Below are 55,081 nucleotides of genomic sequence, written 5' to 3'. Positions count from 1 at the left end.
GTCGAGGGCGCCATCGCGCTCGGCGCGACCAAGTGGGAGGTCGTCCGGACCACCGTGCTGCCGTTCGGCAAGGCCGGCTACGTCAGCGCCTCCATGCTCGGCCTCGGCCGCGCGCTCGGCGAGACCATCGCGCTCACGATCATCCTCAGCGGCACCGCCGCGACGTTCGGGTGGAGCCTGTTCGACGGCGGCGCGACGTTCGCGTCCAAGATCGCGCTGGCCGCGCCCGAGTTCAACGACCCGCGCATCGCCGGCGCCTACATCGCCGCCGGCCTCGTGCTGTTCGTGCTCACGTTCGGCGTCAACGCCATCGCCCGGTCCATCGTCGCCGGTCACAAGGAGTACGAATGACGACCGACACGGCGGACCTCGACCGCCTCGCGACGCCGCCGACGTTCCAGAGCGTCAGCGGCTCGCGGAAGTTCAAGAACGCCGTCGCCACCACCCTGGTCTACGGCGCGTTCCTGATCGCCATCGTGCCGCTGGTCTGGGTGCTGTTCGTGGTGGTCCAGCGCGGCTTCCCGGTCATCCTCGACGCCGACTGGTGGCAGAAGTCGCTGTCCGGGCTGCTCTCGCGGCAGCAGGGCGGCGGTGTCTACCACGCGATCTACGGCACCCTCGTGCAGGGCCTCGTCTGCGGCCTGATCTCGGTGCCGATCGGCCTGTTCGTCGCCGTCTACCTCGTCGAGTACGGCGGCCGGTCGAAGCTGTCGAAGGCCACCACGTTCATGGTGGACATCCTCACCGGCGTGCCGTCCATCGTGGCCGCCCTGTTCGTCTACACGCTGTGGATCACCTACTTCGGCTTCGGCCGCAGCGGGTTCGCGGTGTCCCTCGCGCTGGTGCTGCTCATGGTGCCGGTGATCGTGCGGACCACCGAGGAGATGCTCAAGATCGTCCCCGACGAGCTGCGCGAGGCGTCCTACGCGCTGGGCATCCCGAAGTGGAAGACGATCGTCAAGGTCGTCGTGCCCACCGCGCTGTCCGGCATCGTCACCGGCATCATGCTGGCCCTCGCCCGCGTCATGGGCGAGACCGCGCCGGTGCTCGTGCTGGCCGCGTACGCGCCGTACATCAACTACAACCTGTTCGACGGCCCGATGGCGTCGCTGCCGCTGCTGATGACGTCCGAGCGGAACAACCCGACGCAGGCGGGCTTCGATCGCATCTGGGGCGCGGCGATCACCCTGGTGCTCATCATCACGCTGTTCAACCTGCTGGCTACCGTGATCTCGCGGTGGCTGGCTCCGAAGACGAAGTGAGCGGGCGGTCATGGCCAAGCGCATCGACGTGAAGGACCTCAACCTCTTCTACGGCAAGTTCCACGCCGTCCAGGAGGTCTCCCTGGCCGTGCCGCCGAAGAACGTCACCGCGTTCATCGGACCCTCCGGTTGCGGCAAGTCCACCGTGCTGCGGTCGCTGAACCGCATGCACGAGGTGGCGCCGGGAGCCCGCGTGGAGGGCAAGGTGCTGCTGGACGGCGAGGACATCTACGCCTCGTCCATCGACCCGGTGCAGGTGCGCCGGACCATCGGCATGGTGTTCCAGCGGCCCAACCCGTTCCCCACGATGTCGATCCGCGACAACGTGGTGGCGGGCCTCAAGCTCGCGGGCGAGCGGAACAAGAAGAAGCTCGACGAGGTGGCCGAGAGGTCGCTGCGGGGCGCGAACCTCTGGAACGAGGTCAAGGACCGCCTCGACCGCCCGGGCGGCGGCCTGTCCGGTGGTCAGCAGCAGCGCCTCTGCATCGCGCGCGCCATCGCCGTGCAGCCCGACGTGCTGCTGATGGACGAGCCGTGCTCGGCCCTGGACCCGATCTCCACGCTGGCGATCGAGGACCTGATCACCGAGCTGAAGAAGGAGTACACGATCGTCATCGTGACCCACAACATGCAGCAGGCGGCGCGGGTCTCCGACCAGACCGCGTTCTTCAACCTGCTGGGTGTCGGCCAGCCGGGTCAGCTGATCGAGGTGGACGACACGGAGAAGATCTTCAGCAACCCGAGCCAGAAGGCCACGGAGGACTACATCTCGGGCCGCTTCGGCTGAGCAGTCCCCCGGTCGAGAGCCCTCCCACCTGCGGTGGGAGGGCTCTCGCGCGTTCGGGTGATGCGGGAACCGGCGGTTGGCGGCGACCGTCAAAATCGAGACACGGTCCTCCGTCCGGGGGTACCGTGACGGCTGGGATCGGCAGACTCGCAGGGGGTAATCGTGGCGCCGGAAGGTGCGTGGAGCGTCCAGTCCATGCAGGCCATGACGGCCAACATGCAGGGCCTGAAGGCCGCGGCGGACTCGGGCTCGTTCGCGATCAGCCAGTCGGGGGCGGAGGCGTACCTGAAGGCGATCGACAGTGCGCTGATGGACCTCCAGAAGCTCGACAACAACCTGTCGCACCTCCAGCAGCGCGCCAAGCTCGGGACCAGCCCGGACGCCGAGGCGATCACCCGCTACAACCAGGAGAGCGTCGAGGGCGGGGCGGGGACGACCGGCATAGTCCCGGCCATCAACCAACTGCGGTCCGCGTTGACGGAAGCACGGCAGGCGATCCAGAAGGCGATCGAGAACTACCGCGAGGTGGACACGTCTGCCGCCGGAACCTACAACCGCTACTGAGGGTGGAAGTCAGTTGAGCGAGGGATTGTCGTCACGCGTCCTCCTGGCCTTCGCGGTCGTGGCCGCGGTGGCCACCGGCTGCACCACGGAGGAACCGGGTGACCCGACGCCGGGCGGTACCGCGTCGAGCACGACCGGCAACGCGGTGGAGACGACCACCAGCACTCCGGCGACCGGCGGTGACGTGTTCGCGGGCTTCGACGCGTGCGACGTGCTGGAATCGGTCGCCGGCCAGGTGAGCCTGACCGAGATCGAGCCCGACGGGGATGCGTGCGACGCCATCCTGGGAACCACCAACGCGGTGTCGCTGAAGCCCGAACCGGACCTCAAGATCGACGAGGCGGTCGGCAAGGACGTGTCCAGCATCTCCGTGGGCTCTCGGGACGCCAAGCTCGTCAAGGCACCGGCCTCCGACACCTCGTGCCTCGTCGCGATCGAGGTGACTCCGACCGACAGGGTCGACATCGCCTCGTCCGACAACACGTCGCTGGACAAGGCGTGCGACGCCGCGACGCGGGTCGCCAACGCCATCGAACCGACGCTGCCCAAGTAGTCCAAGGAGAACGTCGTGGCACCGCCGAACTCGAACTCGCAGCAGAACAGCCAGGCCACCCAGGTCACCTACGCCGGGCAGACCGAGGCCGAACTGCGCGCGGAATACGAACGTGCGCGGACCGAGAACCCGGGCTTCTTCGGGGCCATCACGACCCTCGACGACTACATCCGCTACAAGCAGCAGTCCGCGCAGTACCAGCAGGAGCAGGAGCGCAACCTCGAGCAGGCGGTCGAGAACTACCGGCCCCCGCTCACGCCCGCCGGGTCGTTCTACATGGGGTACGACCACAAGGCCCTCAAGGACATGGTCACCACGAACATGGCCCCCGGCACCGCGAACGACCAGGGCGAGGCGTGGACCAAGGTCGGCAACACGCTGGCCCAGCTCCAGGCCGACCTCACCAGTGCCACGAACGCCAGCAAGGGCGCGTGGCAGGGCAAGGCGGCCGAGGCGGCCCAGGGGTACTTCACCAACGTCGCCACCTGGTCCGGCAACGCGGCCCAGGGCGCGCAGCTCACCGGCAACAAGCTCTACACGCAGAGCCAGGCGGCCGAGGCGGCCAAGAACTCGATGCCCGAACCGGTCGACTTCAGCACCGCCGACGCCTACAAGATGTTCTTCTCCGAGCCCAACCCGTTCAAGTGGGCCGACACGATCGACCAGATCGAGCAGAAGTTCGAGGAGAAGCAGCAGGCCCACGAGCGGGCGGCCGAGGTCATGACGACCATGTCCACCAGCTTCCAGGAGTCCGGCTCCACGATGCCCGCCTTCTCGCCGCCCCCGCCGATGAGCGGCGCCGGGGGGAGCGGTGAGTCCACCGGCACGGGTGAAAGCGGGATCGGCAGCCGCCCGACCGTGCCCAGCGGTGTCGGCACCGGGACGGGTACGGGCACCGGGACCGGCACGGGCACGGGCAGCGGCTCGTTCGGCGACGTGACCATCCCCGGCGGCGGTGGCGGCGGCGGCAACACCAACCAGTCCGGCCTGAACGGCGGCGGCATCACGCCCCCCGGCGGCGGCGGTGGCGGTGGTGGAGGCGGCGGCGGTGGCGGCGGCGGCGGCCAGAACGGCGGCGGTGGCGGCGGCATCTACCCGCCCGGTGTCTTCCCGCCCGGTGGCACGCCCCCCGGCGGACGTCCCGGCGTGCCCGTCCCCGGCGGACGCCCCGGCCAGAACGGTCCCGGCGGCCTCGGCGGTCGGGGCATGCCCGGCGGCGGCCCCGGTGGCCTCGGCGGTCGCGGCATGCCCGGCGGCGGTGGCGGTGGTGGCGGCGGGCTCGGTGGGCCCGGCGGCATGGCGGCGGCCGGTCGCGGCGCCGGTGGCGTGGGCGGCATGGGCGGTTTCGGGCCCGGCGGCACGACGGGCGCGCTCGGCGAGGCCGGGCGCACGGGCGCGGGCGGCTTCGGCCCCGGCGGCAGCGGCGGTTTCGGGCCCGGCGGCGCGGCGGGCGCGGCCGGTCGCGGTGGCGCGCCGGGCGTGGGCGGCATGGGCGCGGGCGCCGGTCAGGGCCAGGGGGAAGAGGACAAGGAGCACAAGGCGGCGTCGTACCTCGTGGAGACCGAGGACGTCTTCGGCGACGGCACCATGGTCGCCCCGCCGGTCATCGGCGGGTGAGCGTGTTCTCGTTCGCCCTGTCGCACGCGGCGGCCGACATGGTCTGGGAGGACCTGAAGCTCGGCAGCCGGCCCTACCCGTTCGACTTCCCCTACCTCGGGCAGACGTTCGACGAGCGGCGCGGCATCCGTAACGCGGTGTACCGCGACCTGGAGTCGCGCGGCCTGGCCCGCCGCGGCCGGGTCGTGCCCGAGGTGGAGGAAGCGCTCACCCTGCTCGTCCGGTTCGACTACTCGCTCAGCGCCATCGCCTCGCTCGACCCGCGCAACGTCGAGCGCCAGCTGCTCGCGCGCGCCGGCGCGGCGAAGGAGAACGCGGCGTTGGCCGTCATGGACGACCGGCAGATCAAGGTCGACCTGCTGCGCTCGGCCACGCTGGTGCGCTCGGTCGTGGAGCTTGTCCCGGGCAACCGCCCGGGACCGGGCCAGTCGATCACGGTGCCGATGCCGTCCTCGGCGCCGCCCCCGCCGCCGCGCCGCGACGACGACTTCGGCAACGCGACGTTCACCCGGGCCATGGCGCCCCGCAGCACGGCCGCCACGCAGGTGCGCGCCCTGGAGGCGGTGTTCGAGCGGCAGCGGCTGCGCGCCGGCCAGTTCGGCGTCACGGTCCGCGGCAGGCACGGCCGCGAGCAGCGCGCCCCGCAGGTCGCGTGGTTCGACAACGACCAGGGCCGCTACATGTCGCAGACCCGGCAGGGGCCGGACGGCCAGAAGTGGCTCACCCACGCCCCCGCCGACAACCCCCGCATCGCCGCCCAGCTCACCCAGGAGCTGAACGGCCTGCTGGGCTGAGCCCTTCCCCGACCCGGGAAGGGCTCAGCTCTCGTCGGAGCCGCCGTAGCCGGGCATCCGCCCGGTCACGACGAACACGGTCCGCTTCGCCACCGACACGGCGTGGTCGGCGAACCGCTCGTAGAACCGGCCGAGCAGCGTGGTGTCCACCGCGGACGGGACGCCGTGCGCCCACTCCTTGTCCATGATCACCGTGAACAGGTGGCGGTGCAGGTCGTCCATCGCGTCGTCGGCGTCCTCCAGCGACCGCGCCCGCGCCGCGTCCTGCGTGCGGATGATGTCGGTCGCCTCGCGCGCCAGCTCGACGGCGATGCGGCCCATCTCCGAGAAGTACGGCTGCACGGTGTCGGGCAGCACGTGGTTCGGGTGCCGGCGACGCGCGGCCTTGGCCACGTGCAGCGCCAGGTCGCCCATGCGCTCGACGCTCTCCGCGGCGTGGATCACCGCGAGCACGATGCGCAGGTCCGTCGCGACCGGCGCCTGGAGCGCGAGCAGCGCGTACGACTGCTCCTCGATGGCCGCGCGGACGTCGTCGATCTTGACGTCGTCGCCGATCACCTGCTCGGCGAGGGCGAGGTCCGCGTCGAGCAGCGCCGAGGTGGCGCGCTCCATGGCCTCACCCGCCATCGCGCACATGTCGGCGAGCTGCCCGGCGAGTTGTCCGAGCTGGTCGTGGTAAGCCTCACGCATGGCGGTCAGCCTACGTGCGGGTCGTCGCGGTAACGACCCACCCCGGTGAACCGGCGGTGAACCCGAAACGTCCAGTCGGCTCACGCACAGGGGTCCGCCGCGGCGTTGACGACCTCCAGGTCCTTGGGCGGCTGCGGCGTGCCGGCGTCCGGCGGTGCCGCGCCACCACCCGCCTGCGGGGCCCGCACGACCTCGTCCCAGTTCGGCCCGATGAGCAGCTGCACCGCGCCGCCCATGGACGGGTCGGCCACCAGCACCGCGCCCGGGATGGACGCCGCCAGCGTCGCCGCGGCGTCCTCGCCGCCCGTGTGGTACTTGATGACGGTCTTGTCGGTCGTCTCGCCGTTGCCGGTGATGACCACGTCGTACCCGAGGTCCTCCAGCTCGGTCGTCGCGTACAGCGCGAGGCCGGTGGAGTCGGGGTCGCCGTTGAGGACCTGGACCTTGACGCCCTTGGGGTCGACGACCTTGCCCGGCTTGGGCCCGACGGGCGCGGGGGTCGGCGCGCCCGTCGCGGGCGCCGAGGTGTCCGGCTTCTCGTCGGGCAGCGGCGTGCCGTCGATGATCGACTGGAACAGCGCCCTGGTCTCCGCCTCGCGCAGCATCTCGACGTTGTCGTCGTTCGACAGCGTCGGGCCCTCGTCCGTGTAGTGCGGGACGGTCACGAAGCTGACCCGGCCGGCTTCGAGGCTGCGCAGCGACTGCGCGAGCGTGAGCATGTCGTTCACGCCGATGTTGTCGCCCACGGTGGCCGCGGCGAACGCGTTGAGGAAACCGTTGAGCTTGCCCGGGTTCAGCAGGATCTCCGACGACAGCGCCTTGCGGAGCAGCGCGGACAGGAACTTCTGCTGCCGCGTCACGCGGTCGTAGTCGCCGAACTGCTCACCGGACACCTTGCGCGCGCGGACGTAGTCGAGCGCCTTGCCGCCGTTGACCTGGAACCGGCCGGCCTTGTCGAAGATCGTGCCCAGCTCGTCGTCGACCATCGGCTTCGGCACGCACACCTCGACCTCGCCGACCGCGTCGACCATGCCGCGGAAGCCGTTGAAGTCCACGCTGATGAAGTGGTTGATCTCCAGGCCGGTCAGCTCGGTCATGAACTTCGCCACGCACCGCGGACCGCCGTCGAAGTAGGCCGTGTTGGCCTTCGCGCCCTCCTGCGCTTCGAGCTGCGTGCCGGTGTACTGGCCGGTGCTGGAGTCCCACTGCTCGCACGCGGGCCGCGTCACCGTCAGGTCGCGCGGCACCGAGACGACGACCATCCGCTTCCGGTCGGCCGGGATGTGGGCGAGCATCAGCACGTCGGACCGCGCGCCCTGCACGGCGTCGGTGTCGCCGACGCCGTCCTGCGCCTTGGCGCCCGCGCGGGTGTCCGAGCCGATGATCAGGAAGTTCTCGTCGCCGAGCTGCTTCTCGGCCTCGTGGACGGCCGCGGAGTTCGAGCCGAGCGCGTCGACCTCGACGATCTTGCTGTCGATGTAGAGCATCGCGCCCCAGCCGAGGCCCGTGGACACGAACACCAGCACGGCCGCCGCCAGCGACACGACCTTGACGCTGCGCACGATCCTGCTGTGCTTGGCCGTGCGACCGCGGCGGCGCGGGCCGTCGCCGTCGTCGTCGAGGACGTCGACGGGCGCGGCGTACTCGGTGGCGTCCTCGTCGTGGTCGGCCTTCCACGGCATCAGCTTCTGCCGGCGCTCCTTGCGGATGCGCTCCTGCTCGGCCAGTTCGTCGTGGACGGCGGAGAAGCGGGCCAGCGTGTGGTCGACCTCGCGACGCTTCTTGACGTCGTCGCTGATGGCCTCCATCTCGGTGGTGAGGCTGGCCGGGTCGATCTGCTCGCGCGGTTCGGGGCCGCTCGGCGGGGCGACCGGCGCCGGGGGCGCCTGGCTGCCGAGGCGGTCCGCGATGGGAGGTGCCTGCTCGGCCGGGTCCTCGGCGAAGCGGCGGCCGGGCGCGTCGGGCGCGACCTGCGGCCCGTCGGCGAGCCGGCGCGGGCCGCTGCCCCGGTCCTGGTCGTCCACCGGCGGACCGGCGGGACGACGCGGTCCGAACCCGGGTTCACGGCCCGGGTCACGGCCGGGTTCGTCGGCGGGGCCACCCGCGAGCCGGCGCGGCGCGCCGCCCTGGTCGATGCCGTCGACGGGCGCGCCGGCCAGGCCGCGCGGACCCGGTCCACCGGCGAGGCGACGGGGCGCGCTGCCGCGGTCCTGGTCGTCCACCGGGTGACCGAGGGGCCGGCGCGGGTCGGCGGGGCCACCGGCGAGGCGGCGCGGTGCGCTGCCCCGGTCCTGGTCGTCCACGGGGCGACCGGGCACGCCCTGGTCGTCCACGGGCGGGCCGGCGGGGCGGCGGGGATCGCCGGGACGACGGGCGTCCGGGCGGGGAGGTCCGGCGGGGCGGCGGCCGGGAGCGGCGTCCTCGGCGAGCCGCCGGGGGCCGTCACCGTGCGGGCCGTCCACGTCGGCGGGGCCGACCGGGCGGCCCATCGGGCGCCTGCCGGTGCCCTCGCCGGGGCGCACGGGCGGTTCGGGCCCGTCCTCGGCGAACCGGCGGCCGGGGGGCTCACCCGGCACGCCTTCGGGCCGGCGGCGCGGGCCGCCGTCCGGGGCGCGGCGGGGGTCGAGGTCCTCGGGGCGCTGCGCCGGTCGGCGAGGACCGTCCGGCGGTTCGGGCCGGGCCCGGCGACCGGTGCTCTCGCCAACCCGGTGCGGCACGTCGGCCACCCCGTCCACGGGGCGGCGGGGGTCCGGGCGGGGCACGTCCGACCTGGACACCTCGGCCCTGGGCGTGTCCGGTCTGGGCACGTCGGGCCGGAAGGCGTCCGAGCGGGGGGCGTCGGGCCGGGGCACGTCGGGCCTCGGTACGTCCGACCTGGACGCGTCGGGCCTCTGCACGTCCGGCCGCGGCATGTCCGGCCTCGGCACGTCGGGTCGGAAGGCGTCCGGCCGGGGCACGTCCGGCCTCGGCACGTCCGACCTGGACGCGTCGGGCCTGGGCACATCGGGCCTGTGCAAGTCCGGCCTGGGCACGTCCGGCCTGTACGCATCCGGCCTCGGCACGTCCGGACGCGGCCCGTCGTGCCGGAAGGCGTCGGGGCGAGGTGCCTCCGGCGGCGCGGCGGGACGTGCGCGTCGACCGGTGTGCTCACCGGGTCGCGGCCCCTCCGGGTGCACGGGCGGCGGGACCGGGCGCTGGGCGTTCGGGTCGCCCTCGGGGTAGCGGCGCGGCGGTTCGGCGGCGCGGCGGCCGGGGGCGTCCGGCGGCTCCGGCCGCGCCCGCCGCCCGGTGCCCTCACCGGGGCGCCTCGCGTCGGCGGGGGCGGGGTGGCCGTTCGGCGCCGCGCGTCGCGGGCCGTCCTCCGGTGCCGGGCGCGGCGCGCGCGTGCCGGTGCCCTCCTGCGCGGGGGCGAAGAAGTCGTTCGGGGGGGCCTGGCGCCTCGGCGGCTCCGGGCCGTCCGCGGACGGCGTGAAGTGGTCGGGCGCGGCGCGGCGGCCGGTGGCCTCCGGCGGGCGCGTGCCGTTCGGCGCGGGCCCGCGGGGCGGTTCGGGTTCGGGCGCGGCCCGGCGGCCGGTGTCCGCGGGGCCCGGCGGAACCGGCCTCGGGATGTTCGTGCGGCTGTGCTGTTCGAGCAGGTCGGACACGCTCAGCCCGCCATCGTCCAGTGACCTGCGGCGACGTCCGGTCGGCTGGTCGTCCTGGGGGGCGTGGTCTCCACCGGGTCCGGGGCCGCCACGGCGGGGCTCGTCGGGCACCCGGTCTCCCTTCAGCTTCGGTCACTAGTGGGTCGTCATCACGAGTTGACGACAGCAAGGACACAGTGGTTGCACCAACGGCGTGTCACTTGCCCTGGCGATACTACGGATGACCGCCAGTCCTGACGACCACTCCCGGTGATACAGGGGTCGGCAGTACTCGGAAGTGCGCAGCAGACTACGCCCGAAAGGGTGAGCAACCAGTAGGGATCAGTAACCGGCAACCCGCGATTCGGCTATACCGCGTCGCCCGGAAGCGGGACCGGCGAGGCGCACGCGACCGTTCTCCCGGTACGCCACCGCGTTCCGTCCTGACTGCTTGGCCGTGTAGAGGAGGCTGTCCGCGCGCAGCAACTGCTGCTCCGGGGACACCGGCGGGCGCGTCGACGGGTCGGTGGCCGGCGGCTCGTAGGCCAGCCCGACGCTCACCGTCACCCGCAGCCCCGGCGCGAGCGAGGACCAGGAGTGACGCTCGACACGCAGTCTCGCGGCTTCGGCCACGCCGATGGCCGTCACGGCCTCGACGTCCGGCAGCACGAGCACGAACTCCTCGCCGCCGTACCGGGCGCAGAACGCGCCCTCCGGCAGCTCCTCCTGGAGCAGCTCGACCACCCGTTGCAGCACCCGGTCGCCCAGGACGTGCCCGAACGTGTCGTTGACCTGCTTGAACCAGTCGAGGTCGATCAGCGCGATGGCCAGGCCGGAGGCCGCCGTGCCGCGTTCGGCGACCATGTCGACGAGGCGCTCGTCCAGGTAGCGCCGGTTGTAGCTGTCGGTGAGGCTGTCCCGGAGGCTCTGCTCCCGCGCCTCGGCGTGCTCGCGGCGCAGCCGGTCGACCTCGCGGCGCAGCTGCTCGGGCACCTGGGGCTGGTCGTCCTGGTCCGCGTAGACCAGGTCGAACGCCGAGCGCAGGTGCTGGTACGCCTGCCGCCACTGGCCCCGGGAGGCGAGCAGCGTGGCGATGGACTCGTGCAGCTGCACCAGGCCGCCGCCCTCGCCCCGGGACGACGCGGGCTCACCCGCTGCGGGCCGGCCGTCGCTGTCGAACTCGGCGACTTCGGGTCGCAGTGCGGTCATCGCGCTCACCTCCTTACTTGCCAGGTGTCGTCTGTTACGACGCGGCGCTTGAGCCGGCAAGACGCGTCTACTAGTGATTTCCCTCTACTGGTTGACCGTGCACTGCTCCGAACTGGTGACGTTCGACGATCTATAGGGATCGCCGTGTGCTGAGCGTGGTCGAACGGCCCTCGGGCCGGTCACGGCCCTCGGGCCGGTCAGTTCGCGCAGGGGGCGAAGCCGTACGCCTTGCCGTTGAGCAGCACGACGTGCTGCGAGCCGATCTGGCTGCCGACCTCGGTGCCGTCCTGCACGACGGTCAGCGTCACCGCCACCACCAGCACCACGCCGCGCGGGTGCTCGTCCGAGCCGGGCGGCGCCCACTCCGGGTCCAGGCGCAGCGTCGACATCGTCGGGTGCACCTCGATCGTGCCGGACGGCAGCCGGCAGTCGTCGTCGCGGAAGTCCGGGTGCTGGGTGGTGGTGAGCAGGTCGCGCTGCTCGGTCGCGCCCTGCGCGCCCGCCTCGTTCAGGTCGTTGAAGTAGCCCGTGACCATGTCGCGCTCCACGTCGCCCACCTGGAGCGGGCGCGGCGTGCCGGCCACCGAGGGACCGCACGCGGTCAACGAGAGCAGCAGGGCGCACATCGCGGCGGCCGTGGCGCCGCGCAACCGCACGTCACCCACCCGAGTGCATGTCTTCGGCGTCCGGGACCATGCCGTCCTCGGGGTCGTCCAGCCAGCCCTCGGGCAGCACGACCTTGGCGGGCGAGCCCTGCCGGCCGCGCGGCTCGTCGGCGCTGTCCGGGAACGCCAGGTCCGGGTCGAGCCGGCCGACCAGGTCGTCCAGCTCGGCGAGCGTGGACACCATGGCCAGGCTGCGCCGCAGGTCCGCGCCCACCGGGAAGCCCTTCAGGTACCAGGCCATGTGCTTGCGCAGGTCGCGCACGCCCTTGTCCTCGCCGAGGAAGTCCGCGAGCAGCGCGCCGTGCCGGCGCAGGATCTCCGCCACCTGCCCCAGCCGGGGGCCGGGCGGGATCGGCTCGCCCCGGAACGCCGCCTGGAGCTCGCCGAACAGCCACGGCCTGCCCAGGCAGCCGCGCCCGACGACGACGCCGTCGCAGCCGGTCTCGGCGACCATGCGCAGGGCGTCGCGGGCGCTGAAGATGTCGCCGTTGCCGAGCACCGGGACGTCGGTGACGGCCTCCTTCAGCCGGGCGATCGCCGACCAGTCGGCCTGCCCGGAGTACCGCTGCACCGCGGTCCGCGCGTGCAGCGCGACCGCCTGGGCGCCCTCATCGGCGGCGATGCGCCCCGCGTCCAGGTAGGTGAGGTGGTCGTCGTCGATGCCGATGCGGAACTTCACCGTCACCGGCACCCCCGCCGGTTCGGCGGCCCGCACGGCGGCGCGCACGATCCGCCGGAACAGCTGCCTCTTGTACGGCAGCGCCGCCCCGCCGCCCTTGCGCGTCACCTTGGGCACCGGGCAGCCGAAGTTCATGTCGACGTGGTCGGCCCGGTCCTCGCCGACGATGATCCGCACCGCCTCCGCCATGGACGTCGGGTCCACGCCGTAGAGCTGCATCGAACGGGGGCGCTCGCCCTCGCCGAAGGTGATCATCTGCATCGTCTTGGAGTCGCGCTCCACGACGGCGCGGGCAGTGATCATCTCGCACACGTAGAGCGAGCTGGAACTGCCGAACTCGCGGCAGAGCTGCCGGAACGCGACGTTCGTGATGCCCGCCATCGGTGCGAGCACGACGGCGGGATCGACCAGGTACTGGCCGATCTTCAGGGGCTTGGTGGCGTGCAGCGCGGTCGACATCGCTCCCATTGTCACCCAGCGACGCCAGTGGCGGTCGCCACAGACCGCGGACCGACCCCCTGCCCGCCGCCCCCCGCAACCAAGATGTGTCCCGCGACACCCCGCAGCCACCGTCGAACCCCACCCCCGACGTCCACTACCCTCGACCGCGGGCCGCTAGCTCAACTGGCAGAGCAGCGGACTTTTAATCCGCGGGTTCAGGGTTCGAGCCCCTGGCGGCCCACCAAACCCCCAGGTCAACGGCCTGGGGGTTTTGCTGTTCACGATCGCTGTCGGGGCTTCGGCGCACGTGAGGTCGTGGTCGACTTGGCGCGCGGTGGGGTGGGGTGGCGGTTAGCTTGGTCTCGTGCGGCTGGCTACCTGGAACGTGAACTCGGTCAAGCAGCGGATGCCCCGGTTGTTGGGGTGGCTCGACGAGCGGGCCCCTGATGTGGTGTGCCTCCAGGAGACCAAGCTCGCCGACGAGGCGTTCCTCGCGCTGCTGGGCGATGAGCTCCGGACGCGTGGGTACGGGGTGGCCGTGCACGGGCAGGCGCAGTGGAACGGGGTGGCGATCCTCTCGCGGGTCGGGCTGGACGACGTCGTCGTCGGGTTGCCCGGCGGGCCCGGGTTCCCGGAGCAGGAGGCACGGGCGGTGTCGGCCACTTGTGGGGGTGTGCGGGTGCACTCCGTCTACGTGCCGAACGGGCGGGAGGTCGACTCGGAGCACTTCCGCTACAAGCTGGAGTGGTTGGCGGCGCTCCGGCGGGTGGTGGCGGGTGGGCCCGAGGACGTCGTGGTGTGCGGCGACGTGAACATCGCCCCGGCGGACGCCGACGTGTTCGACCCGGCCGCGTTCGCGGGGCACACGCACGTCACGGACGTGGAGCGGGCCGCGTTGGGGGAGCTGCAGGCGTTGGGGCTGCACGACGTCGTGCGCGACCGGTGGCCGGACTCGCGGATCTACACGTACTGGGACTACCGGGCCGGGATGTTCCACCAGGACCTCGGGATGCGGATCGACCTGGTGCTCGCCTCGGCCGGTGTGGCGGCGCGCGCCGAGGCGGCCTGGGTGGACCGGAAGGCCCGGAAGGGGACCTCGCCCAGCGACCACGCGCCGGTGGTGGTGGACCTGGACGAGGCGCCGGACGGCGACATCGGGCCGGTCGTGCCGCCGCCCTCCGCGCCGCGTGCGCGCAAGACGGCCAAGGTTCCGCGTTGAGCACGTGAACCGCACGGCGCCGCCATCATGACGATGAGGACCTGCGCGGGGTTATGGAGCGGCGGTGCCGGTGAATGGACGACGCCGAGCCGGACGCCGTCGTGGACGACCGCTGCGCGGGTGAGGTGCAGACGCCGACCTCGGGCGCCGGTGGCCCGGCTAGTCGAACCGCTCGCAGGCCACGCCGTCGCGGTCCAGGTCGAGGTGGTGGCGGTCCCGGCCGTGCACCTCGATCCGGGTGACGCCCTGGTCGTGCAGCCAGCGGCAGCGGTCCCACACGCCGCGCGGGAAGCGCAGCGGTACGCAGACCCCGTCCGTGGTGTACGAGGGGTGGCAGTCCCAGCCCTGCGGTGACTCGGGCACGGGCGGCGGTCCGGGCGGTGGGGGGTGCGGCGGCGGGTGGTGCGGTGGTGGCGGGTGGTGCGGCGGGGGCGTCTCGTCCGGGACGTCCCCCACCGGCTGCCGCTCGCCCGCCGGCGACGGTGACGGGGGTGGTGGCGGCGGGGGTTCGGGGCGCTGCGGCGGCGGTGCGAGCACCACGACGGGGGTCGTGGACCGCACCACCTCGACGGTGGTGGTGAAGGTCGCGCTGAGCACGCCCGGCCCCACCGGCGCGACGGCTACCCGGTGCGCGTCCACGGGGCGCGGCCGGTCGACCGACAGGGCGAGCGCCACCAGCCCGGCGGACGCCAGCACGAGCGCCGCGCCGGCCAGGCCGATCCGTCTGCCACTGCTCATCCCAGCACCCGCTCCAGCGTTCCACGGTGTCACGTGGAATCGGTCGCGCGTGCCGGTGCGTTACGCCCGGCCCCCCACTGCGGGTGATCAGCCGCTCACGTCGGGTCCCGCGCGCTCGATCTCCACCCTGATCACGACGCGCCGCTCGCGCTCCATCGCCGCCCGGTACTCGTCCCAGTCGGGGTGCTCGCCGGAGATGCGCCGGTACAGGTCGACCAGCGGTTCCATCGCCTCCGGCAGGGGCACCACGGTGGCCGGCCCCTCGACCTGGAGCCAGTCGCCGAAGAAGCCCTCGGTGAGGAAGCACAGCGCGGCGCGCGGGTCGTTGCGCAGTTGGCGCGTCTTGTAGGCCGTCTCCCGGGTGCTGACCACGACGCGGCCCTCGTCGTCGACGGCCGCCAGCACCGGCGACATCTGCGGCGTGCCGTCCGACCGGTGCGCCAGCAGCACGGCGCGCGGGTTGCGGCGGATGAAGTCCCTTGCGCGGTCCAGGTCCATGGACCCATCCTGCCGCCGCCCGCGCCGTGCCACGATCGGTCGGGTGGACGTCGGACTGATGGGCCCGGACTCCGTGACGTGGCAGTTGCACGCCGACCCGGCGATGTGGGTGGCGGGCATCGCCGGCCTCCACCTCCAGGCGCTGCACCCGAGGGCCGTCGCCGGGGTGGTGCAGAACTCGGGTTTCCGGCGGGACCCGCTGGGTCGCCTGCTGCGCACCGCCGGCTTCGTCGGCGCGGTCAGCTACGGCTCGACCGACGAGGCGCGCCGGGCCGCGGCACGGGTGCGCGGGGTGCACCGCTCCCTGCGCGCCCGGGACGCCGCCGGCCGCGCGTTCCGCGTCGACGACCCGGAGCTGCTGCTGTGGGTGCACTGCGCCGAGGTGCACTCGTTCGCCACCGTGCTGCGCCGCGCCGGCTACCGGCTCACCGACGCCCAGGTCGACCGCTACTACGACGAGCAGCGCCGCACGGCCGCCCTGGTGGGCCTGCGCGCCGACGAGGTGCCGGGCAGCGCGGCGGGGATGGCCGCGTACTTCGCGGGCGTGCTGCCGGAGCTGCGGCGCACCGCCGACTCGGAGGTCGTCCGCCGGTTCCTGCTCCGACCGCCGCTGCCCGGCGCGCTGCGCCTGGGCCTGGGCGCCTACGAGCCGCTGCTGGGGCGCCTCGCGTACTCCGTGCTGCCGCCGTGGGCCGTCGCCCTGCACGGCCACCGCCCGTACCCGGCACCGGTCGCCACGGGACTGCTGCGGTCGGTGCGGGCCGCGGCGCTGCTGGTGCCCGCGCCGCTCCGGTGGCGCGTGCCCGAGGGGCACGTGAACAGGGCCGTGCGGCGGCTCGGGGTCCGCGCGGTGCCGAGGCGCGGCCTGCTGCCCCGGTGACGGGGTCGCGCGCCTCACAGGCCGCACTGCTCCGAACGGCGCAGCGGAAAGGTCCGGTGCGACGTTCGTCGCACCGGAGTTACCGACCGGTTTGCTTAGCATGGGAAAAGTCCGGTGCGCCGATCCGCACCGCGTTTCCCGAGCACCCGAGAGGTACGCAACCCATGTTGTCGCGACGACTGCTGCCCGCGACCGCCGTGGTGGCGGCCCTGTTCTCCAGCGCCGCGTGCGGCGGTGCGAGCGACGACACGTTGGAGGGCAGGGCCGAGGACGGCAGCCTCACCATCGGCATCCGCTTCGACCAACCCGGCCTGGCCCAGCGCAGGCTCGACGGCAAGTTCGTCGGCTTCGACGTGGACGTCGCCAAGTACGTGGCGGCCCAGCTCGGCGTCGAGGAGAAGGGCATCACCTGGAAGGAGGCCCGCTCCGCCGACCGCGAGAGGCTGATCGCCGAGGGCGAGGTCGACTTCGTCGTCGCCACCTACTCGATCACCGACAAGCGCAAGGAGCAGGTGTCCTTCGCCGGTCCCTACTTCCAGACCGGGCAGGGCCTGCTGGTGCGGTTCACCGAGGCCGACATCACCGACCCGGGCCACCTCGACGGCAAGCGCCTGTGCTCGGTCACCGGCTCGACGTCCGCGCAGAAGGTCAAGGACCAGTTCGCGCAGGGCGTGCAGCTCGTCGAGTACGGCCAGTACTCCGACTGCGTCACGGCGCTGCTGGCGTCCAAGGTCGACGCGGTCACCACCGACGAGGTCATCCTCGCCGGGTACGTGGCGGAGAACCCCGAGCTGCTCAAGCTCGTCGGGCAGCCGTTCACCACCGAGCGCTACGGCGTGGGGCTGCTCAAGGGCGACGGCGAGGGGCGGGCCGACGTCAACGCCGCCCTGGAGAAGATGATCAGCTCCGGCGAGTGGCTCGCGGCCCTGGAGCGCAACATCGGCCAGGCCGACATCGAGCTGCCGGAACCGCCCGAGGTGACCGAGAAGTAGATCCCGGGTTGACCAATGGGGTCCGAACGGTAGTGCTGAAGGTCACCCAACCGATACCCTCGGCAACGCAGGCCGTGGTTTCTGTGTTCGTGTCTCACGCTCGCGGAACGACACGCGGGCGTGCCGTCCCCGCTGGTGGCAGCGGGGGAAACGCCCCCGGGACGGCCGGGGTTGCACGGTGCAGCCCCAAGCTTCCCTGCGATGGAGGCAGGTACATGGCACTGGGCACTGTCAAGTGGTTCAACTCCGAGAAGGGCTTCGGCTTCATCGCCCAGGAGAACGGCGGACCGGACGTCTTCGTGCACTACTCGGAGATCCAGGGCCAGGGGTTCCGCACCCTGGAGGAGAACCAGCGGGTCGAGTTCGAGATCGGGCAGGGAACCAAGGGACCGCAGGCCCAGAACGTGCGCAAGGTCTGATCTTCCCGATTGGTCCCCACGAGCGTGACGCAGGCCCCCGACCGGTTCGGTCGGGGGCCTGTTCGCCGTCGTGCGGGGGTTTCCGGTCCTAGTAGCCGCGCTGGCGGGCTTCCCACTCCAGTCGCTGCATGACCCACTCGGTGGCCAGCGCCTGGGGGGACGTCTGCCGCTCGGCGGCCATCTCCTTCAGCTGCTCGTTCGCCATCAGCTGGAGGCGGAGCTGGTAGACCTGCGCGTTGCCGAAGCTGGTGCCGGCGGTGGTCTCCGCGTCCGCGGTCTCCGGGGCCAGCGCGGCGAGGTAGGACGCCAGCTCCTCGTCGGGGAGCAGTTCCTCGGGCTGTTCACGGTGTGGCGGGCGATGCCGGCCGGACTTCGAGCGTCCTAGCGATCCAAGAGGCACCGCGCCACGATAACGGTTGGATTGCGGAAGCGTACGAACTGTGGCCTGGGTCACACTTGTGTGCATGGAGAGGCCCCCGCGCCAGGGGGAGGAACGCGGGGGCCGGAGGGGATCTCCACAGGTGCTGACCGGGGGTGTGTCAGCAAATCGGATTGTTGCACGCGCACGGGGAGCTGGGGAGTGGGTTCGCGGTAAATCTTCGGCCCGCGACCTCCCCCCGGACCCGTCGCGGCGGCGACCGGTGGGACGGGTCAGGCCAGGGCGTACCCGGCCTCCTCGACCGCGGCGCCCACCTCGTCGCGCGACAGCTCCCGGGTGCTGGTCACGGTGACCGCGCCCGAGTCGAGCGCCACGTCGACGCCGGTCACCCCGTCGACCGCGGTCAGCTCCTCGGTGACCGAGCTGACGCAGTGCCCGCAGGTCATGCCGGTGACGGTGTAGGTGCTGGTGACGGACATGGCGCCCCTCGTCTTCCTCGTCGGTGCTCTGGCCTTCGAGGATACCCCTAGGGGGTAGAGGTGTCCTCTCCCGGGGGCTCCAGTTGCGTGATCTCGCCCTCCAGCCGCTGGACCAGTTCCTCCAGGCCCGCGAGCATCCCGTCCAGCTCGCTCATCTTGTCGCTCATCAAGCGGTCGATGTCGGCCTCGATGGCGGCCAGCGAGAGGCCGCCGAACACGTCCTGGCCGGCCGCCGGTGCCGGTTCGGGGGCGGGGTCCGCCGCGGGGTCCGGGGCGTGGCCGGCCGCGTGGTCCGGTGCGGAATCGGACGCGGAATCGGGCGCCCGGTCGGGTGCGGCCTCCACGGGCGCGGCCTGGGCGGCACCCGTCGTGCCCGGCAACGGCCCGCCGGCCCGCTCGGCGGCCGGCTCGGTGCTCCGCCCGGCGGCCGGCGACCCCGCGTCCGGCCGGTCGGCGTTCGGCGTTTCGGCGTGCGGCCGGTCCGCCGACGACGTGCCCGCGCCCGGGCGCGTCGCCGCCGCTGCGTCCGTCACCGCTGGTTCCGGCGTCTGGCCCGGTACCGGTTCGGTCATGGGTCCTGCCCTCCTCGTTCACGACAAGCACATCACGCGGCGCTTGACACCAAGTGGCCTACACGGAAAGTGACGCTCCGTCGCCCCCGAATCACTCTCCGGGGGGCTGCGGCGGTTCGACGGGCTCGCTTAGCCTCGCGCCAACCTCAAGTCGGGGAGGCGTCATGAGCGGGTCCCTAGAAGTACGTCAGTTCCTGTGGAACCAGGACGACACCATGTCCAGGCCGGGCGGAGCCGGAGTGCCCGCCCAGCGCACCGGCGAACCATCGCGGATCTCGGACGAGCAGGTGCACAAGGCGCGGCTGTCGGTCGCGCGGGGAGCCACCAGCGCCGAGGACTGCCGGTTGCTGCTCGACATGCTCGGGCTGTCGCCGGGTGAGGACGGGGGCCTGCCACCCGTTCAACGGTAGACGCGCAGGTGGCGACCCATCCGAGACGCGCACCCCCCGGAAGCGCGTCTCGGGTGGGTCGCTCAGGAACATACCGAGCGGTCTTTTTCCGGGCAACGCCCTTGCGGTGGGGCCGTGCCTGGGCGAAGGCTCCGGGGTGACCAATCACACCCACCGGAGCCCCGATGCCCCAGCAGCACCGCGCCGTGGCCACCCGTGACGCGATCCTGCGCGCGGCGGCCGAGGAGTTCGACCGGCTCGGCTACGAGGGCGCGGCGCTGAGCGCCGTCCTCGACCGCGGCGGCGTCACCAAGGGCGCCTTCTACTTCCACTTCGCGTCCAAGGAAGCGCTGGCCGCGGTGCTCGTCCGGCTCCAGGAGGAGCTGTGGCCACGTCTGGCGGGCGAGTGGCGCGCCCGCGGGCTCGACCCGCTGTCCACCGCGGTCGGTCTCGTCCAGGACGCCGCCGAGCGGCTCTCCCGCGACGTCGTGCTGCGCGCCGGCGTGCGGCTCGCGGCCGACCGGGAGCTGGACCACCCCGGCCTGGCCGCCTCGCACCTGCGCTGGGAGGCCGTCGTCGGCGAGCTGCTGGGCGACGCCCGCGCCGAGGGGCTGCTGCTCGCCGGGGTCGACCCGGCCGCCGCCGCGCGGGCGCTGTGCTCCGCGGCCCTCGGCGCCCGGCTGATCTCCGTCGCCGCGTCCCGCTGCGCCGACTACCCGGAACGGATGCGCGAGGTGTGGCGGCTGGTCCTGCCCGGACTGGCCGCCCCGGAGTCCCGCGCGGCGGCCGAGCGGCTCCTCGACGCGCCCTGAACGCGCTTCCGGAGCGCTTCCGGAGCGCTTCCGGCGGGACGGAATCGCAGGTCAGGCGTTTGTCGGACCCCCGTTTTGGAGCTGCGGGGCATCGTGCCCTATGCTTACGATGCTTCCACCGGACAGCGTGGAGGGCCTGGGAAAAAGGTGGCCCAAGGGCTGCCGGAGGAACTGGGTCCCCATCGTCTAGCGGCCTAGGACCCCGCCCTTTCAAGGCGGTAGCGCGGGTTCGAATCCCGTTGGGGGCACGTAGTACAGTAGGATCAGCAGTGCGCAGTACAGCAAGGCCCAGTGGCGCAGTTGGTTAGCGCGTCGCCCTGTCACGGCGAAGGTCGCGGGTTCGAGTCCCGTCTGGGTCGCAAGGCAGTTCGGCTATACGGCCGGGCCGCTGCCTGGCCAGGTAGCTCAGTTGGTACGAGCGACCGCCTGAAAAGCGGTAGGTCGGCGGTTCGACCCCGCCCCTGGCCACGCTCACGCGAAAAAGCCCCCGCAGAATTCCGCGGGGGCTTTTTTCATTCTCCCGGGGCGAACCGGACGAGCGCGAGCGCTTGGTCGTCGTGCACTTTCGACCGTCGCCACTTCGTGCGATCCGCATCACCCCGTTCAGCGACGCGAATCGCGTCCAGCACCGCGTCCGGCCCTTTTTCCGACGTGATGTGCGCCACCTCGTGCCAGTCGGTGAAGAGGCCGTAGTCGTCCACCCCGCACGACACGCCGTCGGTGGCGAGCAGGACGGCCCGCACCTCGTGCCGGGGCCAGGTGCGCCGCACGGCCCGGTGCGCGGCGGCCGGGTCGGCCTCGGCGACCCACCAGCCGCCCTCGCGGTTGCGCCAGTCGGTGATCCGGTCGACCGCGCCGCGCAGGTCCCGCAGCCGGGTGTCGGCGACGACGTGCGCGGCGGTGCCGGTGGCCGTGGCCGCGCCGGTGAAGACGACGACCGGGCTGTCGGCGAGCACGAGCACGTCCACGGTCGCCTCGGTCCACCGCGCGATCGCGACCGTGGACGACGGCGCGGCGCCGGGCACGAGGCCGTGCTCGTCGCGCAACCGGGTGATGGCGGCGGCCAGTTCGTCGGCGAGGTCGCCGTGCAGGCCGTCCGCCCCGGTCAGCTGCTCGGCGAGGTGGCGGGAGTGCCAGCCGCCGTCGCGTTCGCGCGGGGTGGGCGAGGTGGCGCCGTCCAGGAGCACGACGGCGTTCGGCAGGACGACGACGCGGTCCTCGGTGGGGCGCGGCAGGCCGTCCAGGCCGACCCCGGCGCGTTCGGCGGTGGTGATCTCGGGCTTCGGGGGCCGTGGCCCCGGCGGTCGTGGCCCTGGTGCTCGTGGCCCTGGTGCTCGTGGCCCTGGTGCTCGTGTCATCGGTGGTCGAGCCTAGTGCGTCAACCTGGGTTGACAACACCGGTTTTGTCAACCAAGGTTGACGGCATGACAGAGGCAACGGAGCTCGCCTCGGCGGCGGGCGACCAGGACCCCAGGGTCGGGCTGCGAGCGGTCAGCGCACTGCGCCGGCTCCTGGAGACGCTGGAGGCCGTGCAGGTGCGCAACGCCCGCGCCCGCGGCTGGTCGTGGCAGGAGATCGCGGCCGAACTGGGCGTGACCCGGCAGGCCGTCCACAAGAAGCACGGGGGAGACCGATGATCGGCGAGAAGTTCACCAGGGAGGCGCGGAGGGCCGTCCGCAACGCCGTCGTCGAGGCCGAACGGCTCGACGCCCACGAGATCGGACCCGAGCACCTGGCGCTCGCGCTGCTCGACGCGCCGGTGCTCGTGACCTTCGACCTGCCCCGCGACGAGGTGGTCGAGGCGTTCGCCGCCGCCCGCCGCAAGGGCGGGCTCAGCGACGCCGACACCCGGGCGCTGCGCGGGCTCGGCATCGACGTCGACGCCATCGTGGCCTCGGTCGAGCGCACCCACGGCGAGGGCGCGCTGGCCGTGGCGCCCCGCCGCCGGCGCAGGTTCTTCGGCAACCACCTGCCGTTCACCGCCGCCGCCAAGAAGACCATCGAACGCAGCCTCGTCGAAGCGCGCGACCTCGGCCACGACTTCCTCGGCCAGGAGCACCTGGTCCTCGCGCTGCTCTCCGCCCACGACCTCGTCACCGAGGTGCTGGGGGCGCGCGGCGTCGAGTACGCCGAGGTCAGGAAGCTGGTCGCGCGCTCACCCAGGTGACCAGGGGCAGGAACGCCTGGGTCAGCGGGCCGATGGACACCGCGTACAGGACGGTGCCGATGCCGATGGTGCCGCCGAGCAGCCACCCGACCGCCAGCACGGTCAGCTCCACCACCGTGCGCACCAGGCGCAGCGACGTCCCGGTCCGCGCGCAGAACCCGGTCGTGAGACCGTCGCGCGGGCCGGGACCGAGCCGCGCGCCGATGTAGACGGCGGCGGCCAGGCCGTTCAGCACGATGCCCGACACCAGGAACAGCACGCGCGGCAGCAGCTCGTGCGGCGCGGGCAGGATCGCGAGCGTCACGTCCACCGCGACACCGATCACGACGACGTTGCTCACCGTGCCGACGCCGGGGCGCTGGCGCAGCGGTATCCAGCACAGCAGCACCAGCACGCCGACCAGCGCGGTCACCGTGCCGAAGCTCAGCCCGGTGCGCTCGGTCAACCCCTCGTGCAGCACGTCCCACGGGTCGAGGCCCAGGGTGGCGCGGATCTGCAACCCCATGCTCGCGCCGTAGAGCCACAGGCCCGCGAGGAGCTGGGGAACGCGGCGGAGCGGGGAGACGGTGACGGGGACCTGGGTGAGTGCGGCGAGCATGTGGCCATACTTCGTCCTCATTGGCCTTGTATTCCAGGGCCAATGCTGATTAATTGGCCTCATGGGCACTGAAATCCCGCCAGGTGGACGTATTTCCGGGTTCCGCCTGGCGCGGCTGCTCGGCGAGTGGCGTCGCCGCGGTGCCCGGCAGGGTTCGGCCGACCTCGCCGCCGCGATCCGCCTGCTCGTGCTCGACGGCCGCCTGCCCGCCGGCACCCGGCTGCCCGCCGAGCGCGAACTGGCCGACGCGCTCCCCGTCAGCCGCACCATGATCACCGCGGCCCTCGACCAGCTGCGCGAGGAAGGGCTCGTCGCCAGCCGCCGCGGCGCCGGGTCGTGGATCAGCCTGCCCACCGGCGCGCTCGGCATCCTCCCCGACACCCCGCTCGTCGGGCACAGCATGGTCGACTTCGCCCGCGCCGCCCCGCCCGCGCTGCCCGGCGTGCTCGCCGCGTTCGACTCGGTGCGCCGCCGCCTGCCCGAGCACCTCGCCGACCACGGCTACTACGAGCACGGCCACCCCGACCTGCGCCGCGCCATCGCCGCCCGCTACGAAGCCCGCGGCCTGCCCACGTCACCCGACCAGATCGTGGTCACCAGCGGCGCGCAGCACGCGTTGGCCCTGGTCCTGCGCCTGCTCACCGGCCCGGGCGACCGGGTGCTCGTGGAGCAGCCGAGCTACCCGAACGCCCTGGACGCCATCAAGTCCGTGTCCGCCATCCCCGTCCCGGTGGCCATGACCGACACCGGCTGGGACCTCCCCGGCATCGCCGCCGCCCTCCGCCAAGCCGCGCCGCGCCTCGCGTACCTGGTCGTGGACTTCCACAACCCCACCGCGCACCGGCTGGACGCGGGGGGCAGGGCCGAACTGGCCGACACCGCCCGCCGCGCCCGCACCCCGCTCGTCGTCGACGAGACCGTCTACGAACTGGACCTCGACGGCGACCCGCTGGACGGACCACCGCCGATGGCGAAGTTCGCCGAGGACCTGGTCATCACCCTGGGCTCGGCGAGCAAGTCCCACTGGGGCGGCCTGAGGATCGGGTGGATCCGCGCCACCCCCGAGGTCGTCCACCGCCTGATCTCCACGAGGACCGCCCTCGACCTGGGGTCGGCGGTGGTCGACCAGCTGGTGCTGGCCGAGCTGCTCGCCGACCCGGACCCGGCGCTGCGCGAGCGGAGGGCGGAGCTGGCCGAGCGCCGCGACGTCCTCATGGCCGGCCTGCGCGAGCACTGCCCGACCTGGCGCTTCCGCCGCCCGGCCGGCGGGCTGAGCGTGTGGTGCGAGCTGGACGCGCCGGTCAGCACCCGGATAGCCGTCGTCGCCCAGAACCACGGCATCCGCCTGGCCCCGGGCGCCCGCTTCGGCGCCCACGGCGGGCTGGAGCGCTGGTTGCGCCTGCCGTTCGTCCAGCCGCCGGACGTGCTCCGGGACGCGGCGAAACGCCTGGGCCTGGTGGCGGCCTCGGTGACGGGGGTCGGCGTGCCGGTCGAATCGGACCTCGCCGTCCCGGTGGCCTGACCTGCGCTGATCCGCCCTGACCTGCGCCGCCCCCGATCCGCCCCCTTGGCCCGATCCTCCCTGCGCTGGCCCGACTCGGCCTGGTTCCGCTCGGTCGGCTCTCCGCTCGCGCTGGTCGGTCCAGCTTCGACCTGGCTTCCGCTCGACTCCTACCTCACCTTTCGCGCTCCTACCTGCTGCGGCTGACCCTGTCGCGCGGATGGGCGCGGGGGGCGGCGCTGGTGGGCTGCGGGTGGGGGGCAGGCGGTGGTGTGGCAGGTGGTGGTGCGGTGGGCTGGCGGTGGGTGGGCTGGCGGTGGGGCGGCGGTGGTGGCTGGTGGGTTGGGGGGTGGTCGCTCGGGGATTCCTCATGTCAACCGATGAGCGAGACCCCGTTTACGTACATGTTCGGGGCGATGATCACCCGATCGTGTGTCCCGTCGGGTTCCGGCACAGCCCCTCGATGAGCCGGAACCCGACGGCGGTGGTAGGACCTGCGGCGGGGGACGCTCCAGGGATTGGCGTCCCCTGCCGCAGGTTCCTGTGCGGTCCCGATCGCCGCGGGGGCAGCGCTGCGACGGGACCTTCACCCGTTCGTGCCGGGGCGCGGTCGGCAGGAACGGGGAGCTTTGGGGGGTGGTGCTGGGGTGTGCGTCAGCGCTCGGGCGCTGCGTGGAGGACATCCGCACGGCTCATGAGCAGGTGCGGGAACGCGAGGTCACCGGGGTGTCGCCCGGACGGGCAGACCGGTGCCGTGGTGCTCAGTCGGGTGACGTGCTGGGCAGCCCGGGGATGCTGCCCGGGGACCGCCGGTCGTTCCGCCGCTCCACCGCCAGCGCGGTGAGCGGGTACGGCGTCGACTCGGTGGTGAACGACGCGATCACGCCGCCGCGGTGGCCGCCACCGCTGTCGGTGGTGCTGTTCGACGACGCGCTCGGCGCGGCGGGCGCGTGCTTCGGCGCGGGCGCGGGGGCGCTCGGTTCCGGCGCCTCCCAGATCACCTCGGCGTTCGCCGCGACCGGGGACGTCGCCGTCACCTGCTGGAACGCGGCGATCGGCGAGGCCACCCACGGGTCCGTCCGGGGAACGGCCACCGGTTCGAGGGCTGCCGGCTCGGGTGCCGCCGGTTCGGCCGCGGGCGGGGCGAGGGGCACCGACACCGCGGCTTCCCTCGCCGCCACCTTGGCGGCCACCTTCGCCTCGTACGCGGCCACGGGCATCACGTTGCTCGCCCGACCCGAGTAGGTGTAGCCGGAGAAGCCGCTGTGCTCGGCCTCGTAGTCGTAGTCGTAGTCGTACGGCTGCTCGTCCGCCGCCTCGACCTCGAAGGAGGGCGCGGCGGAGAGCGGGGACGACCCCAGTTGGGCGGGGCCCAGCGCGGCGGTGCCGGTCAGGCTGTGCGCCGACAGGCCGCTGTCGGTCAGGGCCTGCGCGGTCAGACCGCCCTGGGCCAGGTCGAACAGCGGGTTCTCCACCGGGTGCCGGGGCACGTCGAGGACCGTCGGGAACAGGTCGGACACCGCCAGCGGGTCGTGGTCCGGCAGCGCGGCGGCCAACTGCTCGATGGCCGACGCGTGCTGCTCGTCCACGGTGGTGTTCACCGCGTCGAGGGCCGTCGACACCTCGTCCGGGTGATCCGCGGCGTCCGCCGAGGCGGAACCCGCGCACGTCAACCACGCCGCCGTCGCCAGTCCGCCCACCGCGAGCGCCCGCAGCAGCAGCGACCCGCTGCGGCGCACCGCGTCGGAGACTGCCACTGCTGATCACCACCGTTCCGGGTGAGGCGAACGGGACGGACCGTTCGAGGTCGACGTTGTGCTATGTCTAGCACTGGTCACCTGATTTTCGAACGTTCTCGCGCGGAACCCACTCGGAAGGGCGGTGTGGTGCGGCTGTCCGGGTTGTCGTACCCGTCCGTGAACACCGTCCGTCGTACCCACCGCATCGGGTGAAGAACCCTCGCGTCCGCTGTGGACGGACCGGCGATCGTCCGAACGCGACGGTCCACATCGCTCCCTGCTGCATGAACTGCGGTGGGCTGGGGTGGAGCGCAGGACCGCGGTGATCGTCGCCGAGGGCTCCGTTACCCCCGAAGTGATTCAACCGTTCGGGTGAGCGAGTACTGGGCGGGCCGGGTGATCCGAACGTCGCTCGCGTTGGTGCCCGAGCCAGGTCCCGGTGCACGCGTTCACCCGGCCCCGACGCAGACGAAGCCGAGGTCACCGTGCTTCGCCTGCGCATCGGCGAGCGCCTGCGCCGGCCGGTCCAGGCCCGCGTGCAGGTCGATCATCAGGTCCACCACGCGGCGGTCGTCGGGCACGACCCGGACGCTCTCCACCACGACCCGCGCCCCGCGCCGCAGCAGCACGCGCCCCAGGTCGGACGCGCACGACGACAGCACGACCACCGCCGGCACGCGCGGCAGGGCGGCGAAGTCGTGCCCGTGCAGCGGGCCGTCGTCGAGGTGCAGGTGCGAGAACGGCTCGTCCCGGTGCACGCCGTGCGCCGCGACGTGCAGGACGTCCGCGTCGAGCATGCAGTGCAGCGTTTCGTCCACAGTGGAGCGGAATCGGCCGCCGTGCCGCCGCCGCAGCACGTCGACCTCGTACCGGGCGTGCCGCAGGTCGGGACCGGCCACCCACAGCCGGTCGGCCACGGCCAGTGGCCGCTGGTCCGCGCGGAACCAGCAGGTCGCCGACGGCGCGGTCGACACGGCACGCCCCCGCGCGGACGGCAGCGCGGCCCACGGCACCCGCGCCAGCTCCGGGCTCGGCACGACCACCAGCGGTCGGTCGCCCGCCGGGCGCAGCAGCCGGTCCAGCCCGGCCACGGCCTGCGGCGCGTCCGCCAGCGACAGCGCGCGGACGTGCCGGGCGGTGGCCGCCGCCTCGCCGAAGTCGTGCAGCCGCACGCGCCCGGCCGCGACGGACACCGCGACCAGCCTGCCCCGGTGGCTGAGGAAGACCAGCAGGGCGTGGTCGCCCAGCGCGTCGACCACGTCGGTCAGCGGCACGGCGCGCTGCGCCGACCCGGCCCGGGAGAGGCGGCGGATCTCGCGTTCCAGCAGGGCGACGCGGGCGTGGTCGGCCCGGGCGCGGGCGCGGCGGAGTTCGGCGCCGGCGTCCGCGGCCTCCGGGGTGGGCACGGGCTCGGGGGTGCGGCGGCGCTCGCTCCACCGCCACGCGGAGCGGGCGTCGCGACTGGTCAGGGCGTGGTCGAGGGCGATGTCCACCAGGTCTCCACGGGTGTCGGGTTCGTGCAGCGCGAGTCCCGCGCGGCAGGCGGCGACGGCGTCGCGCCGGGTGGTCGCGAGGCGGGCGCGGGCGAGCCAGCCGATGGCCCTCGCCCGGTCGGTGCCCCGGTGCCTGCGGGCCGCCGCCTGCTCGGGGGCGTGGGTGAGGCGCAGATCGGCGGCGTCGTCGTGGTGGCCGTACCGGTCGCACGCGTCGGCGACGGTGATGGCGGTAGCGGCGATGGTGGTGGTAACGGCGGTGGCGGATGGGGTGGAGGTGGCGGCGATGGTGGCGGCGGTGGCGGATGGGGTGGCGGTAGCGGCGGAGGTGGTGGCGGCGGATGGGGCGGGGGCGGCGGCAGAGGTGGTGGCGGTGGTGGAGGAAAGGGCGGCGGTGGGGGAGTCGGGGTTGCCCGCCAGCAGGGCTACGGCTTGGGCCGCCGGTACCCAGGTCGGGTCGTGCTCGCGGAACAGGGCTTCGGCGTCGGTGGCCAGGGCGAGGGCGGTCGTGCGGTCGCCCGCGCGCAGGGCGCACCGGGCGGCGAGCAGCAGGGCTTCGGGCAGGCGCGAGGCCACGGCCGGGCGGAGGACGGCGGTCGCGTCGCGGACCAGGCCGGTGGTGAGGAGGGAGCGGGCGAGGGTGAGGGTGCGGACGGCGCGCTCGCGGTAAGCCGCCTCGTGGGTGTCGGGCTCGTGGGTGTCGGGCTCGTGCCGGTCGGGGGTGCGAGGGGTGGGGCTCCTGTGGGCGGTCACGCGGTGAACCACGGGGTCGTCAGGTCGTGGCTCGGGCCGGTCAGCACGAACCTGATCGGGCCGGACGGGACGTGGTCCGCGTGGAACCAGCCGGAGGGGTCGACCTGGACCCTGGTCTCGCTGCCCGGCCTGCACACCAGGACCACGCCGGCGCGGGTGGTGGGGCTGGTCAGGCCCGTGGCGTGCAGGCCGGTCTCCCCGTGGTCCAGGTGCAGGTCCAGGCCGGCGAAGCGGAGCGTCCTGGTGGCGCCGCGCCCGCGCACGCCCGGCGGGGTGGTGCGCGCCGAGTCGGTGAGCAGGCGCATCGGCAGGGCGTCGGTGCGCTCGGCCAGGGCGGACCTGGCGTGGTGGGCCAGGACCTCGGGGATCGGGTCGAGCCGGTCGACCAGGTGGGCCAGGGCGTCGAGCAGCTCGCGGTCCGTGCTCACCGGGCCACCTCCACGCCGAGGCGGCGGCGCAGCACCGCGAGGCAGCGGGCGCGGGTGGGGCCCAGGCTGTTGAGCGGGACACCGACCGCCTCCGCCACCTGGGAGAACGACAGCTCCGGCGCGAAGGCAGCCAGCCTCAGCACCTCGCGGCAGCGGTCGGTCAGGGTGGCGTAGGCGAGCCAGAGCCTGGTGCGGGTCTCGTTCGTCAGCGCGGAGTGCTCGGGTGTCACCCCGTCGTCCGGCACGTCCCAGACCTCGCCCGGGGCCTCGCGACCGCGCAGCCGCAGCACGGCCAGCGACTCGTGCCGGGCGGTGGTGACGAGCCACGCGCCCAGCCGGTCCGGGTGGTGGATGCGCTGGAGGTTCTCGGCGAGCGCGAGCCACGTGGTCTGGCAGACGTCCGCCGCGTCGTCGGGCGCCAGGCGGTGCGACCGGGGCACCGCCCAGACGAGCCGGACGTAGCGGCGGACGAGCTCCTGCCACGCGGACCGGTCGCCCCGGTGGGCGAGGGTCAGCAGTTCGGCGTTCTGTCGATCATGCACGCACCACAGGAGCGTGCGGTCTGACCTGCGGATACCCGAGCCGCACGATGGAGTGGTATCGGGAACCGAAGATCGTTTCGGTGCGTCGTTACTCGGTTCGCAAGCCGCTCGGGTGGATCGCCGAGCGCAGCGCGGGCAGCGTGCACGCCGACACCACGAGCACGATGACCGCGGCCGCGGCGACCGTGGTGGCGATCTCGCCCCAGTCGACGCGGAACAGGTCGGCGGGCACCACCAGCCACGCCGTGCCCAGGCCGATCGGGATGGCCAGGGTGGTGCCGAGGGCGGTCGGGATGGCCGACTGCCACAGCGCCGACAGGACGAGCACCCGCCGCGGCACGCCGTTCGCGGCGAGCACGGCGGTGGGCCGGCGGCGTTCCACCACCTGGTCGACCGCCGCCGCCGCCAACCCGATCACGGCCAGCAGCGTGAGCAGCACCGACCCGCCGATCACGCCGCTGCGCAGCGACCGGAACAGCTCCACCTGCCCGGCCTGGAACTCGGCGCGGCGCAGCGTGACGCCCCGGTCGACGCGGCCCGTCGCGGACAGCAGGCGGTCGGCGAACGACGCGTCCGGGTCGCCGCGCACCACCAGCTCGGACGGGGTGGCGGACGCCAGCACGGGGTCCGCGCCGTCCGCGACCAGCAGGCCGCGCGGCCCCACGTCGGTGGTCCGGTAGCGCGGGACGGTCCACTCGCGGCCGTTGACGGTGAGCTTCGTGCCCGGCGCGGGACCCGGTCCCCGCAGGTAGGCCGAGCCGGGGGCGCAGTCGGTGACGTCCAGGCGCTCGGCGATCTCCGCGCAGTCCGTGCTGGTGATGAACGTGACCCGGTCGGCGAGGTGCGTGCGGACCTCGCTGACCCGCCGCACACCGCCGGTCAGCGCGATCGCCTCCTCCAGGGAGCGCACCGGGGTGTGCGGGGACAGCTGGAGCACCCAGCGGTCCGGGGTCCGGCTCGGCGGGGCCGCGGTGAACTGGGCGGCGACGCCGAGCAGCACCTGGAGGGTGAGCGAACCGGCCAGGACCACCACCACCCCAGACAGGACGCGCGGCGTGCCGTCGTCGAACCGCAGCGTGCGCAGGGCCAGGAGTCGGGGCACGTTCTCCGGTTCGACGCCGTGCGCGACCCTGGCGACCAGCCACGGCAGCACCGCGCCCGTGCCCGCCAGGACCAGGGCGATGCCGAGGCCCAGGCCGAGCGCGAGGGGCGTGTCCGACATGAACCCCCGGAACGTCCCGGTCGCGGACAGCACGACGACGACCGCCGCGCCGACGCCGATCAGCGCGAACCGCCACCACGCGCGGCGCACCGGGATCTCGGCGGTGCGGTGCGGGCCGAGCGGCCCGACCTCCTCGGTGCGCAGGGCCAGCAGCGCGGACAGCACCGCCACCACCGGTACGCCGAGCGCGATCAGCACGCCCAGCAGCGGGTCGGGCAGCAGGTCCGTGGGGAAGAAGCCGACGCCCTCGACCTCGATGAACCGGGCGAGCGGGCGCACGGCGAAGAACAGCGCGACGCCGACCAGCAGGCCGAGGACGGCCCCGGTCAACGTCTCGCCGCCGGCGATCCAGCGGACCTGGGTGCGGGACGCGCCGACCAGGCGGATCGCGGCGAGGCGCCGGGCGCGGCCCGTCGCGCCGAGGCGGGTGGCGACCAGGACGAAGATCCCCAGCGGCACGAGGAGCGCGCTGATCGCGGCGACCACCAGCAGGCGGTAGACCGGCAGCAGGGTCGCCTCCGGGAGGTCGCCGCCGAACCCGGTCGCGAGCACGGCGTCGGCCTCGCTGGACGGCGGGAGGCCCGCGTAGAACAGCAGCGACTTGGGGCGGGGCAGGCCCGCGTCGGCGATGACGCCGATGACGCTCTCCGGGAAGCGCGCGCGGACCGCGTCGTCGGAGAGCATGAGGTCGAGCAGTTCGGGGGAGACGACCAGCTCGCCCGGCCCGGGGATGCGGCCCACGCCGGGCGGCGCCGGCGCGTCCGGGGTGGTGGCGGCCAGCTCCACGCCGCGGATGGTGCGGCCCTGCCAGGTGACGGTGACCTGCCGCGACTTGAGGGTGGGCCGGTCGCCCCCGGCGGTCAGGGCCGCGTCCTGCACGCGCTGCGACTTGGCCTCCCGGGCCGGGCCGACGGAGGCCGCGAGCAGGAGGACCGCGACGCCCAGGCCGACGCCCGCCGCGGTGAGCGCCAACCTGGCCCACGACGTCCGGCTGCCCCCGACGGCCAGTCGGACGCCCAGGACCAGGTCGGCGGCCCACCTCATCGGAGCGCGCCCCGTGCGCTCCGGTCGCCCGCCTCGGTGTGCGGGACGTCGTGGGGGTGTTGGTGGGGAGAAATCGTCACACCTCTTCAGACGCTCGGAAGGCCGTTCGCGTGGCCTGCTTCCGCCGACCTGATCACGGTCCGGCGGAACAGGGCGGTGGAACAGGGCGGCGTGGACGGGGCGTGGAGGGAGTGGCGGGGACGGCGCGGCGTGGATGGGGTGGCGCGGACGGGGCGGCGCGGACGGGGTGGCGCGGACGGGGTGGCGCGGACGGGGTGGCGTGGACGGCGCGGCGTGGATGCGGGGGGCGGCTGAGGGGTAGGCGGTGGCTGGGGAGTGGGCGGTTGGGGGTGGGCGGCGCCGCCGCCGGGAGTCGGGGGGCTGGTCGGGGCGGCGCCGGATCGGGGTGGCTACTCCGAGCGCAGGCCCAGGGCGCCGGTGGCGCGGTACAGGGACGGCAGGGAGGCGATCGTCACCGCCACCACCAGGAAGGCGGCCGCGCCGGAGAGCAGGGCTATGCCCGGCCAGTCGAGGACGATCGGCTCGGAGATGATCCGCAGCAGGAGGACCGCCAGGCCACCGCCCACCGCGACCGCCACCACCAGGGCCAGCAGGAGCGGCACGGCGTTCTGCCACAGCAGCGAGCGACCCAGCGCGCCCCGCGGGACGCCGCTGGCGGCCAGCACCGCCAGGGGCCGGCGGCGTTCGCGGACCTGTTCCAGCGCCATGACCAGGAGGCTCGCGCCCGCCAGGAGGAGGGTGATCAACGACCCCGCCAGCAGGCCCTGCCGGATGCTGCGGAACTGCTCGACCTGGCGCGGGACGCCGGTCTCGCCGAAGTACGAGGTGTAGGTGCGCCACGTCATCGGGGCCAGGGCGTTGCGCACGTGCTCCGCGATGTCCGGTTGCGCCGGGTCGACGAGCACGACGATCGTGGAGTGGTCCGCGGTCGGCGGCACGTCGCCCAGCGCCGCCGGGGTGAGCATCAGGCCGAACCAGCGGTCGACCGTGTTCTCGATCCCCTCCACCACGGTGAACGGCGGCACGACCCAGTCGCGGACGCGCTTCTCGTCCTCGCCGTACCCCTGGGTGATCGTGGCCCGCTGACCCGGTTCGAGCGGCTGGTAGTCAGGTTCGTACGTCGTGCCGGGGTCGTCCGCGACGAAGAACGCGTCGCCGTCCCGGCACGACGGCAGGACCGCGCGGGTGCGCAGCGCCTCGCACGTGCCGACGGTCGCCCCCTGCTGGTCGGTCCCGCCCCGGGTGAACTGCACGGACCGCAGGGAGTGCACCCGCTCCACGCCCACCGAGCGCTCCAGCAGGCCCACGACCTGCTGCGTCATCTCGGGTGGCGCGTCGCGCACGCGGACCAGCATCCGGCCCTCGTCCACCTCCGACACGGGCCGGTCGACGAGCCTGCTCTCCGCGCTCGCCATCACCGACTGGAGCGCGATGCCGCCGGCCAGGACCACCGCCACGCCGCCCACGACGCGTGCCGCCGTGCCGCTCTCCAGTTGGAGCCGGCGGATCGCCAGCTGCCAGGACGGCGCCCCGCCGCGCAGCCGGCCCACGACCCGCTCGACCACCCACGGCAGCAGCACGGGGATGCCGAGCAGCAGCATCATGATGCCGCCGATCACGGCGGCCTCCGACACGTCGGCCTCCTCGCCGCCCAGCGCGCCGGTCTGCGTGAGCAGCGCCGCCGAGCCGATGAAGATCGGCAGCGTCCGCCACCACAGCACGCGGCGGACCGGCTTCGTGCGGCGCACCACGCCCAGCGGCTCGACGACCGTGCGGCGCATCGCCACCACGGAGGTCACCACCGCGAGCACCGGCACCAGCACGCCGATCAGCACCGCGAGCGGCAACGACGGGGTCAGGTCGCTCCCGAACACGCTGATGCCGAGGAGCCGGAGGTCCTCCACGAACAGCCGGCCGAACAGGAACAGCGCCACGCCCACCGCCAGGCCGACGAACGCGCCCAGCAGCGCCTCGCCCGCCGCGATCCGCCGCACGCGCTGCGCGCCCGCCCCGACCAGCCGCAGGGCCGCCAGCCTCCGGTCGCGCTCGGCGCCCGCGAGCCGGGTGCTGATCCCGACGAACACCAGCACCGGGAACAGCAGCGCCACCACGCCGACCATGACCAGCAGCAGGAGCACCGGGTCCAGCTCGCGCTCCCGCAGCTCGCCGCCGAACGCGACGACCGCCGACTCCGGGTCCCGCTGCACGGTCGCGTCGCCCGCGTAGAACACCTTGTCGTGCGGCGCGTTCAGGCCCTCCCGGCCGATGGTGCCGACCACCCGCTGCGGGAACCGGTCGCGCAGCAGCTCGCCCTCGGGCGACGCCAGCAGCTCGGCCAGCGCGGGCGACAGGAACACCTCGCCGTCGCCGGGCACCCCCGGCACGCCCGGCGGCACCGGCGCGGCGGCCCCCTCGGGCAGCAGGTACCACCCCGAGAGCGTCTCGCCCCGGTACTCGGTGTTGTAGAACGCCCGGTAGAGCACGTCCCGCCCGTCGACGGACCCGGCCTGCACGGCCTCGCCGGCGGCCGACCGCGCACCGCGCTCCGCCAGGATCGTCGTCATCGACGACGCGACCAGCAGCACGGCCACGCCGATGCCGATGCCGGCGCCGGTCAGCGCGAGGCGGACCCACGACGTGCGCCCGCCGCCCGTGGCCAACCGGACGCCGAGCGCCAGGTCGGACAGCCACCGCTTCACCTGGCCGGCTCCATCTCGCGCGAACGGCCGTCGCGCACCACGACCTCGCGGTCGGAGTAGGCGGCCACCCGCGCCTCGTGCGTCACCAGCACCACCGCGGCGTCGGTCTCCTTCGCCGCGCTGACCAGCAGCTGCATCACCCGCTCGCCGTTGAGCGAGTCGAGCGCGCCGGTCGGCTCGTCGGCGAACACCACGCGGGGCCCCGTCACCAGGGCGCGCGCCACGGCGACGCGCTGCCCCTGGCCGCCGGAGGTCTCGCCGGGCCGCTTGTCCGCGACGTCGGCGACCTCCAGCCGCTCCAGCCACTCGCGGGCCCGCGACTCGGCCTCCTTGCGCTTGACCGAACCCAGGCGCAGCGGCAGGGCCACGTTCTCCAGGCAGCTCAGCTCCGGCACCAGCTGCCCGAACTGGAACACGAACCCGAAGTCGGTGCGCCGCAGCTCGCTGCGCGCGCCGTCGCCCATCGCGCTCAGCTCCGCGTCGCGGTACCGGACGACGCCCGAGTCGGGGGTCAGGATGCCCGCCAGGCAGTGCAGCAGCGTCGACTTGCCGGAGCCCGAGGGCCCCATGACGGCCACGACCTCGCCCGCGTTCACCCGCAGCCCGGCGCCGTCCAGCGCGGGGGTGGGGCCGAACGACTTGCGCAGGTCGACCGCTTCCAGGATCGGGTTCACCGGGTCACCGCCGTCTTCAGCAGGCCGAGGCGCGCGGCGGTGAGCTCCAGCCAGCGCAGGTCGGCTTCGAGGTGGAACAGGGCGTGGTCGCAGATCAGCTGGTCGGCGAGGTCGCCGTCGGCCTTCCGCTTCGTCAGCTCGCGCATCGTGGCCAGGTGCGAGGCGCGCTGGACGTCGAGGACGTCGTCGGCGCTGCGGCCGGACAGCAGGGCGAGCACGACCTTCGCGTAGAGCGTGTTCTGGAGGTAGGGCTCGGGCTTCTCCGGCGTGCCCAGCCACTGCTCCACGTCGGTGACGCCCGCGTCCGTGATGGCGTACCGCTTGCGCTCCGGCCCGTCGCCCGCCTCGACGCCGGCCTCCTCGACGAGGCCGTTGCGGAGCAGGCGGGACAGCGTGGTGTAGACCTGCCCGTAGTGCAGCGGCCGGTCCTGGCCGAAGCGCTCGTCGTAGGCCCTCTTCAGGTCGTACCCGTGGCGAGGGCCCTTCTCCAGCAGGCCCAGCAGGGTGTGTCCGATCGACATGGGACCGACTATACACACGGTGTATACACCGGGTTCATAGCCCGATCGGAGGAATGGGGTCACTGCTCCGAACGGGCAACCGGGGTAACCGGTGAACTGTGGTCGGCGGTTACTTCGCCACATCGGGGCAAATCGACGCCTACAGTGGAGGGGTGACTGGTCTGGCGGCCGGCTGGGACCACGCAGCTCTTGCGCAGGGTCGAGCCGGCGATGCGGAACACGATGTGGAGCTGCTGCTCGCCTTCCTCAACACCCGGGACCTCGAACTCGGCACCGACGTCCTGGACAGCGCCGCCGCCTGGCGGGCGTGGGTCACCGAACGCGGCCTGGGCGCACCCGGCGACCTGACCGAGGTCCAGGCCGCCCGCGCCTCGCTGCGGGCCTCCCTCGGGGAGCGGCACGAGGGCCCGGACCCCACCCCCGCCGCAGGGCTCGTCCGGGTCGACCTCAGCCGCGGGGTGCCCACCATGTCCGGTGCCGACGCCCTGGGCGCGGTGCTCGGCGCGGCGGCGCGGCTCGCGGTCCTCGGGTCGTGGGAGCGGTTCAAGATCTGCCAGGCGGACGACTGCCGCTGGGCGTTCTTCGACCGCTCCCGGAACCGCTCGCGCACGTGGTGCTCGATGCAGACGTGCGGCAACCGGGAGAAGGCGCGCAACTGGCGGGAGCGGCGCGCGCTCAGCGTGACCTGAGGCCCGTCCTCACGTCACCAGCCGGCCGACGGTGTAGATCGCCAGGCCGGCGAGCGCGCCCACCACCGTGCCGTTGATGCGGATGAACTGGAGGTCGCGCCCCACCTGGAGCTCGATCTTGCGCGACGTCTCCTCGGCGTCCCAGCGCTCGACGGTGTCGGTGATCAACGTGGTGATCTCGTCGCGGTAGTGGGTCACCACGTACCCCGCCGCGCCCTCCAGCCAGCCGTCGACCTTGGCGCGCATCGACTCGTCCGCGACCAGCCGCGCGCCGAAGGACACCAGGCCCTCGCGCACCCGGCGGCGCAGCTCGGACGACGGGTCCTCGGCGGCGTCGAGCAGCATCTTCTTCGCCGTGCCCCACGCCGACCCGATGAGCCGCTGCACGTCGGGGTGGCCGACGACCTGCTGCTTGACCTGCTCGGCGCGCTGCATCGTGGCCGGGTCCGTCCGGAGGTCGGAGGCGAACTCGACCAGGAACTGGTCGACGGCCTGTCGCATCGGGTGGTTGACGTCGGTCTTCACCGCCCAGGCGAAGTTCAGCAGCTCGGTGTAGACCTTGTCGCCCAGCATCGAGTCGACGAACCTCGGCGACCACGACGGCGCGCGGTCCGACACCACGCCCATGACCTTGTCGTAGTTGTCGCGCACCCAGTCGTACGCCCGGTCGCACATGAGGTCCACGAGCTTGTGGTGCGCGCCGTCGCCCAGCACCTGCCCGAGCAGCGTGCCCAGCGGCGGGCCCCACGGCCGGTCCACGAGCCGCCGCACGACCGCCTGCTCGACGACCGCCTGCACGTCCTCGTCCCGCAGCACGGTCACCGCGCCCTTGACGACGTTGGCCAGCTCGGACGTGACGCGCTCGGCGTTCTCCGGCTTGACCAGCCACTCGCCGAGCCGGCGGCCGACGCCGACCCGGCGCAGCTTGTCCTTCACCACCGCCTCGGCCAGGAAGTTCTGCCCGACGAACGACCCGAGCGCGTCGCCGAAGGTGTCCTTGCGGGTCGGGATGATCGCGGTGTGCGGGATGGGCAGGCCCAGCGGCCTGCGGAACAGGGCGGTCACCGCGAACCAGTCGGCGAGCGCGCCCACCATGCCCGCCTCGGCGGCGGCGCGGACGTACCCGACCCAGGCCGGTCCGCCCTCCTCGAAGAGCAGGGCGACGACGAAGATCACGGTGGCCGCGAGGAAGAAGCCCGTCGCCACGAGCTTCATCCGGCGCAGGCCCTGGCGCTTGAGCTGGTCAGCGGCGGTCAGTTGCTCCACACCGCCATTGTCCGTGAAGATTCGGAGTCGTGCGGGAACCAGCGCTCGTGACCAGGATGAGGCCGTTCACCTCGACGATCTTCGCGGAGATGACCGCGTTGGCGAACCGGACGGGCGCGGTGAACCTCGGGCAGGGGTTCCCGGACACCGACGGCCCCGCGTCGATGCTGCGGGTGGCCAAGGAGTCGATCGACGCGGGCCTCAACCAGTACCCGCCGGGGCCGGGCACGCCGGAGCTGCGGCAGGCGGTCGTCGAGCACCGCGCCCGCTACGGCACCCACTACGACCCCGACACCGAGGTCCTGGTCACGGTCGGCGCCACCGAGGGCATCGCCGCCGCGCTGCTCGGGCTGGTCGAGCCCGGCGACGAGGTCCTGCTGGTCGAGCCGTACTACGACTCGTACGCGGCGTCCGTGGCGCTGGCCGGCGCGACCCGGCGGTCCGTGGGCCTGGTCGAGGAGCCCGGCACCGGCCGCCTGGGGCTGGACGTCGCGGCCCTGCGCGCCGCGGTCACGCCGAGGACCCGGGCGGTCCTGGTCAACTCGCCGCACAACCCGACCGGCACCGTGTTCACCCGCGACGAGCTGGCCGCCGTCGCGCGGCTGTGCGTCGAGCACGACCTGGTCGCGATCACCGACGAGGTCTACGAGCACCTGGTGTTCGACGACCGCGAGCACGTGCCGCTGGCGGCGTTCCCCGGGATGCGGGAGCGGACCGTGACGATCTCCGGCGCGGGCAAGTCGTTCAACTGCACGGGCTGGAAGATCGGCTGGGTGTGCGCGCCCGCCGCGCTGGTGGGCGCGGTGCGGGCGGCGAAGCAGTTCCTCACGTTCGTGGGCGGCGCGCCGTTCCAGCCCGCCGTGGCGCACGCCCTGCGCCACGAGCTGGGCTGGGTGGCCGACCTGCGCGCGTCGCTGGAGGACAAGCGGTCGCGGCTGTCGGCGGGGCTCGCCGAGGCCGGGTTCGCGGTGCGGCCCAGCGAGGGCACCTACTTCATCACCGCGGACGTCCGGCCGCTCGGCTTCACCGACGGCCTCCAGCTGTGCCGGGAGCTGCCGGGGCGGATCGGCGTCGCGGGCGTGCCGGTGCAGGTGTTCACCGACCACCCCGAGGCGTGGCAGCACCTCGTGCGCTTCGCGTTCTGCAAGCGCGACGAGGTGCTGGACGAGGCGATCCGGCGGCTGCACGGGCTGCGCCCCTGACCCCTGACCCCTGACCGCTGCCGGCCCGGCTGCCTGACCCCTGACCGCTAGGCGTCGGACTTCACCGGCCGGCGGGTGTCGGCGGCCAGCCGGTCCTGCACCAGGGCGTGCCGGAACTGGTAGGCCGCGCCCGCCTGCCGCAGCACGCCGAGCTTGCGCGCGTCCTCCAGGAACACGGTCAGCTCCCACGGCAGCTTCCCGCGCAGCGCGAGCCAGATCCGCGCGACCGTGTACCACCACCAGCGCAGGTGCAGCACGGACAGCGTGAAGCCGAGCATCAGGCCGCACGCCAGGCCCAGCCCGACCATGCCCGTCTGGTACGGCCCGAACACCAGGCCCGCCGCCGCGCCGAACACCACGGCCAGCACCAGCGAGCCGGTCCACACGGCGACCCGGTCGCGCGTCATCGTCCACTTCGGACTGGACGGGTGGCTCAGCTCGGCGGTGCTGCCCAGCGCGAACCGCAGGGCCACCGCCACCGCGATGCCCAGCCCGACGACCAGGCCCGCGGACAGCCCGTACAGGGCGCCGAACACCAGGCCGGCCGCCCCGCCGAGCACGCCGCTGACCACGACCAGGCTGCGCCACACCCCGAGCCGGGGCTTGCGCTCGCGCTGCCCGGACGCGTACAGCGCGGCCACCGCGACCGCCAGCCCGGCCACCAGGCCGGTGACCGGGGCCAGGTCCGGCGTGCTCGCGTACGCCATCAGCCACATCACGCCGAAGCCGCCGATCAGGCCCAGCACCAGCGCGCCGAGGAACGCCAGCCACGTGCGGCCGACCGCGCGCCGCAGGTCCCACCAGCCCAGTTCGCGCACGCCGCGCGCGTGCATCTCGCGGGCCAGGAACGCGAGCCACCGCCGTGCCCGGTCCTGCGGCCACACCTGGCTGGCCCGGACCCGGTGCGCCGCGCCCCGGTCGCCGAACGCGCCCGTGACCAGGGCGTCCACCAGGTGCTCCTCGACGGTGCGGCGGTCCGGGAAGCGGGTGCGGTCGAGCAGCTCGCTCGGCTCGCCGTGGGCGTACGCGCCGGCCGCGAGCCACACCGCGAGGGGCGTCGACAGCGCCTCGGCGAGCCGCCCGTCCGGCTCGTCGCGCAGGTGCAGGAAGATCGGCTCCCAGCGGGCCGCCGCCACCGGGTCCGAGGTGGACCGCAGGTAGCCCGCGATCTCCTCGTGGTCGAGCGGCTGGAGCTGCACCACGTGCGCGGCCACGACCTCCGCCCCGGTCTCCTCGAACTCGTCCGCCCGGCAGGTCAGCACCAGCGGGACGGTGTGCGGGAACGCCCGGTTGATGCGGTCCACGGCGTCCGCGCGGCGGTCGGCCGGGACCTGGTCGAGGCCGTCGAGCACCGGGAACACGCGCCGCTGCTCGACCAGCAGGTCACCCGCGTAGCTGCCGTACAGCTCGGTGTTGCGCAGCGCCGGGTGGTCCTCGTACAGGCGGCGGGTCATCCAGGTGCGCACGTCCTCCGCGTCCGGGTCCCAGGTGGACAGCGGCAGCAGGAACGGCACCGGCGCGCCGTCGGCGTGGCGGTCGAGCATGCCGAGGGTGAGCAGCATCACCGTCGTGCTCTTGCCCGCGCCGGCCTCGCCGAGGAACACCATGCGGCTGCTGCGCAGGAACGAGCCCACGACGGCGTCGCTGTGGCCCGGCTCGCCCTCGACCGCGCTCCAGTGCAGGTCGAGGAGGTGCTCGGACAGCCCGCGGGCGCGGCACTCCTCGTTCCACTGGCCGCGCAGGGCCTTGACGAGGTCGTTCGCGGCGGCGTCGAGGTTGGCGTCGGTGGCGAGGCCCGCGGCGCGCTTGCGGTGCAGCCACGGGTCCAGCGCGGCGAGCAGCGCCAGGAACCCGAGGGCCAGACCGGTCAGCCACAGGTCCGGGTCGATGCCGTGGTCGGTCACGAAGAGGCCGGCCACCGCGAGGACGGCGGCCAGCACGCACCCGATCAGCACGGCCCGTTGGCGGAATCTGGACACCTGGGCATCATGGCGGACCGGTCACCGAAGGTGGCGACGCGGTCACCCCTGTGTCGTGCGTACCCTCGAAGACGTGATCTGCCCGAAATGCCACGACCTGATGAGGACCATCAGCAGGGGGTCCGTGCACATCGAGCAGTGCGAGAGGTGCCACGGGGTCTTCCTCGACGGCGGCGAGCTGGAGCAGATCATCGCCGCCGAGCGGGCCCACTACGCGCTGCCGCACCAGGCGGCGGGTGCGCCGCCGCCCTACTCGCCGGTCCCGCACGGTCAGGTGCCCATGACGCCGGTGCCGATGACGCCCGTGCCGATGACCCCGGTGCCCATGACCCCGGTGACGTCGGTCCCGGTGGCGCAGGCGACCTCGGTGGTCCCGGTGCCGGAGGCGGTCGAGCAGCCGACGCAGCTCGCGCCCACCGCGCAGCCGGACCAAGGCCAAGGCCAGGACCAGGGCCAGGAGCGCGCGGACCAGCCGGACGAGCGGCCGGGCGACCCCGGTGACCGGGCCGGGCAGCCGGTGCCGGAACAGCAGGTGTCTGAACAGCCGGTTCCGGAACAGCCGGTGGTCGAGCAGCCGACGCAGGTCGCGCCCCCGCCCGCCGCGGAGCAGGGGCCGCCGCCGCCCTACCAGCCGCCGGCCGCGTACCAGCCCCCGCCCGGCGGTGCGGTGCCCGCCTACCAGCCCCCGCCCGGGAGCGCGCCCCCGCCGGCCGCGCACCCCGGGTACTACGCCCAACCGGGGTACCCGCCGCCGCGCCGGCGGAGCTTCCTCGAAGAGCTGCTCGACTAGAGCGACCAGGTCAGGTCGGTGCCGTCCAGCCGGAAGCGCTGCCCGTCCGGGCCCGCGGTGAACGCGAAGTGCTGCCGCCTCGGCTTGCCCAGCGTCTTCCACTGCCGGTAGGCGGCCTCGGCGACGTCCCACAGCGCGCGCGGGCCGCCCTGGTCGACCACCGCGCCCCGGTGGCGCGCCCACGAGCCGTCGGGGTGGACCAGGCGCACCGGGTCGCCGGCCACCGCCACGCCCGACAGCTCCAGCCCGGCGAAGAACTCGAAGCCGCTGGCCGGGTCCACGACGGCGCGCGCGGGCAGCAGGGTCGTCCGGGAGGTCCCCGCCGGCGCGGTCGCCGCCCCGACCAGCGGTTCCACCGCCCACGCCTGGTCGTGGGCGCGCAGCGGCATGAACCGGCCGTCCTCCGGCAGCACGCGGCCGGTCGCCACCCCGTCCCGCACGGTCAGCCGCACGAGGCCCGCGCCGATGGCCCGGGTGAACGTGGTCACGACGAGCCCGCCCGGCGCGGTCTGCTCCAGCCACGCGGTCGGCACCCGCGCCACCGCGCAGGTGCCGAGCACCCGGTCGTACGGGGCGCGCGGCGGGTGGCCCCGTTCGCCGTCGCCCTCCACGCACGTCGGGTGGTACCCGGCGGCGGTGAGCCGCGCCGTCGCCCTGGCCAGCACGCCGGGGTCCACGTCGATCGAGGTCACCGCGTCGTCGCCGAGCGCGTGGGCGAGCAGCGCGGCGTTGTAGCCGGTGCCGGTGCCGATCTCCAGCACGGTGTCGCCGGGCGCGGCGTCCAGCGCCTCCAGCATGATCGCCATGATCGTCGGCATGCTGGACGAGCTGGTGGGCACGCCGTGCACGGCACCGGTGGTGAGTGCTTGCTGCCACGCGCGGTCGTCGCCGTCGAGCTGGGTCACGCAGACCTGGTTCCGGTAGACCGCGGCCAGGTGGTCCGGGTGGTCCGCGGTGACCGCCTCCCACGCCCCGTCCGGGCGCTGGGCGAAGAAGCCCGGCAGGAACGCGTCCCTCGGGACCTGCCGAAACGCCGCGATCCAGTGCGGTGCGCGCAGCACGTTCACGGCGATGAGCGAGTCGACGAGCTCATCGCGGAGGTCTGCGGCGGGGTCCACGCCCCCACGGTAGCGCTGTGGGCGAGCACACGTGCCGATCGCTAGCAGCCCGCTTGCAACTGCTAGCACCCCCGGGTACCGTCGAATACGGATCGAGGAGGTGCCGCAAAGTTGGACAAGTCGATCGACGAGGCGGTGGCCGATCTCGGCCGCGGCATCGGCGAGTACATCCGCCAGCAGCGCAGCACCGCGAAGATCTCGCTGCGGCAGCTGGCCAAGCTCGCCGGCGTCTCCAACCCGTACCTCAGCCAGATCGAGCGGGGCCTGCGCAAGCCGAGCGCGGAGATCCTCCAGCAGATCGCCAAGGGTTTGAGGATCTCGGCCGAGGCGCTCTACGTCGAGGCCGGAATCCTGGAGCAGCGCGAGGGTGGGGCCCTGACCGACGCCATCGTCACCGCCCCGGACCTGACCGAGCGGCAGAAGCAGGTGCTGCTCGACGTGTACGAGTCGTTCCGGCGGGAGAACACCGCCGGTCAGGAGGAGTGAGTCCCATGCCGAACCTGCCCACCACCGAGGAACTGCGCAAGGCGGGCGAGCAGGCCGTGGCCGCCGCGCGCACCCCGCTGCTCGCCGCCCTGGGCGCCGGTGACCTGGCCGCGAAGGCCGTCATCGAGGCGCTCGGCAAGGCCCGCGAGCGCGCCGAGTCGGCGAAGACCGCCGCCGAGGCGGCCGACCTGAAGGACTTCCGCGACCGGCTCGACCCGGCCGAGCTGAAGAAGGTCGTCGACGCCTACACCCAGTCGGCGCTGAACCTCTACCAGTTCTTCGCCCAGCAGGGCGAGGAGGCGCTGGAGAAGCTGAGGACGCAGACCCAGCCGCAGCTCCAGAAGGCCCTGCACCAGGTCGAGGAGGCGGTCGAGGTCGCGCAGAAGCGCACCGGCGCCGCCGCCGCGGACGCCCGCGTGCTCGCCGACGACGTGCTCGGCAAGGTCACCCGCCGCACCCGCTCCGCCGGCGAGAAGGCCGCCGAGCAGGTCGAGGACGCCACCGAGAAGCTGGCCGAGGCCGTCGTCGAGGCCGGTGGCGAGGTCGCCCACGAGGTGCGCGCCACCACCCGCAAGGCGGCCACCCGGACCACCGCCGCCAAGCCCGCCGCGAAGCCCGCCACCCCGGCCAAGACCGCCGCCACCGGCACCGCGACCACGCGGTCGACCGCGGCGGGGAAGCCCGGCACCACCGGCAAGTGACCGCACCGAAACGGGGCGTCCCACCAGGGGCGCCCCGTTTCGGCTGTACCGGGAGCGCGCCGCGCACGTAGTCTGGGTGTGTGTTGCCCCCATTCCCGCCCTTCAGCCCGATGTACCTGGACTACTGGGTCATGTTCGCGGCGTACTACGCCGCGTTGGTCATGGGAGTGTTCGCGTTCGCGCACGCGCTCTCGCAGCGGGCCGACGCCTACACGGCGGCGGAGCGCATGACCAAGCCCGCGTGGCTCGGCATCACCGGCGGTGGCGCGTTCGCGCTGCTGCTGTTCCACCCCTTCTCGGCCGGCGCCATGTTCTGGCTCGCCGGCCTCGTCGCGGTCACCGTCTACGTCGTGGACGTGCGCCCGCGGCTCATCGAGGTCCAGCGCGGCCCGCGGTGGTGACCCACCGGGGCCACGGCTCCGGTCTTCCCGTCACCCTCGTCGGCCACGGCCTCGGTGCGACACCCGGTGAGGCGAGGCTGCCCGCCTCCGGCCTGCCGGGCACGAGGGTCGTGGTCACCCTCCCCTCCCACGGCGACGCGCCGGACGCCCCCGACGACTACTGGGACTACCGGCGGATCGCCGCCGACCTGCGCGGGGTCGCCCGCGAGACCGGGGCGACGCGCGCGATCGGCGTGTCCCTCACGGCGGGCGCCCTGCTCGCGCTGCTCGCCGACGAACCCGACGCGTTCGACCGGGTCGTGCTGCTGCTGCCCGCGGTGCTCGACGAGCCGCGACCGGCGCTCCCGCTCGACGACGTGGTCGACTCCGTGGGCGGCCCGCCGGACCACCGGGCCCGGCGTCGGGCGGCGTTCACCCGGCTGCGCGGCGCGCTCGACCGGCTCCCCGGGCAGGTCGCGGTACCCGACCGCGCCGCCCTGGCCCGGGTCACCGCCCCGGTGCTGGTGATCGGCGCGACCGAAGACCCGCTGCACCCGGAGGAGGTCGCGAAGCAGGTCGCCGCCGCGTTCCCGAACGGCCGGCTGGAGCTGGTGCCGTCCTGGTTGACGCACCGCGGTGACGTGCGCGCGTGGTTGGCCGACTTCCTGCACGGGTAGCCGAAGGCCATGGCCGAACAGAAGAAGATCGCGTTCCTGGTCAGCTCGGAGGGCATCGAGCAGGCGGAGCTGACCGATCCCTGGCAGCACGTCGAGAAGGCCGGTGCGGTGCCCAGGCTGCTCGCGCCGGAGCTCGGTGAGGTCCAGGCGTTCCACCACCTCACGCCCGCCGACCGGTTCACCGTCGACCTCACGTTCGCCCAGGCCGACCCGCACGACTACGACGGCGTGGTGATCCCGGGCGGGGTCGCGAACTCCGACTTCATCCGGATGGACGCCGACGCGGTCGGGTTCGTGAAGCGGTTCGTCGAGGCGGGCAAGCCGGTCGCCTCGATCTGCCACGGCCCGTGGCTGCTGGTCGAGGCCGACGTGGTGCGCGGCAAGATGCTCACCTCGTGGCCGAGCCTGGCGACCGACATCCGCAACGCGGGCGGCGACTGGGCGGACGAGGAGGTCCGCGTCTGCGACATGAACGGCTGGACGCTCGTGACCAGCCGCAACCCCGACGACCTGCCCGCGTTCAACCGCGAGGCGCTCAAGGCGTTCGGGCTCCAGTAGGAACACCGGGGTGACCGACCGCGGGGATGTGCACCTCCCCGCGGTCACCCCTCACCCGGCTACAGCCGGGCCCGCGCGTACGCGGCCACGGCGTCGCGGACGTACTCGGCGAAGCCCTCGGCGTGCGCGTCGAACCGCGCCTTGAAGTCCGGCGCGTCCACGTACAGCCGCCCCAGACCGGTGTAGGACTCCCGGTCCGGCGTCCAGCTCCGGCACAACCACGCGTGGTGCCGGTCGGTCACCTCCAGCGCCCGCGGCGAGTCGGGCGCGACGCCCGCGTCGAACAGCTCCGCGAACGCGGCCTCGATCCCGCGCCACTCGGCCGTGAACCCGTCGGCGTCGGCCTTCGTCCACGACCGCATCCGCTGCCTGCTCTCGTCGACGTGCGCCTGCGCGCCCTCGCCGCAGCGCTCCACCAGCTCCGCCTCGTAGCGGGCCTGCCGGTCGGCGTCGAACCCCTCGAACAGCTCTTCCACCTTCATGCGACCACCTCCTTCCAGTTCCTCGATCGTCCGGGAGACGGTCCGGGCCAGGGCCGCCAGCCGCTCCTGCTCCGCCGCCAGCCACCGCGCGTGGGTGCGCAGCACGTCGACGGTCGCGTGCCGCCCGTCCAGGACCTCGGCCACGGTGTCCAGGCCGAGCCCCAGGTCGCGCAGCAGCAGGACCCGCTGGAGCCGGAGCAGCTGCTCGCGCTCGTAGTACCGGTGGCCGTTGCCGCCGGTCCACGCCGGTGCGAGCAGACCGATCGCGTCGTAGTGCCGCAGCGTCCGCGACGTCACCCCCGACATCCGCGCGACCTGCGCGATCGACCAGGCCATTCCCGCCTCCCTCCCTGCCCGGACGACGCTAGGGGTTGACGCTGCGTCAACGTCAAGCCGCGTTTGGCAGGATGGTCGACGTGTGGACCATCGCCGGAACCCTGAGCCCCGTGCCCGCCCTCGACCGGCTCGACCTGGTCGCCGACCCGGTGGCGGTGGCGCTGCGGGCGATGGCCGACGCGGACCGGCTCGCGGTGGCGGAGATCGACGCCTCGCTGGCCGACACCGCCGAGTTCTGCGCGCACTACGGCGTGCCGCTGTCGGCGTCGGCGAACTGCGTGGTCGTCGCGGGCAAGCGCGGCGACGCGGTCCGGTACGCGGCGTGCGTCGTGCTCGCGACCACGCGGGCGGACGTGAACGGGGTCGTGCGCAAGCGGCTGGACGCGCGCAAGGCGTCGTTCGCGCCGATGGACGAGGCGGTGTCGCTGTCCGGCATGGAGCACGGCGGCATCACGCCCGTCGGCCTGCCCGCGGACTGGCCGGTGCTGCTCTCGCCCGAGGTGGCCGCCGCGCCGGAGCTGATCATCGGCGGCGGCGTGCGGGGCAGCAAGCTGCTGGTGCCGGGCGACGTGCTGGCGAAGCTGCCGGGCGCCGAGGTCGTCGAGGGCCTGGCCCGCTAGGCGTCCGCGTACTCGCGCAGGAAGGCGACCGCCTCGTCCTGGTCGTCGGTGACCAGGACCCAGCGCTCCGCCTCGCGCCCGCGCGCCAACCGCTGCACGAGAGGTGCGGCGGGCACCTCGTCCACCCAGAAGTCCCGGCCCAGGAACACCATCGGCGCGGCCGGGCCGACCGAGCCGTAGTGGTTCTGGCAGTAGTCCTGGAAGACCTCCTGCACGGTGCCCGCGCTGCCCGGCGTGTAGACGATCCCGCCGGTGGCGATGGTGAGCAGGCCGTCCTCGCGCACCGAGTTCGCGAAGTACTTGGCGTGCAGCTCGCACGCCGGGTTCGGCGGCTCGTGCCCGTAGAACCAGGTGGGGATGCCGATCGTGCGCGGCCGTCCCGCCACCGGCAGGTCGGTCGGGAAGGCGGCCAGCCAGCGGCCGACGGACTCGGCGTCGTGGCCGAACCCGGGCACCTTCGCGAGGTCCTTGAGCACGCCGTCGTCCACGCCGACCCGCACGCCCAGCGGCACGGCCTCCATCACGCCGGGCCCGCCGCCGGTCAGCACGGTGAACCCGGCCTCGCCGAGACCCGCGCCCAGGGCCGCCGCCCGCCGGTAGCCGTCGGTGCCGCGCGCCACGGCGTGCCCGCCCATCACGGCGACGGGGCGCTCGGGCAGCGCGTCGGCCAGCGCCTCGGTGATCGCGTGGTCGTGCAACCGCTCGGCCAGCGCGTGCAGCGGGTCCGGGTTGTGCCCCTGTGCCCGGCTGTGCCGGTAGGTCCGGGCGTCCGGCGTGTCCGCGTAGGACGCGGGGTCGTCGGGGTCGAAGCCCGCGAACAGCTCGGCCGGGGTGTAGAGCCGCGACCGGTACACGTCGTACGGCAGGTCCGGGATGGCGGGGAACACCAGCGCCCCGGCCGCCGCCGCCCGCCGCTGGCCGACCGGCGACAACGCGCAGCCGAGGAACAGCGCGCCGTCCACCGGCGCCCGCAGGTCGACGCCGGTCAGGTCCAGGCCGACCAGGACGGCGCCCCGCAGGTCACCCGCGGCGAGGACCCGGTCGAGGTCGGTGTACTCGGTGCGCACCGCGGCAGCCTACGTCCCGGCCGCGCGGCGGGGCTCAGAAGATGACCGTGCGGGTGCCGTGCACCAGCACCCGGTCCTCCAGGTGCCACCGCAGGCCGCGCGCCAGGACGACCTTCTCGATGTCCCGGCCCTTGCGGACCATGTCCGGCACCGAGTCGTCGTGGTCCACCCGGATCACGTCCTGCTCGATGATCGGCCCCTGGTCGAGCTCGGCCGTCACGTAGTGGCACGTCGCGCCGACGAGCTTCACCCCGCGCAGGTGCGCCTGGTGGTACGGCCGCGCGCCGATGAACGACGGCAGGAAGCTGTGGTGGATGTTCAGCGCCCGCCCGGCCCAGTCCGCGCACAGCTCGGTCGGCAGGACCTGCATGAACCGCGCCAGTACCACGGCGTGCGGGTCGTGCGCGTCCACGAGCTGCCGCAGCTGCGCGAACGACGCCCGCTTGCCCTCCGGGTCGTTGGCCGGGAACGGCACGTGGTGGAACGGGATGCCGTGCGCGCGGGTGATGCCGGCCAGGTCGGCGTGGTTGCCGATGACCGCGGCGACCTCGACGTCCAGCTCGTGCGAGGCGACCCGGCCGAGCAGGTCGTACAGGCAGTGCCCCTCCTTGGACACGAGGATCACCACGCGCCGCTTCTCGCCGGTGTCGCCCACCCGCCACGACCCGGGCGTCGCGCCCAGGTCCCGCGCCACCACCGCGAACCGGGACCGCAGCTCGTCCACGTCGAACGGCAGCGAGTCCGCGCGCACCTCCTGGCGGGTGAAGAACCAGTTCGTGGCGGGGTCGGTGTGGTACGCCGCCTCGACGATCCACCCGCCGTGCTCCGCCAGGAACGAGGAGATCCCCGCCACGATGCCGGTGCGGTCGGGGCAGCCGAAGGTGATCACGAAGCGTCGTTCGGGGAGAGGCACGCCCGGAAGTATCTACGGTCGGGGCAGCGAATCCAGCAGCGACCTGTCACCCGATGCGATGGCCCCGCTCGGCCGGCCCCACACCGCCCGGTACAGCGCGTCGGCCGTGCCGGCCAGCACGAAGTCCTCGTCGGTGCCCGAGTCGGTGACCGGCCCGACGGCCGGCGGCTCGCCGGGGGTGAGCCGCACCTCCCACGTGCGGCCCGCGTCGGCGGCGTGGAACAGCAGCCGCCCGGCCCGGTCGACCGGCTTGCGCCCGGCCATGTACGGCGAGAGCACGCCCAGCAGCTCGTCCACGCCGTCGGCGGCGAACTCCACGTCGAACAGCAGCGACGGCACCTCGCCGCCGTGCAGCGCGTGCTCGGCGTCCAGGCGGTGGATCGCGGTCTCGTGCGCCTGCCGGCGGGACCAGAACGCGAACGTCCCCGGCCCGGTCATCGTCCAGGCCGGCGTGTTGGACGTGGTGCCCGCCAGGGTGTCGGCCAGCTCGGTGACCCGCGCGGTCCACCAGTCCAGCAGCTCCGACCAGCCGGCGGGGCGCTCGTCGAACTGCGGCCGCTCACCGTCCGGCGGCGTGGCCAGGGCCTTCAGGGTCCACGAGTGCGTGCGACCCAGGTGGTCGACCAGGTCCTTGACCGTCCACCCCGGGCAGGTCGGCACCGGCGCGTCCGGCCCGGCGGCCTCGGCCGCGGCGCGCAGCGCGGTGTACTCGGTCCTGAGGTGCTCCACGAAGTCCGCGTGATCCACACCGCACACCCTAGGGACTCACCGCGTCCCAGCGCACCGTGACCTCGCCGAGCCGCCACCGCCGCCGGTCGTCCAGCACGGGCCAGCCGCGGCCCGCGAACAGCCGCACCGCCTCCACCCAGCGGGCGCGCGGCCCGTACGGCGCGAACGGCGCGGCGGTGGCCCAGCACGCGTCCAGCTCGCCCAACAGGGCGTGCACCCGCTCACCGGGCACGTTGTGGTGGATCAACGCCTTCGGCAGCCGTTCGGCCAGGTCGGACGGCGCCTCCAGGTCGGCGGGCAGGCAGGACAGCGTGAACGTGCGCGGACCGCCCGCGTCCAGCGCCACCCAGCAGCAGCGGCGGCCGATCTCGTCGCACGTGCCCTCGACCAGCACCCCGCCCGGTGCGAGCCGGCCCAGCATCGTCGCCCACGCCTCGGCGGCCTGCTCCTCGGTGTACTGCCGCAGCACGTTGAACGCGCGCAGCAGCACCGGCCGGGCGCCCGCCAGCTCGAACCCGCCGCGCCGGAAGTCCAGCCGGGGCGGGTCGGCGACCTCCTTGCCCGCGGCGACCCGTTCGGCGTCCAGTTCCAGCCCGAGCACGCGCACGCCCGGGTTCACCGCGCGCAGCCGCGCGGCCAGCTCGACGGTGGTGACCGGGGACGAGCCGTAGCCGAGGTCCACCACCAGCGGGTCCCCGTCGAGGAGCAGGTCGCGGTGGGCGTGCGCCACCCACCGGTCGACCCGGCGCAGGCGGTTCGGGTTGGTCGTGCCCCTGGTGGGCAGGCCGAGCGCGCGGGCCCGGCCCGCGGCTAGGCGCGGCGTGCGAGCCATTCGGCGGTGAACCCGCTCTCCTTGTCGAGCAGCACGGCGACCTGTTCGGCGATCAGCGCCTCGACCTTGCCGCCCACGAACGGGATGCCGACCTTGGCCTGGCCGACGAGGGTCATCTCACTCCCGGAGCCGGTGTCGGCGAGCGTGATGGTGCCCTCCAGGCGGCCCGGCACGCCGTTGAGGAGGCCCTCGATGGTGCCGGTGAGGCCCGCCTCGGTCCACGTCTCGGTGCGCGTGATCACCAGGTCGCCGCCGAGCACGCCGCGGGCGAACGACGGCAGGTGCTCCGCCGCCACGCCCTGCTTGAGCTGGTACGTCGTGCTCCGGTCCGTCTTCGCGAACGCGACCAGCTCGGCGTCCCGGCCGCCCAGGACGGCCAGGCGGTCCCGCAGGTACCCCTCGTCGACGAGGGCGGCGTACACCTCCGCCGCAGGTCGTGGTGACGTCGTTCGGTGCTCGATGCGGCGTGCCATGGCGCGGAGGCTACCGTTGACGCCCGTGACCACCCCGCTGTCCAGTGCTCAGGTGCGCGCCAGGGTGCCGCTCGCCGAGTGCACCACGCTACGGCTCGGTGGCCCGGCCGCGCGGTTCACGCGCGCCACCACAGCCGCCGAGCTCGTCGAGACCGTCCGCGCCCTGGACGCCGCCGGTGACCCCGTGCTGCTCCTCGGGGGCGGGTCGAACCTGGTGGTCGCCGACGCCGGGTTCGCGGGCACCGTCGTGCAGGTCGGCACGTCCGGCCGCCGCCTCGACCCGCTCGGCGACGGCCTCGTGCAGCTCACCGTCGAGGCGGGCGAGGACTGGGACTCGGTCGTCGCCGAGGCCGTCGGGCAGGGCCTGGGCGGGCTGGAGTGCCTGTCCGGCATCCCCGGCCTGGTCGGCGCGACGCCCGTGCAGAACGTCGGCGCGTACGGCGTCGAGATCTCCCAGGTGCTGACCTCCATCGACCTGCTCGACCGCCGCACGGGTCGCGTGCAGCAGATGTCCGCCGACGGCCTCGGCCTCGCCTACCGCACGTCCGTCCTGAAGGGAACGGACCGCGCGGTCGTGCTGCGCGCCCGCTTCGCCCTCACCGCGGGCGGCCAGTCCGCCCCGATCCGCTACGCCGAGCTGGCCCGCGTCCTGGGCGTCGCGCAGGGCGACCGGGTGCCCGTGGACGCGGCCCGCGCGGCCGTCCTCGACCTGCGGCGCGGCAAGGGCATGGTGCTCGACCCGGCCGACCACGACACGTGGAGCGCGGGCTCGTTCTTCACCAACCCGCTGCTGGACGACTCGACGCTGGCCGGTGTGCTGATCCGGGTCGCCGAGCGCCTCGGGCCGCACGTCGACGTGCCGACCTACCCGGCGGGCGCCGGGTTCGCCAAGCTGTCGGCCGCGTGGCTGATCGAGCGGGCCGGGTTCGCGCGCGGTCACGCCGGGCACCGCGTGGCGCTGTCGTCGAAGCACACGCTGGCGCTGACCAACCGGGGCGGGGCGTCCACCGAGGACCTGCTCGACCTGGCCCGCGAGGTGCGCGACGGGGTGCGTTCGGCGTTCGGCGTGGAGCTGCACCCGGAGCCGGTGATGGTGGGCTGCGAACTGGGGTGACGCGCCGCCACCGGACAGGCTCAACGGCCGAACGGGTGACTCCGTGTGACGAAAGCTCACTCCGCGCGTTTCATGGTGGTAGAGGCACCTGTTGGAGGTCGTCATGGCCTACCCGGACGACGAGCGCGCGGCCGTCAGACCGATCAAGAGGCTGGTCGAGGACGACTTCCTGGGCCGGCCGGGCGTGGTGGGCGTGGACCTCGGCGAGAAGGTCGTCCGCGGCCGGGTGACGGGTGAGCTGGCGATCGTCGTGTACGTGCGGCGCAAGGGCCCGGCCGCGCAGTTCACGATCCCGCCGGACGTGCTGGGCGTGCCCACGGACGTGGTGCAGGACGCGTTCTCGCCGCACCACACCATCGCCTCGTCGGAGGGCGTGAACGGCGCGGAGCGGCACGAGGAGCTGGTCGGCGGCATCGGGATCGGGCCCAGCCGGGCGATCCGGTTCGTGCCGCCGGACGTGGCCGTGGTGGACGACTACGTCGTCGCGGGCACGCTGGGCGCGCTGGTCACGCCGCGCCGCCGGCGGATGGTGATGGCGCTGACCTCGTTCCACGTGGCCTGCGTGGACGACGCGTGGGCGGTCGGCGACCCGATGGTGCACCCGTCCCGGGTGGACGGCGGGCACCCCGTGCGCGACCGGGTGGGCGCGTTGGCGCGGGCCGCGCTGTCCGGCCGGGTGGACGCCGCCGCGATCATGCTGACCCGGGCGCGGGCGCGGCCGGAGGTCCTGGGGCTGGGGCCGGTGCTGGGCGCGGGCGCGGCGGTGGTCGGGCAGCGGGTGCGCAAGCGCGGTCGCACGACGGCCGCCACGGTGGGCGTGGTCGCGTCCACGGACGCGGCGATCACGCTGGACTTCGGCGTCGGGCTCGGCGTGCGGACCCTGCGCGACCAGATCCGGATCGAGACGCCCCGGTTCGCCGACCACGGCGACTCCGGGGCGGTGCTGCTCGACGACGCCAACCTGGTCGTGGGCCTCTACTGCGGCGGGAGCCCGGACCGGGGGTTCGCGAACCCCGTCGGCCCGGTGCTCGACCAGCTCGACGTGGACCTGCTCACCCCCGGTGCACGCGGGACGCCGACGCCTGGGCGCGGGGCTTGAGCTCGATCCGGTCCAGGTTGACGTGCGACGGCCGGGTGACCGCGAACGCGATGACGTCGGCCACGTCGTCCGCGGTCAGCGGGACCACGCCCTGGTAGACGGCGGCGGCGCGGGTGGTGTCGCCGTCGAAGCGGTTGACCGAGAAGTCCGTCTCGACCATGCCCGGCAGGATTTCGGTGACCCGCACGGGCTGCCCGAGCAGCTCGCCGCGCAGGGTGCGGTGCAGCGCCGACTGGGCGTGCTTGGCCGAGGTGTAGCCGGAGCCGTTGTCGTACGCCTCGAACGCGGCGACCGAGGTCACGGTGACGATGTGGCCGTCGCCGGAGTCGACGAGCTTCGGCAGCAGGCCCTTGGTCAGGCGGAGCGTGCCGAGGACGTTCGTCTCCCACATCCAGCGCCAGTGGTCCTCGTCGGCCTCGGCGACGCTCGCCAGGCCGCGCGCCCCGCCCGCGTTGTTGACCAGCACCTTCGCCGACGGGACGGCGTCGAGGAACGCCGCGACGGAAGAAGCGGACGTGACGTCCAGTTCAATCGCGGTCCCGTCCACCTCGGCCGCGATAGTCTTGAGGAGGTCCAACCGCCGGGCGCCCAGCACCACGTGGAAGCCCTCGGTGGCGAGCCTGCGGGCGGTGGCCTCACCGATTCCCGCGCTGGCTCCGGTCACGACTGCGATAGGACGGTTCACGACACCGATCCTAGGTGTGTGACACAGGTCACTTGCACCGAAAGGCCGTGCCGGACGTCCTTCCACCAGGAGGTCGCAACGTGCGTAGGAGATTGGCCGCACTGCTGGCCGGCGTGGCGCTGCTCGCCGGCTGCTCGGCGGACGTGCAGCAGGGCACCGCGAAACCGGCGGGCGGCGACAACCCGCCCGTCGCGAAGTTCACCACCGCGCCCGCGGACGGCGCCGCCGACGCGCCGGTGAACGCGCCGGTGCGGGTCACCGTGGCCGAGGGCACCATCGACGAGGTCACGCTGACCAACCCCGAGGGCAAGGCCGTCGCGGGCGAGGTCGCGGACGACAGGAAGTCGTGGACGACCACCGAGGTGCTCGGGTACGGCAAGAGCTACACCTACGCCGGCCGGGCCACCGGCACCGACGGCAAGCCGGTCGAGCTGAAGGGCGCGTTCACCACGGTCACGCCGACCAGCGAGGTGCGCGCCACGCTGTTCCCCGGCGACAACGACGTGATGGGCGTCGCCGTGCCGATCAAGGTCGAGTTCGACGTGGACGTCGCCGACCGGGCCACCGTCGAGAAGGCGCTCACCGTGACCAACTCGGCGGGCGTGCAGGGCAGCTGGGCGTGGCTCAACCCCCGCGAGGTGCACTACCGGCCGGAGAACTACTGGCCCGCGAACACGAAGATCAAGGTCGAGGCGAAGCTCTACGGCGTCCCCTACGGCGGCGGCGCGTACGGCCGCGCGGACGTGACCAGCGACTTCACCATCGGCCGCAACCAGGTCGTGAAGATCGACAACCCGACGCACCAGCTCGTCGTGCAGCGGGACGGGCAGACCGTGGCGAGCTACCCGGCGTCGTTCGGCAAGCCCGACGACGCCGAGCTGACCACGCCGAACGGCACGTTCGTGGTGATGCAGAAGTTCGAGCAGTTCAGCTTCGACAACCCGCGCTACGGCTACACCAACGTGCTGAAGAAGTGGGCCGTCCGGTTCTCCAACCACGGCGAGTTCATCCACGAGAACAACGACAACGCGGCCAACATCGGCTCGAACAACACCTCGCACGGGTGCGCGAACCTGCTGGAGGCCGACGCCAAGGCGTACTACGACAGCGCGCTGGTCGGCGACCCGGTCGAGGTGACCGGCTCGATCACCACGCTGCCCGCGCAGTACGACTGGTACGACTGGCAGGTCCCGTGGGCGCAGTGGCAGACCATGTCCGCGCT

The 55,081-nt window shown here is 73.7% G+C and carries 58 protein-coding genes and 4 tRNA genes (1 of these 62 cut by a window edge); 32 read left to right on the top strand and 30 right to left on the bottom strand.

Annotation, left to right across the window (positions count from 1 at the left end):
* The 7 genes from pstC to ACR807_RS17615 form a co-directional block, all read left to right on the top strand.
* Positions 1-351, top strand: the end of a protein-coding gene (gene pstC, locus ACR807_RS17645; RefSeq protein ID WP_438922416.1) for a phosphate ABC transporter permease subunit PstC. 609 nt of this gene lie to the left of the window's left edge; the window shows 351 of its 960 coding nt (coding positions 610-960); its start codon lies beyond the left edge, outside the window; its stop codon occupies positions 349-351.
* Positions 348-1,262 carry a phosphate ABC transporter permease PstA gene (gene pstA, locus ACR807_RS17640; RefSeq protein ID WP_438922414.1) on the top strand — a complete coding sequence of 305 codons (915 nt, stop codon included), beginning with the start codon at positions 348-350 and terminating at the stop codon, positions 1,260-1,262. The genes pstC and pstA overlap by 4 nt, the downstream gene beginning before the upstream one ends.
* Positions 1,263-1,272: 10 nt before the next feature.
* On the top strand, positions 1,273-2,049 hold the full coding sequence (gene pstB, locus ACR807_RS17635) for a phosphate ABC transporter ATP-binding protein PstB (protein ID WP_438922413.1): 777 nt from the start codon (positions 1,273-1,275) through the stop codon (positions 2,047-2,049).
* Positions 2,050-2,211: 162 nt separating this feature from the next.
* Positions 2,212-2,613, top strand: a complete 402-nt coding sequence (locus ACR807_RS17630; protein ID WP_438922412.1) for a hypothetical protein — start codon at positions 2,212-2,214, stop codon at positions 2,611-2,613.
* 13 nt (positions 2,614-2,626) lie between these two features.
* Positions 2,627-3,166 (top strand): DUF3558 domain-containing protein, encoded by a 540-nt coding sequence (locus tag ACR807_RS17625; protein WP_438922411.1) that lies wholly within the window; start codon positions 2,627-2,629, stop codon positions 3,164-3,166.
* A gap of 15 nt (positions 3,167-3,181) precedes the next feature.
* On the top strand, positions 3,182-4,783 hold the full coding sequence (locus tag ACR807_RS17620; protein ID WP_438922410.1) for a hypothetical protein: 1,602 nt from the start codon (positions 3,182-3,184) through the stop codon (positions 4,781-4,783).
* Positions 4,780-5,577 (top strand): ESX secretion-associated protein EspG, encoded by a 798-nt coding sequence (locus ACR807_RS17615; RefSeq protein WP_438922409.1) that lies wholly within the window; start codon positions 4,780-4,782, stop codon positions 5,575-5,577. Before ACR807_RS17620 ends, ACR807_RS17615 begins: the two co-directional genes overlap by 4 nt.
* 24 nt (positions 5,578-5,601) lie before the next feature.
* Here the strand turns inward: ACR807_RS17615 and phoU are convergent, their stop codons facing one another.
* The 5 genes from phoU to dusB form a co-directional block, all read right to left on the bottom strand.
* A complete protein-coding gene (gene phoU, locus ACR807_RS17610) occupies positions 5,602-6,267 on the bottom strand; it encodes a phosphate signaling complex protein PhoU (protein WP_438922408.1) in 666 nt (221 codons plus the stop codon).
* Positions 6,268-6,347: 80 nt separating this feature from the next.
* Positions 6,348-9,911 carry an LCP family glycopolymer transferase gene (locus tag ACR807_RS17605; protein WP_438922407.1) on the bottom strand — a complete coding sequence of 1,188 codons (3,564 nt, stop codon included), beginning with the start codon at positions 9,909-9,911 and terminating at the stop codon, positions 6,348-6,350.
* A gap of 321 nt (positions 9,912-10,232) precedes the next feature.
* On the bottom strand, positions 10,233-11,099 hold the full coding sequence (locus tag ACR807_RS17600) for a GGDEF domain-containing protein (protein ID WP_438922406.1): 867 nt from the start codon (positions 11,097-11,099) through the stop codon (positions 10,233-10,235).
* A gap of 197 nt (positions 11,100-11,296) precedes the next feature.
* A complete protein-coding gene (locus ACR807_RS17595; RefSeq protein WP_438922405.1) occupies positions 11,297-11,755 on the bottom strand; it encodes a hypothetical protein in 459 nt (152 codons plus the stop codon).
* Between the two features lies 1 nt (position 11,756).
* Positions 11,757-12,902, bottom strand: coding sequence for a tRNA dihydrouridine synthase DusB (dusB, locus tag ACR807_RS17590; protein WP_438922404.1), 1,146 nt, complete (start codon positions 12,900-12,902; stop codon positions 11,757-11,759).
* A gap of 150 nt (positions 12,903-13,052) precedes the next feature.
* Here dusB and ACR807_RS17585 point away from each other — a divergent pair.
* Positions 13,053-13,128, top strand: a tRNA-Lys gene (locus ACR807_RS17585).
* A gap of 120 nt (positions 13,129-13,248) precedes the next feature.
* Entirely contained in the window at positions 13,249-14,103 is an 855-nt protein-coding gene (locus ACR807_RS17580; protein WP_438922403.1) for an exodeoxyribonuclease III, read from the top strand.
* Positions 14,104-14,262: 159 nt separating this feature from the next.
* Here the strand turns inward: ACR807_RS17580 and ACR807_RS17575 are convergent, their stop codons facing one another.
* Both ACR807_RS17575 and ACR807_RS17570 read right to left on the bottom strand, forming a co-directional pair.
* The gene (locus ACR807_RS17575; protein ID WP_438922402.1) at positions 14,263-14,841 is read right to left on the bottom strand and encodes a hypothetical protein; all 579 of its coding nucleotides are present in this window, start codon (positions 14,839-14,841) and stop codon (positions 14,263-14,265) included.
* An 87-nt stretch (positions 14,842-14,928) separates the two neighbouring features.
* On the bottom strand, positions 14,929-15,339 hold the full coding sequence (locus ACR807_RS17570) for a PPOX class F420-dependent oxidoreductase (protein WP_438922401.1): 411 nt from the start codon (positions 15,337-15,339) through the stop codon (positions 14,929-14,931).
* A 43-nt stretch (positions 15,340-15,382) separates the two neighbouring features.
* Between ACR807_RS17570 and ACR807_RS17565 the strand changes: the two genes are divergently transcribed.
* The 3 genes from ACR807_RS17565 to ACR807_RS17555 all read left to right on the top strand — a co-directional run bounded on the left by ACR807_RS17565 (position 15,383) and on the right by ACR807_RS17555 (position 17,630).
* Positions 15,383-16,219 (top strand): oxygenase MpaB family protein, encoded by an 837-nt coding sequence (locus ACR807_RS17565; protein WP_438922400.1) that lies wholly within the window; start codon positions 15,383-15,385, stop codon positions 16,217-16,219.
* 164 nt (positions 16,220-16,383) lie between these two features.
* Positions 16,384-17,211: a glutamate ABC transporter substrate-binding protein gene (locus ACR807_RS17560; protein ID WP_438922399.1), complete on the top strand. Its 828-nt coding sequence runs from the start codon at positions 16,384-16,386 to the stop codon at positions 17,209-17,211.
* A 215-nt stretch (positions 17,212-17,426) separates the two neighbouring features.
* Entirely contained in the window at positions 17,427-17,630 is a 204-nt protein-coding gene (locus ACR807_RS17555; RefSeq protein WP_015105489.1) for a cold-shock protein, read from the top strand.
* Positions 17,631-17,718: 88 nt separating this feature from the next.
* Here the strand turns inward: ACR807_RS17555 and ACR807_RS17550 are convergent, their stop codons facing one another.
* The 3 genes from ACR807_RS17550 to ACR807_RS17540 all read right to left on the bottom strand — a co-directional run bounded on the left by ACR807_RS17550 (position 17,719) and on the right by ACR807_RS17540 (position 19,060).
* The gene (locus tag ACR807_RS17550; RefSeq protein ID WP_438922398.1) at positions 17,719-18,030 is read right to left on the bottom strand and encodes a hypothetical protein; all 312 of its coding nucleotides are present in this window, start codon (positions 18,028-18,030) and stop codon (positions 17,719-17,721) included.
* 251 nt (positions 18,031-18,281) lie between these two features.
* On the bottom strand, positions 18,282-18,488 hold the full coding sequence (locus tag ACR807_RS17545) for a heavy-metal-associated domain-containing protein (protein ID WP_438922397.1): 207 nt from the start codon (positions 18,486-18,488) through the stop codon (positions 18,282-18,284).
* 47 nt (positions 18,489-18,535) lie between these two features.
* Entirely contained in the window at positions 18,536-19,060 is a 525-nt protein-coding gene (locus ACR807_RS17540) for a hypothetical protein (RefSeq protein WP_438922396.1), read from the bottom strand.
* 164 nt (positions 19,061-19,224) lie between these two features.
* Between ACR807_RS17540 and ACR807_RS17535 the strand changes: the two genes are divergently transcribed.
* The 5 genes from ACR807_RS17535 (at position 19,225) to ACR807_RS17515 (ending at position 20,729) form a co-directional block, all read left to right on the top strand.
* Positions 19,225-19,470, top strand: a complete 246-nt coding sequence (locus ACR807_RS17535; RefSeq protein WP_438922395.1) for a hypothetical protein — start codon at positions 19,225-19,227, stop codon at positions 19,468-19,470.
* Between the two features lie 164 nt (positions 19,471-19,634).
* Positions 19,635-20,261, top strand: coding sequence for a ScbR family autoregulator-binding transcription factor (locus ACR807_RS17530; protein ID WP_438922394.1), 627 nt, complete (start codon positions 19,635-19,637; stop codon positions 20,259-20,261).
* A gap of 175 nt (positions 20,262-20,436) precedes the next feature.
* Positions 20,437-20,509: transfer RNA gene (locus tag ACR807_RS17525), tRNA-Glu, on the top strand.
* Between the two features lie 37 nt (positions 20,510-20,546).
* Positions 20,547-20,620, top strand: a tRNA-Asp gene (locus tag ACR807_RS17520).
* A 35-nt stretch (positions 20,621-20,655) separates the two neighbouring features.
* A tRNA-Phe gene (locus tag ACR807_RS17515) sits at positions 20,656-20,729 on the top strand.
* Between the two features lie 44 nt (positions 20,730-20,773).
* Here ACR807_RS17515 and ACR807_RS17510 read toward each other — a convergent pair.
* A complete protein-coding gene (locus ACR807_RS17510) occupies positions 20,774-21,619 on the bottom strand; it encodes a protein phosphatase 2C domain-containing protein (protein WP_438922393.1) in 846 nt (281 codons plus the stop codon).
* 66 nt (positions 21,620-21,685) lie between these two features.
* Between ACR807_RS17510 and ACR807_RS17505 the strand changes: the two genes are divergently transcribed.
* Positions 21,686-21,898: a helix-turn-helix domain-containing protein gene (locus ACR807_RS17505; RefSeq protein ID WP_077010893.1), complete on the top strand. Its 213-nt coding sequence runs from the start codon at positions 21,686-21,688 to the stop codon at positions 21,896-21,898.
* Positions 21,895-22,428, top strand: coding sequence for a Clp protease N-terminal domain-containing protein (locus tag ACR807_RS17500; protein ID WP_438922392.1), 534 nt, complete (start codon positions 21,895-21,897; stop codon positions 22,426-22,428). The genes ACR807_RS17505 and ACR807_RS17500 overlap by 4 nt, the downstream gene beginning before the upstream one ends.
* Here ACR807_RS17500 and yczE read toward each other — a convergent pair.
* Positions 22,397-23,026 carry a membrane protein YczE gene (yczE, locus tag ACR807_RS17495; RefSeq protein ID WP_438922391.1) on the bottom strand — a complete coding sequence of 210 codons (630 nt, stop codon included), beginning with the start codon at positions 23,024-23,026 and terminating at the stop codon, positions 22,397-22,399. The genes ACR807_RS17500 and yczE overlap by 32 nt on opposite strands.
* A 61-nt stretch (positions 23,027-23,087) precedes the next feature.
* Here yczE and yczR point away from each other — a divergent pair, with 61 nt between their 5' ends.
* Positions 23,088-24,548: a MocR-like transcription factor YczR gene (gene yczR, locus ACR807_RS17490; RefSeq protein WP_438922390.1), complete on the top strand. Its 1,461-nt coding sequence runs from the start codon at positions 23,088-23,090 to the stop codon at positions 24,546-24,548.
* 740 nt (positions 24,549-25,288) lie between these two features.
* Here the strand turns inward: yczR and ACR807_RS17485 are convergent.
* The 8 genes from ACR807_RS17485 to ACR807_RS17450 form a co-directional block, all read right to left on the bottom strand.
* Positions 25,289-26,284, bottom strand: a complete 996-nt coding sequence (locus tag ACR807_RS17485) for a hypothetical protein (RefSeq protein ID WP_438922389.1) — start codon at positions 26,282-26,284, stop codon at positions 25,289-25,291.
* A 431-nt stretch (positions 26,285-26,715) separates the two neighbouring features.
* Entirely contained in the window at positions 26,716-28,512 is a 1,797-nt protein-coding gene (locus ACR807_RS17480; RefSeq protein ID WP_438922388.1) for a CHAT domain-containing protein, read from the bottom strand.
* Complete coding sequence (locus tag ACR807_RS17475; protein ID WP_438922387.1) at positions 28,509-28,940, bottom strand: hypothetical protein; 432 nt, start codon at positions 28,938-28,940, stop codon at positions 28,509-28,511. Before ACR807_RS17475 ends, ACR807_RS17480 begins: the two co-directional genes overlap by 4 nt.
* Positions 28,937-29,482 (bottom strand): RNA polymerase sigma factor, encoded by a 546-nt coding sequence (locus tag ACR807_RS17470; RefSeq protein ID WP_438922386.1) that lies wholly within the window; start codon positions 29,480-29,482, stop codon positions 28,937-28,939. Before ACR807_RS17470 ends, ACR807_RS17475 begins: the two co-directional genes overlap by 4 nt.
* A gap of 88 nt (positions 29,483-29,570) precedes the next feature.
* Positions 29,571-31,748 (bottom strand): ABC transporter permease, encoded by a 2,178-nt coding sequence (locus tag ACR807_RS17465; protein ID WP_438922385.1) that lies wholly within the window; start codon positions 31,746-31,748, stop codon positions 29,571-29,573.
* A gap of 410 nt (positions 31,749-32,158) precedes the next feature.
* Positions 32,159-34,468, bottom strand: a complete 2,310-nt coding sequence (locus ACR807_RS17460) for an FtsX-like permease family protein (protein WP_438922384.1) — start codon at positions 34,466-34,468, stop codon at positions 32,159-32,161.
* Complete coding sequence (locus tag ACR807_RS17455; protein WP_438922383.1) at positions 34,465-35,142, bottom strand: ABC transporter ATP-binding protein; 678 nt, start codon at positions 35,140-35,142, stop codon at positions 34,465-34,467. The genes ACR807_RS17460 and ACR807_RS17455 overlap by 4 nt, the downstream gene beginning before the upstream one ends.
* Positions 35,139-35,663, bottom strand: coding sequence for a PadR family transcriptional regulator (locus ACR807_RS17450; RefSeq protein WP_438922382.1), 525 nt, complete (start codon positions 35,661-35,663; stop codon positions 35,139-35,141). The genes ACR807_RS17455 and ACR807_RS17450 overlap by 4 nt, the downstream gene beginning before the upstream one ends.
* Positions 35,664-35,815: 152 nt before the next feature.
* On the opposite strand from ACR807_RS17450, the gene ACR807_RS17445 reads away from it, so the two are divergent.
* Positions 35,816-36,352: a CGNR zinc finger domain-containing protein gene (locus tag ACR807_RS17445; protein WP_438922381.1), complete on the top strand. Its 537-nt coding sequence runs from the start codon at positions 35,816-35,818 to the stop codon at positions 36,350-36,352.
* Between the two features lie 9 nt (positions 36,353-36,361).
* Here ACR807_RS17445 and ACR807_RS17440 read toward each other — a convergent pair whose 3' ends face one another.
* Positions 36,362-37,618, bottom strand: coding sequence for a DUF445 domain-containing protein (locus ACR807_RS17440; protein ID WP_438922380.1), 1,257 nt, complete (start codon positions 37,616-37,618; stop codon positions 36,362-36,364).
* Positions 37,619-37,647: 29 nt separating this feature from the next.
* Here ACR807_RS17440 and ACR807_RS17435 point away from each other — a divergent pair, with 29 nt between their 5' ends.
* Positions 37,648-38,820: a pyridoxal phosphate-dependent aminotransferase gene (locus tag ACR807_RS17435; protein WP_438922379.1), complete on the top strand. Its 1,173-nt coding sequence runs from the start codon at positions 37,648-37,650 to the stop codon at positions 38,818-38,820.
* Positions 38,821-38,867: 47 nt separating this feature from the next.
* Here ACR807_RS17435 and ACR807_RS17430 read toward each other — a convergent pair whose 3' ends face one another.
* Complete coding sequence (locus ACR807_RS17430; RefSeq protein ID WP_438922378.1) at positions 38,868-40,799, bottom strand: NACHT domain-containing protein; 1,932 nt, start codon at positions 40,797-40,799, stop codon at positions 38,868-38,870.
* Positions 40,800-40,872: 73 nt separating this feature from the next.
* Between ACR807_RS17430 and ACR807_RS17425 the strand changes: the two genes are divergently transcribed.
* A complete protein-coding gene (locus tag ACR807_RS17425; RefSeq protein ID WP_438922377.1) occupies positions 40,873-41,589 on the top strand; it encodes a TFIIB-type zinc ribbon-containing protein in 717 nt (238 codons plus the stop codon).
* Here ACR807_RS17425 and ACR807_RS17420 read toward each other — a convergent pair.
* Positions 41,586-42,707 (bottom strand): methyltransferase domain-containing protein, encoded by a 1,122-nt coding sequence (locus ACR807_RS17420; RefSeq protein WP_438922376.1) that lies wholly within the window; start codon positions 42,705-42,707, stop codon positions 41,586-41,588. The two genes, ACR807_RS17425 and ACR807_RS17420, sit on opposite strands and share 4 nt — an antisense overlap.
* A 111-nt stretch (positions 42,708-42,818) precedes the next feature.
* Between ACR807_RS17420 and ACR807_RS17415 the strand changes: the two genes are divergently transcribed.
* From ACR807_RS17415 to ACR807_RS17395, 5 genes are all read left to right on the top strand, one after another.
* Complete coding sequence (locus ACR807_RS17415) at positions 42,819-43,193, top strand: helix-turn-helix domain-containing protein (protein ID WP_438922375.1); 375 nt, start codon at positions 42,819-42,821, stop codon at positions 43,191-43,193.
* A gap of 5 nt (positions 43,194-43,198) precedes the next feature.
* Entirely contained in the window at positions 43,199-43,894 is a 696-nt protein-coding gene (locus ACR807_RS17410) for a hypothetical protein (RefSeq protein ID WP_438922374.1), read from the top strand.
* A gap of 110 nt (positions 43,895-44,004) precedes the next feature.
* The gene (locus ACR807_RS17405; RefSeq protein ID WP_438922415.1) at positions 44,005-44,295 is read left to right on the top strand and encodes a DUF2516 family protein; all 291 of its coding nucleotides are present in this window, start codon (positions 44,005-44,007) and stop codon (positions 44,293-44,295) included.
* On the top strand, positions 44,289-44,951 hold the full coding sequence (locus ACR807_RS17400) for an alpha/beta fold hydrolase (protein ID WP_438922373.1): 663 nt from the start codon (positions 44,289-44,291) through the stop codon (positions 44,949-44,951). The genes ACR807_RS17405 and ACR807_RS17400 overlap by 7 nt, the downstream gene beginning before the upstream one ends.
* Before the next feature lie 9 nt (positions 44,952-44,960).
* Complete coding sequence (locus tag ACR807_RS17395) at positions 44,961-45,509, top strand: type 1 glutamine amidotransferase domain-containing protein (protein WP_438922372.1); 549 nt, start codon at positions 44,961-44,963, stop codon at positions 45,507-45,509.
* A gap of 59 nt (positions 45,510-45,568) precedes the next feature.
* Here ACR807_RS17395 and ACR807_RS17390 read toward each other — a convergent pair whose 3' ends face one another.
* Entirely contained in the window at positions 45,569-46,327 is a 759-nt protein-coding gene (locus ACR807_RS17390; RefSeq protein ID WP_438922371.1) for a MerR family transcriptional regulator, read from the bottom strand.
* Between the two features lie 71 nt (positions 46,328-46,398).
* Here ACR807_RS17390 and ACR807_RS17385 point away from each other — a divergent pair, with 71 nt between their 5' ends.
* Positions 46,399-46,947 (top strand): YbaK/EbsC family protein, encoded by a 549-nt coding sequence (locus ACR807_RS17385; protein ID WP_438922370.1) that lies wholly within the window; start codon positions 46,399-46,401, stop codon positions 46,945-46,947.
* Here ACR807_RS17385 and ACR807_RS17380 read toward each other — a convergent pair.
* The 5 genes from ACR807_RS17380 to ACR807_RS17360 are packed head-to-tail and all read right to left on the bottom strand — an operon-like array spanning position 46,944 to position 50,961.
* Positions 46,944-48,014, bottom strand: coding sequence for an LOG family protein (locus ACR807_RS17380; protein ID WP_438922369.1), 1,071 nt, complete (start codon positions 48,012-48,014; stop codon positions 46,944-46,946). The genes ACR807_RS17385 and ACR807_RS17380 overlap by 4 nt on opposite strands.
* A gap of 34 nt (positions 48,015-48,048) precedes the next feature.
* Positions 48,049-48,927 carry a formyltetrahydrofolate deformylase gene (purU, locus tag ACR807_RS17375; protein ID WP_438922368.1) on the bottom strand — a complete coding sequence of 293 codons (879 nt, stop codon included), beginning with the start codon at positions 48,925-48,927 and terminating at the stop codon, positions 48,049-48,051.
* 12 nt (positions 48,928-48,939) lie between these two features.
* On the bottom strand, positions 48,940-49,674 hold the full coding sequence (locus tag ACR807_RS17370; RefSeq protein ID WP_438922367.1) for a maleylpyruvate isomerase family mycothiol-dependent enzyme: 735 nt from the start codon (positions 49,672-49,674) through the stop codon (positions 48,940-48,942).
* A 10-nt stretch (positions 49,675-49,684) separates the two neighbouring features.
* The gene (locus tag ACR807_RS17365) at positions 49,685-50,488 is read right to left on the bottom strand and encodes a class I SAM-dependent methyltransferase (RefSeq protein WP_438922366.1); all 804 of its coding nucleotides are present in this window, start codon (positions 50,486-50,488) and stop codon (positions 49,685-49,687) included.
* On the bottom strand, positions 50,467-50,961 hold the full coding sequence (locus ACR807_RS17360; protein ID WP_438922365.1) for a DUF2505 domain-containing protein: 495 nt from the start codon (positions 50,959-50,961) through the stop codon (positions 50,467-50,469). Before ACR807_RS17360 ends, ACR807_RS17365 begins: the two co-directional genes overlap by 22 nt.
* On the opposite strand from ACR807_RS17360, the gene ACR807_RS17355 reads away from it, so the two are divergent.
* Together ACR807_RS17355 and ACR807_RS17350 are read left to right on the top strand one after the other, a co-directional pair.
* Complete coding sequence (locus ACR807_RS17355; RefSeq protein WP_438922364.1) at positions 50,948-52,075, top strand: UDP-N-acetylmuramate dehydrogenase; 1,128 nt, start codon at positions 50,948-50,950, stop codon at positions 52,073-52,075. The genes ACR807_RS17360 and ACR807_RS17355 overlap by 14 nt on opposite strands.
* A gap of 103 nt (positions 52,076-52,178) precedes the next feature.
* On the top strand, positions 52,179-53,174 hold the full coding sequence (locus ACR807_RS17350; protein ID WP_438922363.1) for a chymotrypsin family serine protease: 996 nt from the start codon (positions 52,179-52,181) through the stop codon (positions 53,172-53,174).
* Here ACR807_RS17350 and ACR807_RS17345 read toward each other — a convergent pair.
* Complete coding sequence (locus ACR807_RS17345) at positions 53,128-53,859, bottom strand: SDR family NAD(P)-dependent oxidoreductase (protein WP_438922362.1); 732 nt, start codon at positions 53,857-53,859, stop codon at positions 53,128-53,130. The genes ACR807_RS17350 and ACR807_RS17345 overlap by 47 nt on opposite strands.
* Before the next feature lie 80 nt (positions 53,860-53,939).
* Between ACR807_RS17345 and ACR807_RS17340 the strand changes: the two genes are divergently transcribed.
* Positions 53,940-55,081 (top strand): L,D-transpeptidase (locus ACR807_RS17340; protein WP_438922361.1); only part of this gene is annotated, 1,142 nt, incomplete at its 3' end.

This window comes from Saccharothrix sabaoui (assembly GCF_051756985.1).
In the GTDB taxonomy this organism is placed as follows: domain Bacteria; phylum Actinomycetota; class Actinomycetes; order Mycobacteriales; family Pseudonocardiaceae; genus Actinosynnema.
The sequence above is the reverse complement of the archived record's forward strand: the minus strand, read 5'-3'. Positions and strand labels throughout refer to the sequence as shown.

What these genes read in the sequence shown, in the direction of transcription:
- pstA (WP_438922414.1), top strand. Translation starts at nt 348, where the DNA reads ATGACGACCGACACGGCGGACCTCGACCGCCTCGCGACGCCGCCGACG.
- pstB (WP_438922413.1), top strand. Translation starts at nt 1,273, where the DNA reads ATGGCCAAGCGCATCGACGTGAAGGACCTCAACCTCTTCTACGGCAAG.
- phoU (WP_438922408.1), bottom strand. Translation starts at nt 6,267, where the DNA reads ATGCGTGAGGCTTACCACGACCAGCTCGGACAACTCGCCGGGCAGCTC.
- ACR807_RS17600 (WP_438922406.1), bottom strand. Translation starts at nt 11,099, where the DNA reads ATGACCGCACTGCGACCCGAAGTCGCCGAGTTCGACAGCGACGGCCGG.
- dusB (WP_438922404.1), bottom strand. Translation starts at nt 12,902, where the DNA reads ATGTCGACCGCGCTGCACGCCACCAAGCCCCTGAAGATCGGCCAGTAC.
- ACR807_RS17575 (WP_438922402.1), bottom strand. Translation starts at nt 14,841, where the DNA reads ATGAGCAGTGGCAGACGGATCGGCCTGGCCGGCGCGGCGCTCGTGCTG.
- ACR807_RS17570 (WP_438922401.1), bottom strand. Translation starts at nt 15,339, where the DNA reads ATGGACCTGGACCGCGCAAGGGACTTCATCCGCCGCAACCCGCGCGCC.
- ACR807_RS17560 (WP_438922399.1), top strand. Translation starts at nt 16,384, where the DNA reads ATGTTGTCGCGACGACTGCTGCCCGCGACCGCCGTGGTGGCGGCCCTG.
- ACR807_RS17555 (WP_015105489.1), top strand. Translation starts at nt 17,427, where the DNA reads ATGGCACTGGGCACTGTCAAGTGGTTCAACTCCGAGAAGGGCTTCGGC.
- ACR807_RS17545 (WP_438922397.1), bottom strand. Translation starts at nt 18,488, where the DNA reads ATGTCCGTCACCAGCACCTACACCGTCACCGGCATGACCTGCGGGCAC.
- ACR807_RS17540 (WP_438922396.1), bottom strand. Translation starts at nt 19,060, where the DNA reads ATGACCGAACCGGTACCGGGCCAGACGCCGGAACCAGCGGTGACGGAC.
- ACR807_RS17535 (WP_438922395.1), top strand. Translation starts at nt 19,225, where the DNA reads ATGAGCGGGTCCCTAGAAGTACGTCAGTTCCTGTGGAACCAGGACGAC.
- ACR807_RS17530 (WP_438922394.1), top strand. Translation starts at nt 19,635, where the DNA reads ATGCCCCAGCAGCACCGCGCCGTGGCCACCCGTGACGCGATCCTGCGC.
- ACR807_RS17510 (WP_438922393.1), bottom strand. Translation starts at nt 21,619, where the DNA reads ATGACACGAGCACCAGGGCCACGAGCACCAGGGCCACGAGCACCAGGG.
- ACR807_RS17505 (WP_077010893.1), top strand. Translation starts at nt 21,686, where the DNA reads ATGACAGAGGCAACGGAGCTCGCCTCGGCGGCGGGCGACCAGGACCCC.
- ACR807_RS17500 (WP_438922392.1), top strand. Translation starts at nt 21,895, where the DNA reads ATGATCGGCGAGAAGTTCACCAGGGAGGCGCGGAGGGCCGTCCGCAAC.
- yczE (WP_438922391.1), bottom strand. Translation starts at nt 23,026, where the DNA reads ATGCTCGCCGCACTCACCCAGGTCCCCGTCACCGTCTCCCCGCTCCGC.
- yczR (WP_438922390.1), top strand. Translation starts at nt 23,088, where the DNA reads ATGGGCACTGAAATCCCGCCAGGTGGACGTATTTCCGGGTTCCGCCTG.
- ACR807_RS17465 (WP_438922385.1), bottom strand. Translation starts at nt 31,748, where the DNA reads ATGAGGTGGGCCGCCGACCTGGTCCTGGGCGTCCGACTGGCCGTCGGG.
- ACR807_RS17450 (WP_438922382.1), bottom strand. Translation starts at nt 35,663, where the DNA reads ATGTCGATCGGACACACCCTGCTGGGCCTGCTGGAGAAGGGCCCTCGC.
- ACR807_RS17410 (WP_438922374.1), top strand. Translation starts at nt 43,199, where the DNA reads ATGCCGAACCTGCCCACCACCGAGGAACTGCGCAAGGCGGGCGAGCAG.
- ACR807_RS17405 (WP_438922415.1), top strand. Translation starts at nt 44,005, where the DNA reads ATGTACCTGGACTACTGGGTCATGTTCGCGGCGTACTACGCCGCGTTG.
- ACR807_RS17395 (WP_438922372.1), top strand. Translation starts at nt 44,961, where the DNA reads ATGGCCGAACAGAAGAAGATCGCGTTCCTGGTCAGCTCGGAGGGCATC.
- ACR807_RS17390 (WP_438922371.1), bottom strand. Translation starts at nt 46,327, where the DNA reads ATGGCCTGGTCGATCGCGCAGGTCGCGCGGATGTCGGGGGTGACGTCG.
- ACR807_RS17385 (WP_438922370.1), top strand. Translation starts at nt 46,399, where the DNA reads ATGGTCGACGTGTGGACCATCGCCGGAACCCTGAGCCCCGTGCCCGCC.
- ACR807_RS17365 (WP_438922366.1), bottom strand. Translation starts at nt 50,488, where the DNA reads ATGGCTCGCACGCCGCGCCTAGCCGCGGGCCGGGCCCGCGCGCTCGGC.
- ACR807_RS17355 (WP_438922364.1), top strand. Translation starts at nt 50,948, where the DNA reads ATGCGGCGTGCCATGGCGCGGAGGCTACCGTTGACGCCCGTGACCACC.
- ACR807_RS17360 (WP_438922365.1), bottom strand. Translation starts at nt 50,961, where the DNA reads ATGGCACGCCGCATCGAGCACCGAACGACGTCACCACGACCTGCGGCG.
- ACR807_RS17350 (WP_438922363.1), top strand. Translation starts at nt 52,179, where the DNA reads ATGGCCTACCCGGACGACGAGCGCGCGGCCGTCAGACCGATCAAGAGG.